General features: G+C 45.2%; 47 protein-coding genes and 1 pseudogene (2 of these 48 running past the window's edge). 24 read left to right on the top strand and 24 right to left on the bottom strand.

All coding sequences use genetic code 11. From position 1 onward, the window contains the following. Together AB6D93_RS05950 and AB6D93_RS05945 are read right to left on the bottom strand one after the other, a co-directional pair. Positions 1 to 356 carry the start of an HlyC/CorC family transporter gene (locus AB6D93_RS05950; protein ID WP_017063233.1) on the bottom strand. It extends 916 nt beyond the left edge of the window, so only the first 356 of its 1,272 coding nucleotides appear in the window; it begins with the start codon at positions 354 to 356; its stop codon lies beyond the left edge, outside the window. 127 nt (positions 357 to 483) lie between these two features. Next, positions 484 to 1,278 carry an inner membrane protein YpjD gene (locus AB6D93_RS05945; RefSeq protein ID WP_102331964.1) on the bottom strand — a complete coding sequence of 265 codons (795 nt, stop codon included), beginning with the start codon at positions 1,276 to 1,278 and terminating at the stop codon, positions 484 to 486. A gap of 200 nt (positions 1,279 to 1,478) precedes the next feature. Between AB6D93_RS05945 and ffh the strand changes: the two genes are divergently transcribed. From ffh to rplS, 5 genes are all read left to right on the top strand, one after another. Then, positions 1,479 to 2,873, top strand: coding sequence for a signal recognition particle protein (ffh, locus tag AB6D93_RS05940; protein ID WP_010435884.1), 1,395 nt, complete (start codon positions 1,479 to 1,481; stop codon positions 2,871 to 2,873). Between the two features lie 212 nt (positions 2,874 to 3,085). Beyond that, positions 3,086 to 3,334: a 30S ribosomal protein S16 gene (gene rpsP, locus AB6D93_RS05935; RefSeq protein WP_004410028.1), complete on the top strand. Its 249-nt coding sequence runs from the start codon at positions 3,086 to 3,088 to the stop codon at positions 3,332 to 3,334. A gap of 24 nt (positions 3,335 to 3,358) precedes the next feature. Beyond that, positions 3,359 to 3,913, top strand: coding sequence for a ribosome maturation factor RimM (gene rimM, locus AB6D93_RS05930; protein ID WP_017063236.1), 555 nt, complete (start codon positions 3,359 to 3,361; stop codon positions 3,911 to 3,913). A 26-nt stretch (positions 3,914 to 3,939) separates the two neighbouring features. Continuing rightward, entirely contained in the window at positions 3,940 to 4,680 is a 741-nt protein-coding gene (gene trmD / locus AB6D93_RS05925; protein WP_004735512.1) for a tRNA (guanosine(37)-N1)-methyltransferase TrmD, read from the top strand. 59 nt (positions 4,681 to 4,739) lie between these two features. Further along, a complete protein-coding gene (gene rplS, locus AB6D93_RS05920) occupies positions 4,740 to 5,093 on the top strand; it encodes a 50S ribosomal protein L19 (RefSeq protein WP_004735514.1) in 354 nt (117 codons plus the stop codon). 263 nt (positions 5,094 to 5,356) lie between these two features. On the opposite strand, the gene yacG is transcribed toward rplS, so the two are convergent. The 8 genes from yacG to nadC all read right to left on the bottom strand — a co-directional run bounded on the left by yacG (position 5,357) and on the right by nadC (position 12,516). Further along, entirely contained in the window at positions 5,357 to 5,554 is a 198-nt protein-coding gene (yacG, locus tag AB6D93_RS05915; protein WP_004735515.1) for a DNA gyrase inhibitor YacG, read from the bottom strand. 81 nt (positions 5,555 to 5,635) lie between these two features. Then, positions 5,636 to 6,376 carry a cell division protein ZapD gene (zapD, locus tag AB6D93_RS05910; RefSeq protein WP_102331921.1) on the bottom strand — a complete coding sequence of 247 codons (741 nt, stop codon included), beginning with the start codon at positions 6,374 to 6,376 and terminating at the stop codon, positions 5,636 to 5,638. A gap of 26 nt (positions 6,377 to 6,402) precedes the next feature. Beyond that, positions 6,403 to 7,017, bottom strand: coding sequence for a dephospho-CoA kinase (gene coaE, locus AB6D93_RS05905; protein ID WP_102331922.1), 615 nt, complete (start codon positions 7,015 to 7,017; stop codon positions 6,403 to 6,405). Between the two features lie 2 nt (positions 7,018 to 7,019). Then, positions 7,020 to 7,889, bottom strand: a complete 870-nt coding sequence (locus AB6D93_RS05900) for an A24 family peptidase (RefSeq protein ID WP_017065897.1) — start codon at positions 7,887 to 7,889, stop codon at positions 7,020 to 7,022. Positions 7,890 to 7,956: 67 nt separating this feature from the next. Then, positions 7,957 to 9,183, bottom strand: coding sequence for a type II secretion system F family protein (locus AB6D93_RS05895; protein WP_102331923.1), 1,227 nt, complete (start codon positions 9,181 to 9,183; stop codon positions 7,957 to 7,959). Positions 9,184 to 9,198: 15 nt separating this feature from the next. After that, positions 9,199 to 10,884, bottom strand: a complete 1,686-nt coding sequence (gene pilB / locus AB6D93_RS05890) for a type IV-A pilus assembly ATPase PilB (protein ID WP_102331924.1) — start codon at positions 10,882 to 10,884, stop codon at positions 9,199 to 9,201. Beyond that, positions 10,884 to 11,372 (bottom strand): prepilin-type N-terminal cleavage/methylation domain-containing protein, encoded by a 489-nt coding sequence (locus AB6D93_RS05885; protein WP_102331925.1) that lies wholly within the window; start codon positions 11,370 to 11,372, stop codon positions 10,884 to 10,886. The genes pilB and AB6D93_RS05885 overlap by 1 nt, the downstream gene beginning before the upstream one ends. Positions 11,373 to 11,625: 253 nt before the next feature. Further along, a complete protein-coding gene (gene nadC, locus AB6D93_RS05880; protein WP_102331926.1) occupies positions 11,626 to 12,516 on the bottom strand; it encodes a carboxylating nicotinate-nucleotide diphosphorylase in 891 nt (296 codons plus the stop codon). 83 nt (positions 12,517 to 12,599) lie between these two features. Here nadC and ampD point away from each other — a divergent pair, with 83 nt between their 5' ends. The 5 genes from ampD (at position 12,600) to lpdA (ending at position 20,801) form a co-directional block, all read left to right on the top strand. Beyond that, the gene (gene ampD, locus AB6D93_RS05875) at positions 12,600 to 13,199 is read left to right on the top strand and encodes a 1,6-anhydro-N-acetylmuramyl-L-alanine amidase AmpD (RefSeq protein ID WP_102331927.1); all 600 of its coding nucleotides are present in this window, start codon (positions 12,600 to 12,602) and stop codon (positions 13,197 to 13,199) included. A 483-nt stretch (positions 13,200 to 13,682) separates the two neighbouring features. Beyond that, on the top strand, positions 13,683 to 14,444 hold the full coding sequence (gene pdhR / locus AB6D93_RS05870; protein WP_065584924.1) for a pyruvate dehydrogenase complex transcriptional repressor PdhR: 762 nt from the start codon (positions 13,683 to 13,685) through the stop codon (positions 14,442 to 14,444). Positions 14,445 to 14,506: 62 nt separating this feature from the next. After that, the gene (aceE, locus tag AB6D93_RS05865) at positions 14,507 to 17,170 is read left to right on the top strand and encodes a pyruvate dehydrogenase (acetyl-transferring), homodimeric type (RefSeq protein ID WP_017059442.1); all 2,664 of its coding nucleotides are present in this window, start codon (positions 14,507 to 14,509) and stop codon (positions 17,168 to 17,170) included. Between the two features lie 26 nt (positions 17,171 to 17,196). Further along, on the top strand, positions 17,197 to 19,128 hold the full coding sequence (aceF, locus tag AB6D93_RS05860; protein ID WP_102331928.1) for a pyruvate dehydrogenase complex dihydrolipoyllysine-residue acetyltransferase: 1,932 nt from the start codon (positions 17,197 to 17,199) through the stop codon (positions 19,126 to 19,128). A gap of 242 nt (positions 19,129 to 19,370) precedes the next feature. Further along, complete coding sequence (gene lpdA / locus AB6D93_RS05855; RefSeq protein ID WP_017059440.1) at positions 19,371 to 20,801, top strand: dihydrolipoyl dehydrogenase; 1,431 nt, start codon at positions 19,371 to 19,373, stop codon at positions 20,799 to 20,801. 203 nt (positions 20,802 to 21,004) lie between these two features. Here lpdA and AB6D93_RS05850 read toward each other — a convergent pair whose 3' ends face one another. Continuing rightward, complete coding sequence (locus AB6D93_RS05850) at positions 21,005 to 21,610, bottom strand: LuxR/HapR/OpaR family quorum-sensing transcriptional regulator (protein ID WP_032549310.1); 606 nt, start codon at positions 21,608 to 21,610, stop codon at positions 21,005 to 21,007. A 337-nt stretch (positions 21,611 to 21,947) separates the two neighbouring features. Here AB6D93_RS05850 and hpt point away from each other — a divergent pair, with 337 nt between their 5' ends. Beyond that, positions 21,948 to 22,478, top strand: a complete 531-nt coding sequence (hpt, locus tag AB6D93_RS05845; protein ID WP_017059438.1) for a hypoxanthine phosphoribosyltransferase — start codon at positions 21,948 to 21,950, stop codon at positions 22,476 to 22,478. A 74-nt stretch (positions 22,479 to 22,552) separates the two neighbouring features. Here the strand turns inward: hpt and can are convergent, their stop codons facing one another. Continuing rightward, a complete protein-coding gene (gene can, locus AB6D93_RS05840; protein WP_017063246.1) occupies positions 22,553 to 23,221 on the bottom strand; it encodes a carbonate dehydratase in 669 nt (222 codons plus the stop codon). Positions 23,222 to 23,507: 286 nt separating this feature from the next. On the opposite strand from can, the gene AB6D93_RS05835 reads away from it, so the two are divergent. The 3 genes from AB6D93_RS05835 to AB6D93_RS05825 all read left to right on the top strand — a co-directional run bounded on the left by AB6D93_RS05835 (position 23,508) and on the right by AB6D93_RS05825 (position 27,165). Continuing rightward, positions 23,508 to 25,139, top strand: coding sequence for a SulP family inorganic anion transporter (locus AB6D93_RS05835; RefSeq protein ID WP_017063247.1), 1,632 nt, complete (start codon positions 23,508 to 23,510; stop codon positions 25,137 to 25,139). Positions 25,140 to 25,475: 336 nt separating this feature from the next. Further along, the gene (locus AB6D93_RS05830) at positions 25,476 to 26,393 is read left to right on the top strand and encodes an ABC transporter ATP-binding protein (protein WP_017059435.1); all 918 of its coding nucleotides are present in this window, start codon (positions 25,476 to 25,478) and stop codon (positions 26,391 to 26,393) included. A gap of 1 nt (position 26,394) precedes the next feature. Beyond that, complete coding sequence (locus tag AB6D93_RS05825; protein ID WP_010435987.1) at positions 26,395 to 27,165, top strand: ABC transporter permease; 771 nt, start codon at positions 26,395 to 26,397, stop codon at positions 27,163 to 27,165. Positions 27,166 to 27,251: 86 nt separating this feature from the next. Here AB6D93_RS05825 and panC read toward each other — a convergent pair whose 3' ends face one another. From panC to sfsA, 7 genes are all read right to left on the bottom strand, one after another. After that, entirely contained in the window at positions 27,252 to 28,142 is an 891-nt protein-coding gene (gene panC / locus AB6D93_RS05820; protein ID WP_017059434.1) for a pantoate--beta-alanine ligase, read from the bottom strand. Positions 28,143 to 28,150: 8 nt separating this feature from the next. Continuing rightward, positions 28,151 to 28,945 carry a 3-methyl-2-oxobutanoate hydroxymethyltransferase gene (gene panB, locus AB6D93_RS05815; RefSeq protein ID WP_017059433.1) on the bottom strand — a complete coding sequence of 265 codons (795 nt, stop codon included), beginning with the start codon at positions 28,943 to 28,945 and terminating at the stop codon, positions 28,151 to 28,153. Positions 28,946 to 28,967: 22 nt separating this feature from the next. Then, the gene (gene folK / locus AB6D93_RS05810; protein ID WP_004735459.1) at positions 28,968 to 29,453 is read right to left on the bottom strand and encodes a 2-amino-4-hydroxy-6-hydroxymethyldihydropteridine diphosphokinase; all 486 of its coding nucleotides are present in this window, start codon (positions 29,451 to 29,453) and stop codon (positions 28,968 to 28,970) included. Then, positions 29,450 to 30,805, bottom strand: coding sequence for a polynucleotide adenylyltransferase PcnB (gene pcnB, locus AB6D93_RS05805; RefSeq protein ID WP_017059432.1), 1,356 nt, complete (start codon positions 30,803 to 30,805; stop codon positions 29,450 to 29,452). The genes folK and pcnB overlap by 4 nt, the downstream gene beginning before the upstream one ends. 183 nt (positions 30,806 to 30,988) lie before the next feature. Next, positions 30,989 to 31,864 carry a tRNA glutamyl-Q(34) synthetase GluQRS gene (gene gluQRS, locus AB6D93_RS05800; protein WP_102331929.1) on the bottom strand — a complete coding sequence of 292 codons (876 nt, stop codon included), beginning with the start codon at positions 31,862 to 31,864 and terminating at the stop codon, positions 30,989 to 30,991. Between the two features lie 179 nt (positions 31,865 to 32,043). Next, positions 32,044 to 32,490 (bottom strand): RNA polymerase-binding protein DksA, encoded by a 447-nt coding sequence (gene dksA / locus AB6D93_RS05795; protein ID WP_017059430.1) that lies wholly within the window; start codon positions 32,488 to 32,490, stop codon positions 32,044 to 32,046. 135 nt (positions 32,491 to 32,625) lie between these two features. Next, positions 32,626 to 33,351: a DNA/RNA nuclease SfsA gene (gene sfsA / locus AB6D93_RS05790; RefSeq protein WP_017066814.1), complete on the bottom strand. Its 726-nt coding sequence runs from the start codon at positions 33,349 to 33,351 to the stop codon at positions 32,626 to 32,628. 34 nt (positions 33,352 to 33,385) lie between these two features. On the opposite strand from sfsA, the gene hrpB reads away from it, so the two are divergent. The 4 genes from hrpB (at position 33,386) to acnB (ending at position 43,513) form a co-directional block, all read left to right on the top strand. After that, a complete protein-coding gene (gene hrpB, locus AB6D93_RS05785) occupies positions 33,386 to 35,884 on the top strand; it encodes an ATP-dependent helicase HrpB (RefSeq protein ID WP_102331930.1) in 2,499 nt (832 codons plus the stop codon). Beyond that, positions 35,881 to 38,280: a penicillin-binding protein 1B gene (mrcB, locus tag AB6D93_RS05780; RefSeq protein WP_102331931.1), complete on the top strand. Its 2,400-nt coding sequence runs from the start codon at positions 35,881 to 35,883 to the stop codon at positions 38,278 to 38,280. Before hrpB ends, mrcB begins: the two co-directional genes overlap by 4 nt. Before the next feature lie 38 nt (positions 38,281 to 38,318). Continuing rightward, entirely contained in the window at positions 38,319 to 40,652 is a 2,334-nt protein-coding gene (locus tag AB6D93_RS05775) for a patatin-like phospholipase family protein (RefSeq protein WP_102331932.1), read from the top strand. Positions 40,653 to 40,924: 272 nt separating this feature from the next. Next, on the top strand, positions 40,925 to 43,513 hold the full coding sequence (gene acnB / locus AB6D93_RS05770) for a bifunctional aconitate hydratase 2/2-methylisocitrate dehydratase (RefSeq protein ID WP_017059425.1): 2,589 nt from the start codon (positions 40,925 to 40,927) through the stop codon (positions 43,511 to 43,513). 101 nt (positions 43,514 to 43,614) lie between these two features. Here acnB and AB6D93_RS05765 read toward each other — a convergent pair whose 3' ends face one another. The 3 genes and pseudogenes from AB6D93_RS05765 to AB6D93_RS05755 form a co-directional block, all read right to left on the bottom strand. Further along, on the bottom strand, positions 43,615 to 44,748 hold the full coding sequence (locus AB6D93_RS05765) for a glycerate kinase (protein WP_017059424.1): 1,134 nt from the start codon (positions 44,746 to 44,748) through the stop codon (positions 43,615 to 43,617). 16 nt (positions 44,749 to 44,764) lie between these two features. Next, a complete protein-coding gene (locus AB6D93_RS05760) occupies positions 44,765 to 46,030 on the bottom strand; it encodes a GntP family permease (RefSeq protein WP_017059423.1) in 1,266 nt (421 codons plus the stop codon). A gap of 127 nt (positions 46,031 to 46,157) precedes the next feature. Next, a pseudogene (locus AB6D93_RS05755) lies at positions 46,158 to 47,312 on the bottom strand (sugar diacid recognition domain-containing protein). A gap of 131 nt (positions 47,313 to 47,443) precedes the next feature. On the opposite strand from AB6D93_RS05755, the gene AB6D93_RS05750 reads away from it, so the two are divergent. The 6 genes from AB6D93_RS05750 to AB6D93_RS05725 all read left to right on the top strand — a co-directional run bounded on the left by AB6D93_RS05750 (position 47,444) and on the right by AB6D93_RS05725 (position 53,853). Then, a complete protein-coding gene (locus AB6D93_RS05750) occupies positions 47,444 to 47,812 on the top strand; it encodes a YacL family protein (protein WP_019824378.1) in 369 nt (122 codons plus the stop codon). A 238-nt stretch (positions 47,813 to 48,050) separates the two neighbouring features. Beyond that, entirely contained in the window at positions 48,051 to 48,389 is a 339-nt protein-coding gene (gene glnK / locus AB6D93_RS05745; protein ID WP_004738200.1) for a P-II family nitrogen regulator, read from the top strand. 27 nt (positions 48,390 to 48,416) lie between these two features. Next, on the top strand, positions 48,417 to 49,646 hold the full coding sequence (locus tag AB6D93_RS05740) for an ammonium transporter (RefSeq protein ID WP_017059420.1): 1,230 nt from the start codon (positions 48,417 to 48,419) through the stop codon (positions 49,644 to 49,646). 295 nt (positions 49,647 to 49,941) lie between these two features. Further along, positions 49,942 to 50,955 (top strand): Fe(3+) ABC transporter substrate-binding protein, encoded by a 1,014-nt coding sequence (locus AB6D93_RS05735; RefSeq protein ID WP_017059419.1) that lies wholly within the window; start codon positions 49,942 to 49,944, stop codon positions 50,953 to 50,955. A 244-nt stretch (positions 50,956 to 51,199) separates the two neighbouring features. Next, positions 51,200 to 52,825, top strand: a complete 1,626-nt coding sequence (locus AB6D93_RS05730; RefSeq protein WP_017059418.1) for an iron ABC transporter permease — start codon at positions 51,200 to 51,202, stop codon at positions 52,823 to 52,825. Then, a complete protein-coding gene (locus AB6D93_RS05725; protein WP_102331933.1) occupies positions 52,825 to 53,853 on the top strand; it encodes an ABC transporter ATP-binding protein in 1,029 nt (342 codons plus the stop codon). Before AB6D93_RS05730 ends, AB6D93_RS05725 begins: the two co-directional genes overlap by 1 nt. Before the next feature lie 150 nt (positions 53,854 to 54,003). On the opposite strand, the gene AB6D93_RS05720 is transcribed toward AB6D93_RS05725, so the two are convergent. Both AB6D93_RS05720 and AB6D93_RS05715 read right to left on the bottom strand, forming a co-directional pair. Then, positions 54,004 to 55,416: a phosphoglucomutase/phosphomannomutase family protein gene (locus AB6D93_RS05720; protein ID WP_017059416.1), complete on the bottom strand. Its 1,413-nt coding sequence runs from the start codon at positions 55,414 to 55,416 to the stop codon at positions 54,004 to 54,006. Between the two features lie 74 nt (positions 55,417 to 55,490). After that, on the bottom strand, positions 55,491 to 57,671 hold the 3' portion of the coding sequence (locus tag AB6D93_RS05715) for a GH36-type glycosyl hydrolase domain-containing protein (RefSeq protein ID WP_017066806.1). Its footprint extends 225 nt past the window's final position; the window shows 2,181 of its 2,406 coding nt (coding positions 226–2,406); its start codon lies off the right edge, out of view; it ends in the stop codon at positions 55,491 to 55,493.

The raw sequence follows: 57,671 nt of genomic DNA, 5'->3' as shown, positions 1-57,671 counted from the left end.
AGAGAAGCGATGGTCTTTGGGGTTACCTCGGCGAATACTAGGATCACGAGAGTCAGGGTACCAGTAGCGATAGCCACACCGATATCCCCGTAGATGCGCATACCAAGAATAGTAGCGATCGCAGATGCAAGAATGTTGACGAGATTGTTGCCGATGAGGATGAGGCCAATCAATCTGTCTGGGCGGTTCAGAAGTTTTTCTACACGTTTGGCACCTTTATGACCCGTATTGGCCAAGTGCTTTAAACGGTAGCGGTTCAGGGACATCATGCCCGTTTCGGAACCAGAGAAATAACCAGAAATTACAATGAGACACGCGAGTAGCGCAAATAAGATACCCGTTGATATGTCGTCCAAAACTATTCTTTTCCTATTTGTGTATCTTGATTAATTTATGACCGAACATGGTCGAGATGTCAATTGAATGTATTGCACTCAATATTTTAAAGGCAAGGTATGTGAGACCTTGCCTTTATTTTACAGACTAGTTCAGGATGATTTCCTGGACGAAGCGGCTACCGAAGTAGGCTAATGTGAGCATGCTGGCGCCGGCCAGTGCGAACCAAGTGACTTTCTGTCCACGCCAACCTTTCTGATAGTGACCCCACAGAAGGATGGAGTAGATAACCCAAGCGATAAAAGACAACACAGCCTTGTGTGCCTTTCCTTGAGCAAACATATCTTGCACGAAGATGAGACCCGTTAACAAGGTACCTGTTAATAAGCCATTACCAATCAAAATGATCTTGAAAAGCTGTCTTTCCACCATCATTAAAGGAGGTAGGTTAGGGTTTATCACTAAGGCTTTTTTCTTTTTAAGTTTGTGATCTAGCCACGCAAGTTGCAGGGCGTATAGCGCACCGATAGTTAACGTTGCGTATGAGAATAGAGCCAAAGAGATGTGCACGAGCAGTTTTGGGTCATTCTCTAGATGTTTGATGAAGGTGCTTGGAAGAAAAGTGGCAGCCATCAAGTTCAGCGCAGCGAAGCTATAGACGACGGGTAAGATAAACCACAGACGGGTTTTGAGCATTGCACCGCTCATTACCACAGATATGATTAAACTGATTAATGAAGCAACGTTCAAGATACTGAGGTTTTGGCCACTGGCATTAAAAATCAAATCGTCAAGCAACCAAGCATGGAAAGCTAGAGCAAGTAATGCGCTGATAAACACCGTTTTTACACGGATTCCTGTTTGGTGCACGAGACCTGGAATGATCGTGGAAATCGCCATTGTATAAAGAAAGGCTGCTGCGATCGCAATAAGACTGTCCATGGTATCCATTTTAATGATTACTAATTGGCGAATTATACCTCGCATCGCTCTTTGGGGCTATGGCGAACCTCATTCAATTCCAAGTGAATAATGTCTCACATCACAAGCACGGATGATTAACGCTCTACAACGGGTATGACTCTAATCCGCGCTAATGTATACTCACAGTAATAGTCGCAGTTTTGAGCGAAGAGAAAACTATGTTTGATAATTTAACGGATCGTCTATCCAAAACGCTGAAGAACATCAGCGGTAAAGGTCGTCTGACCGAAGACAATATTAAAGAGACGCTGCGTGAAGTACGTATGGCGCTACTTGAAGCCGACGTTGCACTGCCCGTTGTCCGCGATTTTGTTAAGCGCGTAAAAGAAGGCGCTGTGGGTGTTGAGGTTTCTAAATCTCTAACGCCTGGTCAAGAATTCATTAAGATCGTTCAAGCTGAACTTGAAGCGGTGATGGGTGAGTCTAACGAGGCTCTTAACCTAGCAGCGCAGCCGCCAGCCGTTATCTTAATGGCGGGTCTACAAGGTGCGGGTAAAACCACATCGGTAGGTAAGCTATCTAAGCTTCTAACTGAGCGTGACAAGAAGAAAGTCTTGGTTGTGTCTGCCGACGTTTACCGTCCAGCGGCGATCAAACAGCTTGAAACGTTAGCAAGCGATGTTGGCGTAGACTTCTTCCCATCTTCAGCTGATCAAAAGCCTCTTGATATTGCAAACGCTGCAATCGACCACGCGAAGAAGAAATTCTACGACGTGCTACTTGTCGATACTGCGGGTCGTTTGGCTATCGATGAAGAGATGATGGGCGAGATCAAAGAGCTTCATACTGCAATTAAACCAGTAGAGACACTGTTCGTTGTTGATGCAATGACAGGTCAAGATGCTGCGAACACTGCAAAAGCCTTTGGTGATGCGTTACCACTAACCGGTGTTATCTTGACGAAAGTTGATGGTGATGCGCGTGGTGGTGCTGCTCTGTCTGTTCGTCATATCACAGGCAAGCCGATTAAATTCTTGGGTGTTGGTGAAAAGACTGACGCACTAGAACCGTTCCACCCAGATCGTGTTGCTTCTCGTATCTTAGGTATGGGCGACGTACTGTCTCTTATTGAAGACCTACAGAAAAACGTTGATACCGAGAAAGCAGAGAAACTGGCTAAGAAGTTCAAAGAGAAGAAAGGCTTTGACCTTGAAGACTTCCGTGAACAGCTAGGTCAGATGCAAAACATGGGCGGCATGATGGGCATGATGGATAAGCTTCCAGGCATGTCTCAGCTACCAGATAACGTTAAAGATAAAGTTGATGACAAGATGTTCAAGCAGATGGAAGCGATCATCAACTCTATGACCATGAAAGAGCGTCAACGCCCTGACTTAATCAAAGGCTCACGCAAAAAGCGTATTGCCGCTGGTTCTGGTACACAGGTACAAGATGTAAACCGTATGCTTAAGCAGTTCACCCAAATGCAGAAGATGATGAAGAAGATGCAGAAAGGTGGCATGAAAGGCATGATGCGCAACATGCAAGGCATGATGGGCGGCGGTGGAGGTATGGGCGGAATGGGTGGTGGCTTTAACCCGTTTGGTCGATAATCTACAAATGTAAGCTTTAGCTACGTTACTTTTCATAGTGTTAGCCGTGTCACAGAAAGTGTACGGCAGCTATGTTGGTGAAAAAATAGCTAAAGCCCTTGCATTGCACCGGAATAAGAGTAAAATTCCGGGGCTTTAATTTGGCACGAGACCCCAAGCTATTTACTTATACTTGGGGTTAATTATTTTATTAAGAAAGCAAAGAGGACGACATGGTAACCATTCGTTTGGCACGTCACGGTGCAAAGAAGCGCCCATTTTATCAAATCGTAGTTGCGGATAGCCGTAACGCTGCAACTGGCCGTTTCATCGAGAAAGTAGGTTTCTTTAACCCTACAGCTCAAGGTCAAGAAGAAGGTCTACGTCTAGACCTAGATCGTGTTAACCACTGGGTTGGTCAAGGCGCATCTCTATCTGATCGTGTAGCTAAGCTAGTTAAAGACGCTCAAAAAGCGGCTTAATTCTTTTTTAAAGAGAAATAGCTTATGTCGATGAAGGGTAAAGAAACTATGAGCGAGCAAAATAATAGAATTGTCATGGGTAAACTTGGGTCTACCTATGGTATTCGTGGCTGGCTCAAAGTGTTCTCCTACACAGACAATGCTGAAAGCATATTTGATTACAGCCCTTGGTATTTAAACCTAAAGGGTAAGTGGGTTGAGTACAAAGTTGAGAGCTGGAAACGTCATGGCCAAGGTTATGTATGTAAGCTAGCGGGATTAGATGTTCGTGAAGACGCGCAACTGATGACTAACTTTGAAATTGCTATTGACCCTGCTTCGTTACCTGAATTGTCAGAAGATGAATTCTACTGGCGCGAATTGTTCGGTATGCAAGTTTTTACCACTAAAGGTTACGACCTTGGTGAGGTCACTGACCTATTAGAAACTGGCTCGAACGATGTTCTAGTAATCAAAGCAAATCTTAAAGATGCTTTTGGCCAAAAGGAACGGTTAGTACCGTACCTTGAAGAGCAAGTGATCAAGAAAGTTGATCGCGAAGCTCGCCGGATCGAAGTTGACTGGGATCCTGGATTCTAACTCCAAATTACAGAGCGAGAGAACACATGTGGGTTGGCATTATTAGCCTGTTTCCTGAAATGTTCCGTTCTGTTACTGATTTTGGAGTAACAGGTCAAGCGGTTAAAAAAGGTCTTTTATCTATTGAGACATGGAATCCTCGCGATTTCACTCATGATAAACATCGCACTGTTGATGACAGACCTTACGGTGGTGGTCCTGGCATGTTAATGATGGTTCAGCCTTTGCGCGATGCTATCCAAACTGCCAAGCAAGCAGCACCGGGAAAGACGAAAGTAATCTATCTTTCACCTCAAGGTCGTAAACTCGACCAGAAAGGTGTTGAAGAGTTGGCAACAAACGAGAACTTGCTTCTTATTTGTGGTCGCTATGAAGGGGTAGATGAGCGCATTATTCAATCTGAAGTCGACGAAGAATGGTCGATTGGCGATTTTGTGATGACGGGTGGCGAACTGCCAGCCATGACGTTGATTGATTCAGTCTCTCGGTTTGTTCCGGGTGTACTTGGAGATTTCGCTTCAGCAGAAGAAGATTCTTTTGCAAATGGTTTGCTAGATTGTCCCCATTATACGCGCCCTGAGGTGCTAGACGATAAAGATGTGCCATCGGTACTCAAGTCTGGAAACCATAAGGACATTCGTCGCTGGCGATTAAAACAATCGTTGGGCCGAACTTGGCTAAGAAGACCAGAGCTCCTGGAAAACCTAGCTCTGACTGACGAACAGGAACAATTACTGGCTGAATTCATTAAAGAGCAACGCTCTTAACGAAAAGCAAGCAGTAACCTATTAAATTTAGTATCAGTTTATTCTAGGAATTTATACAAATGAGCAACATCATCAAGGCTCTTGAAGAAGAGCAACTAAAATCAGACCTTCCTAAATTCGCACCAGGTGACACTGTTGTAGTTCAGGTTAAGGTAAAAGAAGGTGACCGTGAGCGTCTACAGGCTTTCGAAGGCGTTGTAATCGCTATTCGTAACCGTGGTCTACACTCTGCATTCACAGTTCGTAAGATTTCGAACGGTGAAGGCGTAGAGCGTGCGTTCCAAACTCACTCTCCAATGGTTGATAGCATCGAAGTTAAACGCCGTGGTGCAGTACGTCGTGCCAAGTTGTACTACCTACGTGAGCGTTCTGGTAAGTCAGCTCGTATTAAAGAGAAGCTTACTAAGAAGTAATTCTTTTTGCATTCTATCGATAAAAGCGGAGCCATTTGGCTCCGCTTTTTTGTGTCTGCTATTTAGAGTTTCACAGGTAAGAGATCCCGAACTCACTCGTTCCTCGCTTTTGGGGATGACGGACTAAAACGAAACTCACATTTAACTGTCATTCCCTAGACTGACGAAGGAAGGAGTAAGGAATCTCTATTCGTACCATGCTATAGGCAATAAAAAAGGATTGACGTTAAACGCCAACCCTTCAAAATTTACCCGCTATTTGCTTAGTGCGGGTCTTCCGACCAACCATCGCTATCTGACATGTCTGGTGCGCCAGCAATGCTGTTCTCTTCGTCTGCCCATTCACCGAAATCAATCATCTGACATTGCTTACTGCAAAACGGGCGGTGTGGGCTTTGTTCGCCCCATTCAACGTCGGCATTACATTGAGGGCATTTAACGATGGTGATTTTTTTCGACATAGTGATTCTTAATTAGAGGGTATTGTAAGAAAGAGTTTAGGCTCGAGTGAAGGCTCAAGCCAAACTATAAAAGGAAATTAATTAGCTGCAGACAGCCAATTCAAATTCGATGTCTTGAGTACAGGCTTGTCCTGTTTCAAAGCTCATGAACTTAACGGCAAAACGGTTTTTATGCCCGGAGATCATCGGATAAGCACCGTATTGCATTGGAATAGAAAGGCGAAGGATATTCGCTTCATCAGCATCGCTCTGGAAGAAGCCAGCGCGAGCAATTTGCTCTTTAAAGTGACCAGTCTCTCTGGTGAGCTTTAACCATAGCGTTAGCGCTTCATACAGAGGCTGTAAGCTGTCCATCCAAGCTTTAGCATCTCGCATTCTCTTATCAAGAGGAAGGTGCAGCCAATAATGCAGTGCCGGTAAATCAAAGCAGCATGAGCCACCTGGAAGATTAAAGCGCTGGCGAATCGCACTCAGGAAGCGGTCTTCTTTAAGTGATTGGCCAAAACGTTCTGCCTGCATCAGATCACGATAGATGTTACCAATGTCATTAAGTAGTGATGTCAGCATCTCTTGATCGACACCTTCAACATCCAACCAGCTTTTGTAGGTTACACGTTGCTTCTCAATATCTTTTGCGAGTTCGCTCTTGAGTTGGATCTGTTCGAAGATTTCAATCAGATCAAAGATGGAACGGAAAAAGAGTTGATACTGTTGAGCATCGGAAAATGTAGAAGACAAGTGTAGCTGCCTCAAGAGCGATTCAACTCTTAAGTAGATTCTTGTTTTCTCATTTAGAGGATGTTCAAATTTATGGGTGATCATCGAGCAAACCTTCATTCAACATTGTTCTATTCTGACCCATCTACAGCACTGATTGCCAGATACTTTTGATGTAAATCTGTGATTTGAGGCAAAAGTTCTTGGTTTTTAGTATGGTTTTTAATCACGTCATCTGCAACTGCTAAGCGTTGTTCTCTTGAAGCCTGTGATTTTAAAATTGATGCAACTTGTTCTCTAGAAACATTATCACGACTCATCGTTCGCTCTATTTGAACTTCTACTGGCACATCAACAATTAATACGCGATTGGCCATGCCTTGCATTTGGTTTTCCACCAATAGCGGCGCAACTAATAAACCATACGGGGATGTGATTTTAGACAGGTCACTGTCAATTTTGTCACGGATCATGGGATGAAGAAGATCATTGAGCCACTGCTTCTCTTTAGGATCTGAGAAGATCAGCTCACGCAGTCGACTTCGGTTGAGTGTTCCATCGTCAAGCAAGATAGACTCACCAAAGTGTTCTGTAATCTGTTTTAAGCCGACACTGCCCAGCGCAACCACTTCACGCGCCACGATATCAGCATCAACAATATCTATATTAAAATGTTCATTGAACAGGTTAGCGACCGTGGTTTTGCCACTGGCGATACCACCGCTTAATCCGATAATGATTGCCATGGTTAAATTCCTAGTACAGAAGTGAAATACCAACCCATGATGTCGTTACCCCACATCAAGCTTACCCAACCCGCAATCGCAAGGTAGGGCCCAAATGGAAAGGCTTTATCTATGCCTTGCTGTTTCAAGCGAAGTTGAATCAAACCAAACACAAGGCCAACAAGCGAAGATAAAAGGATGATCATCGGTAGGTGCTGCCAACCAAGCCATGCGCCAAGCGCAGCCAGGAGTTTGAAGTCACCGTAACCCATGCCTTCTTTGCCTGTCAGTAGTTTGAACAACCAATAAACAGACCATAAAGCGAGGTAACCAGCCATTGCGCCAACCACGGAATCTTGCAGCGATACTGGGCCGATATTAAACAGTGCTAATGCGATACCGGACCATACCAAAGGCAAGGTGATTTGATCAGGCAACAACATGGTATCGAGATCGATAAAGGTCGCGGTAATCAGTGCGAAGGTGAAAAGAATCAAAGCAATGGCGTAGTAACTGAAACCAAAGTGGCTAGCAACCATTGTGCAAAGTATTGCTGTAAGCAGTTCGACCAAAGGGTAGCGAGCGCTGATTGGATTCGCACAGCTGTGGCACTTACCCTTTAAGAGCAACCAGCTTAACACTGGGATATTGTCGACGATTCTTAATTGGGTTTTGCATTTCGGGCAGGTTGAACGAGGAATGCTGAGATTGAACTTTCCCTCTGGCGCTGGAATTTTATATTGAGAGAAATATTCCGAGCACTCTTGTTGCCACTCTCGCTCCATCATAATCGGTAAGCGGTGTATGACTACATTGAGGAAGCTGCCGATAAGAAGGCTAAAAATGAAAGCTAATACGGGGAATAGCCAAGGATAGTAGTGAAATACTTCCATAGTGTCCTTTACCACTTGATCTATATGAGCAGAAGTTTGCTACTCATGGGTGTTAAGTTGCTTTTGGCTATCCTAACACACTCATAAGATTAAAGATCGGTAAGTACATCGCAACCACAAGCCCGCCAACAACCGTTCCCAAAAATACGATGATCAATGGTTCTAAAATTTTGCCTAAATTGTCGACGGTGTTGTCTACTTCAAACTCGTAAATGGAAGCGACTTTATTGAGCATATCATCAAGGTTGCCCGACTCTTCACCAATCATCACCATCTGCAACACCATTTCAGGGAAGGCATTGGTATTGCGCATCGCGATATACATCGGCATGCCTGCTGCGGTTTCTCGGTGAACCTCAATGATTGCTGATTCATAATGTAGGTTGCCTGCGGTTTTGGCTGTGGTTTTTAGGCTCATTAAAATAGGAATACCGGAACTAAAGCTTGTTGATAAGGTTCGGCTGAATTTGGCTATTGAGGCTTTCGCTAATACGCCACCGAGAACAGGGAAGCGCAATCCTAGCCGACTGACAGACAGTCTGATCGAGTGGGAACGTTGACACAGTTGGTAAATAATCAGGACAACAAGCCCAATGCCCACAGCGGTATAAAAACTGTAAGCCTGCATCCAATGTGACAGATAGAGTACCTGCTGAGTGAACCAAGGCAGGTCGGCGCCAAAGCCTGAAAACATCGACTCAAACTCTGGAATCACCATGGTCAGCATTAAATAAGAAACGGTCAGTGCAACGGTGACCACCATCGCGGGGTAGATGAGTGCTTTGACGACTTTGGACTTTAACTGCTCGCTCTTTTCTCTATAGGTCGCCAAACGTTCGAACACTTGTGCTAGGTTACCGGAGAGTTCGCCTGTCGCGACCAAGTCGGTATAGAGGTCATCAAAGTGGCGGCTTGCGGTTCGCATCGCTTTTGAGATTGGCGTTCCGGCTTCTACACCTTTGCAGATATGCGATAGAATCGATTTCATTTCTGCTTTGCGGTGATTGTCTGACACTAGCTTGATGGCTTGCACGATCGGCACACCAGTTGCCAACATGGTAGCCAGTTGTCGAGTCAAAATAGTGATATCTTTGGCTTTGACTCGATGAGTTAAACGAGTGATTGCTGAGATACTTTTCTTTTTGATTTTCTTAATCTGAATATGCTGCTCTTTGAGCTTTTCTCGTACTTCTAATTCGGCGAGTGCCAAGGTTTGCCCTGACACCTTTTTGCCTGAGCTATTGATGCCTTTCCAGTGGTAGTTTTTTAATTGTGACTGAAGTTTGGTCGTCATGAGCGCTCCGATGAATTATAGATACAGAACACGTTGCAGTTCTTGATAACTGGTCGTGCCTTCAAGCAACTTATCGATACCGGACTCTTGCAGTGTTCTCATGCCTTCTCTACGCGCGATGTCTTCAATCTCTAACGCGTTAGGTTTATTGATCAGGCTATTTTTTAGTTTGTCGGTGAACGGCATCACTTCGTAGATGCCCACTCGACCGGAGTAACCCTGATTACACTCATTGCACCCTTTAGGGTTGGCTTTGTAGAGTGTTTGATTGTTAGGAATAGAGTGACGCAGAAATATGTCCGGCGATTTGTCAGCTGCTTTACAGTGGTTGCAGAGTCGCCTTGCCAGTCGCTGCGCGATAATTAAGCTTAATGACGAAGCGAGGTTAAAGGGCTCAATCCCCATGTGGGCGAGTCGGGTGACGGTTTCTGCTGCTGAGTTGGTGTGTAATGTTGAAAGTACTAAATGTCCGGTTTGCGACGCTTTGATCGCGATCTCTGCAGTTTCCAAGTCTCGGATCTCTCCAACCATTACAACATCGGGGTCTTGTCGTAAAAATGATCGTAGCGCTTCCGCAAACCCAAAGCCGATCTTAGGTGTCACTTGTACCTGATTGATACCACATAGGTTAATTTCCACCGGATCTTCGGCTGTTGAGATGTTGCGTTCAGTAGTGTTGAGCACTCGAAGGCCAGTATAAAGGGAGACGGTTTTTCCGCTGCCAGTTGGACCTGTCATTAAGATCATCCCTTGTGGGCGCTTCAGGGCATTGAGGTAGAGTGCTTTTTGATCTTCGGTGTAACCTAACTTATCGATATCTAGATTGGCCGCGCTGCTATCAAGCAGTCGAAGAACGATCTTTTCACCCCACAAGGTCGGCAGCGTTGATACCCGCATATCAATCGCCAAGTCGTCATTTAGACGCAGTTTAATACGACCGTCTTGAGGCAAGCGGCGTTCAGCGATATCAAGCTTGGCGAGGATCTTTAAGCGAGCTGATAGACGACGACTTAGGTGAGAGGCGGGTTGCTGTATTTCAACAAGGATACCATCACAACGCAGTCGCACTCGGTAGTGCTCTTCGTAAGGTTCGAAGTGGATATCTGATGCGCCTTTGCGTACCGCATCAACCAGTATCTGATTGATAAAGCGGCTGACAGGGGAATCGTCTTGGCTGAGATCTTCTATCGATGCTATCTCGTCGTCAGACACTTCAACAAGATTGGCGAGTTCATCTTGAGTGATCTCTTTGCGTTTAGAGTCTTGCCCTGAAATAGAGCGGCCATACAGCTTGCGTATCGCACCTTCTAATTCAGAGTAGTTGGCGACAACCAGTTCAATCTGTAATCCCGTCGCAAATCGAAAGTCATCTTCCGCTTGTAAATCGGTCGGGTCGGCAGAGGCGAGTGTGAGAGTCGAGCTAGATACTGAAATCGGGATAGCACGATATTTGGTAATCAGTTCACGAAGCCCTAATTGGTCACATAGTGTCTCATAGTCCATATTGGCAAGTTGTACTAACGGTAAGCCGAAGATGGTTTTAATGTTGTTTGCTAAGGAGTTGCCTGTGAAGAAATCTAGAACGATCAAAGCTTCAGGTGTCGAAATACCTGAAGCTTGTACATGTTCCGCAACAGCTTGTTCTTGAGTCAGGCTAAGTAAGTCAGCCTGACGGAGAACGGTTGGGAGGTTGGTTAGCATTATGTGTTTGGACAGTAATCAGTCGAGCCTAAGTCACAAGCAACGATCCAAGTCACGCCATGTGTAGTTAACTTAGGTGTTATTGTTAAGGTTCCAGATTTTTTAAGACCAGCTTTCCCTTTTGTTGCGTCAACTGTTGCTGTAATTGTTCCGGTAATTGTTGCTGCTGCAGAGCTTGTTGCTGCTGCTGTCACTGTAACAGTAGAGGCGACAGCAAATTTATCATTCGCGGATTTATCGAATGTTTGAGAGGCTGGAACTCCATTGCCGCCTGAAGAACATGCTGTGTTACCACTTAATAAACAAACACTTACGCCTGTTTTTATTGCGGATGAAGCATTTAGCATTTCAGATGCATGTGTTTTGTTTGTATAGTTTTGATAAGCAGGTACAGCAAATGCGGATAAGATCCCAATAATCGCCACCACAATCATCAATTCAATCAGCGTAAAGCCTTTCTGGTTCGTTCTTTTGTTCTTGTTATTCATTGTTCTATTCCATTGTTTAGTTTGTTTCAGCGCAAGCACTGGTTGATGGAAAGAATAGAAGTTGAGATGGGGTAGTGGAATGGTGTTCAGGTGCGGTCGCGAGCGGTTTGGTATTTATTGGTGTAGTGTTTCATATAGCAGGCAAAATTATGCGATCAGCTTAAATAACTGCTTGAAATATTGATAATTCAGGCAATAAAAAAGGCACCGTTATTAACAGTGCCTTTACAGAAATTATTTATTATTCAGTCAATTACGCTTTGAATCTCATTGATAGATCCATTGCTTTTAGGTGCTTAGTCAGCGCACCTACCGAGATGTAATCAACACCCGTCTCAGCGAACTCTGCGATAGTGTCGAGAGTGACGTTACCTGAGTTTTCTAATGCAGCGCGGCCCGCATTGATTTTAACCGCTTCACGCATCATGTCTGTGGTGAAGTTGTCTAGCATGATGATGTCTGCGCCAGCACTGATCGCTTGCTCTAGCTCTGCTAGGCTCTCTGTTTCTACTTCTACTGGTTTACCTGGGTTTAGCTCTTTTGCAGTAGAGATAGCTTTCTCAATGCCACCACAAGCGATGATGTGGTTTTCTTTGATTAGGTAAGCATCGAAAACGCCAATACGGTGGTTGAAACCGCCACCACAAGCGACAGCGTATTTTAGTGCGCTGCGAAGGCCAGGAATTGTTTTGCGAGTGTCTAACAGGCGGCATTCTGTGTGCTTAACTTTGTCTGCGTAGATCGCTGTTGTTGTCGCACAGCCAGATAGCGTTTGAATGAAGTTCATGGCATTACGCTCACCGGTTAATAGCGCACGTGCTGGGCCAGTTAGGGTGCAAAGTGTTTGGTTTGGTTCAACCTTGTCGCCATCTTCTACATTCCACTCGATAGTCACTTCACCGCCCAGTTGCTTAAACACTTCATCAGCCCAAGCTTTACCGCAGAACACGCCGTGCTCACGGGTAATAATGGTTGCGCTGTTGATTGCGTCTGCAGGGATTAGACTTGCCGTAATATCAGCCGCTGGATCTAACGTTCCACCTAGATCTTCTTTGATGGTCTCAGCGACTGCGCGAGTGATCTCTAGCGGCAGTTGCTCTTTTAAGTAATCAAGGCGTTGGTGGCTGTTATGTGTGTTTTTCATCGCAAATCTAATCTTGAAAAGGAGTGGGAATGGAATGATACTCTTGCTTAACTTCAAATTAAAGAGGCTAGCGCGACTGCTCTATGGGCAAAGTCACATCTTATTGTGCTAGCAGAAAAGAAAGCGAGACTAAGATGACGATGAGCTCCAACGGATGGTACGACAATGCTCGGCATGTTCCTTCTCCGTATTTTGATGCTCGACCGAGTGCCGACGATATCTCTCTGCTGGTGGTTCACAACATTAGCTTGCCTCCGGGTCAATTTGGTGGGCCTTACATAGAACTGTTTTTTACGGGCAAACTCGACCCGAAGGAACACCCGTTTTTTAAGGTGATTCACCAAATGGGCGTGTCGGCGCACTGTTTGATTCGTCGCGATGGGGAAGTGGTGCAGTTCGTTTCTTTCTTAGACCGAGCTTGGCATGCGGGTCAATCGAGCTTCGCTGGCCGTGAAAGGTGTAATGACTACTCTATTGGCATTGAACTGGAAGGCAGTGACTTTGTTGCTTATACCGAGCAGCAATACCAATCTTTGGCTCAATTAACGGAGACATTGGTGTCGAACTTCCCGCAGATTACGCGTCAGCGTATCACTGGCCATCAATACATCGCCCCGCTACGAAAGACTGACCCCGGTTTGGTTTTTGATTGGAAGAAATATCAAGGCCAACTGAGTTTCTAAATCCGAATTCACAACAAGACTCTGCTCATTGAAGGGCTCTAGATAATCAACGATGAGCATAATTGTTTGTGAATTTTTGTTGTGCTTTTGTAAAGGAAGTGGTCGGACGGGGAGCATCAATAAATCGAGAGTGTGACGAGCTTATCAAACACTCATTTATTAAAACTTATGAACAGAATTTCCACCCTAAATGTGCGCTTGGTTCGATTTTTAAACGAGTGACACTAATCTTTCTGAAACAATTCATTTTTATCCTGAAACTTTCTAGCACGAACACTCCCCAAAAGTATTACCCCTGTAAATGGTAAGACCAATTTGGTTGCTGTTTTAAATTTCATTTGTTAAATCATGGTTAATTCACGCTGTATTCTATGATGCAGGTCAATTTTAGGCTGGACAGTGGCGTTTTAATTATGTTAATTTCTGCCCAACTTAAAATTGGTATTACCAATTGTCAGCGAAGAAAAAGAAGAACAACAAACTATGGCTTATCAAAGGATTCGTCAGCCAAAACTCTCCGATGTTATCGAACAAGAGTTAGAAAGGTTGATAGTGGAAGGAACACTGGCTCCAGGGCAGCAGCTGCCGCCTGAGCGCGAACTGGCGAAACAGTTCGATGTGTCTCGTCCTTCAATCCGAGAAGCGATACAACGTTTAGAAGCAAAACGCTTGCTTACTCGCCGTCAAGGTGGAGGTACGTTTGTTAGCGAAAATATCTGGAAAAGCTTTTCAGATCCTTTGCTTAATTTGTTGTCGTCCCATTCTGAAACCCAACTAGACTTGTTGGAATCGCGTCATGCGATGGAAGGGATTTCGGCTTACTTCGCGGCATTGCGTGGAACTGATGAAGACTTTGCTCGAATTCAAGCATGCCAAGAAAAAATTCGCGGTGCGCAAGATAAGGTTGATATTGAAGCCGAATCTGCAGCGGTGATGGCTTTTCTTATTGCTTTAACAGAGGCAGCGCACAATGTGGTGTTATTGCACATTGTTCGTAGCTTGGCTCCGTTACTCGAACAAAACGTCTTAGAAAATTTAAAGCTGTTGCATCGTCGTAAAGACGTTGTGGAGAAAGTGAGTATACATCGAGCTAACATTGTGGATGCGATCGTTTCAGGACAGCCAGAACAGGCACGTGAAATGTCACACTCTCATTTAGCTTACATCGAAGAAACATTGATGGATTTGACCAAAGAAGAGTCGCGCCGCGAACGTTCTTTACGTCGAATTCAACAGGGTAAATAGCCGTAATACTTCGGCTATTTACGTGTTTAGTAGAATCCAACTAACAAAAAGGATAGATCGCCATGTCTGACATGAAGCATGACGTTGATGCTCTGGAAACTCAAGATTGGTTAGAAGCTCTTGAGTCAGTAGTACGTGAAGAAGGTGTAGAACGTGCACAGTTTTTACTAGAACAAGTTCTAGATAAAGCGCGTTTAGATGGTGTTGATATGGCTACAGGCATCAACACAAACTACATCAACACAATTCCAGCAGCACAAGAGCCAGCTTACCCTGGTGACGTAACTCTTGAGCGTCGTATTCGTTCGATTATTCGCTGGAACGCAATCATGATCGTATTGCGTGCTTCTAAGAAAGACCTAGACCTTGGTGGTCACATGGCTTCTTACCAGTCAGCAGCAGCGTTCTACGAAGTATGTTTCAACCACTTCTTCCGTGCTCCAAACGAGACAGACGGTGGCGATCTAGTTTACTACCAAGGTCACATCTCTCCAGGTATCTACTCTCGTGCATTCGTTGAAGGTCGTCTAACTGAAGAACAGCTAGATAACTTCCGTCAAGAAGTTGATGGTAAAGGTATCCCTTCTTACCCGCACCCGAAACTGATGCCTGAGTTCTGGCAGTTCCCGACAGTATCTATGGGTCTTGGTCCTATCTCTGCTATCTACCAAGCGCGCTTCCTTAAGTACCTTGACGGCCGTGGCCTGAAAGAAACTTCAGCGCAACGCGTATACGCGTTCCTAGGTGACGGTGAGATGGATGAGCCAGAATCACGTGGTGCTATTTCTTTCGCTGCGCGTGAGAAACTAGACAACCTATGTTTCCTAATCAACTGTAACCTACAGCGTCTAGACGGCCCTGTAATGGGTAACGGTAGCATCATCCAAGAACTTGAAGGCCTATTCAAAGGCGCAGGTTGGAACGTTGTTAAAGTTATCTGGGGTAGCAACTGGGATTCTCTACTAGCTAAAGACACTACTGGTAAGCTTCTTCAACTAATGAACGAAACTATCGATGGTGACTACCAAACATTCAAATCTAAAGATGGCGCATACGTACGTGAGCACTTCTTTGGTAAGTACCCAGAAACAGCTGCACTAGTTGCAGACATGACTGATGACGAAATCTTCGCTCTTAAGCGTGGTGGTCACGATTCTTCTAAACTGTTTGCTGCATTCAACAATGCAAAAGAGACAAACGGTAAGCCAACTGTAATCCTAGCTAAGACTGTTAAAGGTTACGGCATGGGTGATGCAGCTGAAGGTAAGAACATTGCACACGGTGTTAAGAAAATGGACATGACTCATGTTCAACACCTACGTGATCGCCTAGGCCTAGAAGACATCCTTTCAGATGAGAAGATCGCTGAACTTCCTTACCTGAAATTGGAAGAAGGTACGCCTGAGTACGAATACATGCACGCTCGTCGTAACGCTCTACACGGTTACACACCTGCACGTCTTCCTAAGTTTACTCAAGAGTTCAAGGTTCCTGAGCTAGACGCATTCGCACCTCTACTAGGTGAACAGAAGCGTGATATCTCTACAACTATGGCTTATGTACGTACGCTAAACATCCTTCTTAAAGATAAGAACATTGGTAAGAACATCGTTCCTATCATCTGTGATGAAGCTCGTACATTCGGTATGGAAGGTCTATTCCGTCAGGTTGGTATCTACAACCCACACGGTCAAGAATACACACCTGAAGATAAAGGCATCGTTTCTTACTACAAAGAAGCAACGTCTGGTCAAGTTCTTCAAGAAGGTATCAACGAACTAGGTTCTATGGCTTCATGGGTTGCTGCTGCAACTTCATACAGCACAAACGATCTACCGATGATCCCGTTCTACATCTACTACTCAATGTTCGGTTTCCAACGTATTGGTGACATGGCATGGCTAGCAGGCGACCAACAAGCTCGTGGCTTCCTACTAGGTGCTACTGCAGGTCGTACAACACTGAACGGTGAAGGTCTACAGCACGAAGATGGTCACTCGCACATCCAAGCGAACACTATCCCTAACTGTATCTCTTACGACCCAACGTTCGCTTACGAGCTAGCGGTAATCATGCAAGACGGTATCCGTCGCATGTACGGTCCTGAGCAAGAGAACGTTTACTACTACCTAACAGTAATGAACGAGAACTACGCAATGCCAGCAATGCCAGAAGGCGCTGAAGAAGGCATCCGTAAAGGTATCTACAAGCTTGAATCTCACGCTGGTGCTAAGGGCAAAGTTCAACTAATGAGCTCTGGTACTATCATGAACGAAGCGCGTAAAGCGGCTGAAATTCTAAGCGAAGAGTACGGCGTAGCATCTGACGTATTCTCAGTAACGTCGTTCAACGAACTAACTCGTGACGGCCAAGCGGTAGAGCGTGACAACATGCTTCACCCAGAAGCTGAAGAGAAAGTACCGTACATCACGACTGTTCTTGGTAAAGAACCTGCAATCGCAGTGACTGACTACATGAAGAACTACGCTGAGCAAGTACGTGCGTACATGCCAACTGAGTCTTACAAAGTACTTGGTACAGATGGTTTCGGTCGTTCTGACAGCCGTGCAAACCTACGTCGTCACTTCGAAGTGAACGCTGGCTACATCGTAGTTGCAGCTCTAACTGAACTGGCTAAACGTGGTGACATCGAGAAATCTGTAGTTGTTGAAGCAATTGCTAAATTCGATATCGACACTGAAAAAACTAACCCGCAATACGCATAAGACTGGCATTAAGGTAGGTAAATACAATGACAATCGAAATTAATGTACCAGACATCGGTGCTGACGAGGTTGAAGTAACTGAGATTCTTGTAAACGTTGGCGACAAGGTTGAAGAAGAGCAGTCACTGATCACTGTTGAAGGCGACAAAGCTTCAATGGAAGTTCCAGCGTCTCAAGCGGGTATCGTTAAAGAAATCAAAGTAGCAGAAGGCGATTCTGTTTCTACTGGTTCTCTTATCATGATCTTTGAAGAGGCAGGCTCTCCTGCGGAAGGTGCTGCAGCAGCACCGGCTGCTCCAGCAGTTGAAGCGGCGGCACCAGTTGCAGCTGCTCCTGCAGCGGCAGCTGAGCTTAAAGAAGTTCACGTTCCTGACATCGGCGGTGATGAAGTTGAAGTAACTGAAATCATGGTTGCTATCGGTGACGCAGTAGAAGAAGAGCAATCTCTTCTTACTGTTGAGGGTGACAAGGCTTCAATGGAAGTACCTGCACCATTCGCTGGTATCGTTAAAGAAATCAAGATCGCTTCTGGTGATTCAGTATCTACTGGTTCTCTAGTGATGGTATTTGAAGTGGCAGGTTCTGGCGCTCCAGTTGCAGCAGCTCCTGCTCCAGCGGCGGCACCAGTTGCAGCGGCTCCAGCAGCATCCGGAGCGCCGGCCGCAGCCGAAAAAGAAGTAAACGTTCCTGATATCGGTGGTGACGAAGTAGAAGTTACTGAAATCATGGTAGCAGTTGGCGATACAGTAGAAGAAGAGCAATCTCTAATTACTGTTGAAGGCGACAAAGCTTCAATGGAAGTTCCTGCACCATTCGCTGGTACAGTAAAAGAAATCAAGATTGCAGCTGGCGACACAGTGTCAACTGGCTCTCTAATCATGACTTTCGTTGTGGAAGGCGCAGCTCCAGTAGCAGTAGCGGCTTCCGCTCCAGCACAAGCAGCAGCTCCAGCGGCGGCACCTGCTCCTAAAGCAGAAGCACCTGCAGCGGCTCCAGCAGCAGCTGGCGACTTCCAAGAGAACGGTGACTACGCGCACGCTTCTCCAGTAGTTCGTCGTCTAGCTCGTGAATTCGGCGTTAACCTTTCTAAGGTTAAAGGTACTGGTCGTAAGAGCCGTATCCTTAAAGAAGACGTTCAGTCTTACGTTAAAGATGCACTTAAGCGCCTTGAGTCTGGTGCAGCTGCATCTGGCAAAGGCGGCGACGGTTCTGCACTTGGTCTACTACCATGGCCAAAAGTTGACTTCAGCAAGTTCGGCGAAACTGAAGTTCAGAAGCTTTCTAAGATTAAGAAGATCTCTGGCGCTAACCTGCACCGTAACTGGGTAATGATCCCTCACGTTACACAGTGGGACAATGCAGACATCACTGAGCTAGAAGCATTCCGTAAAGAACAGAACGCAATCGAAGCGAAGAAAGACACTGGCATGAAGATCACTCCACTTGTGTTCATCATGAAAGCTGTTGCTAAAGCGCTAGAAGCATTCCCAGCGTTTAACTCTTCTCTTTCTGAAGATGGCGAAAGCATCATTCTTAAGAAGTACGTAAACGTGGGTATCGCTGTTGATACACCAAACGGTCTAGTTGTTCCTGTCTTCAAAGACGTGAACAAGAAAGGCATTTACGAGCTATCTGAAGAGCTAATGGCTGTTTCTAAGAAAGCACGTTCTGGTAAGCTAACAGCGGCAGACATGCAAGGCGGTTGTTTCACAATCTCTAGCCTTGGTGGTATTGGCGGTACTGCATTTACTCCAATCGTAAATGCTCCAGAAGTAGGTATCCTAGGTGTATCTAAGTCTGAAATTAAGCCAGTTTGGAATGGTAAAGAGTTCCAACCACGTCTACAGCTTCCACTGTCTCTATCATACGACCACCGTGTGATCGATGGTGCTGAAGGTGCACGCTTCATTACTTTCCTAAACAGCGCACTATCTGACATTCGTCGTCTAGTACTGTAATTGAGAAAGTAATTATTAAGGTGACTTTCGGGTCACCTTAATTCTTTATATAAAGACTATTTTTAGAGAACAGTTTCCTGCATTTCTCATAATCTGATGGGGAATTGTTGTCTAGCTCACAGGCTAACTTAAAGCTACTTTCACACTGTTAACATCTCTGTAAAATGTTTCCTGTTTGAAAGCCCAATAATTTTAAGAACATCTACTCAGCCTGTTAGGGATAATGACTACAAGAGGTCACAATGAGCAAAGAAATTAAAGCCCAAGTTGTTGTACTTGGTTCAGGTCCTGCTGGTTACTCAGCGGCATTCCGTTGTGCGGATTTAGGTCTAGAAACAGTACTAGTTGAACGTTACAGCACTCTTGGTGGTGTATGTCTAAACGTTGGTTGTATTCCATCAAAAGCACTTCTTCACGTTTCTAAAGTAATCGAAGAAGCTAAAGCGATGGCAGAGCACGGCGTTGTATTCGGCGAGCCACAAACGGACATCAACAAGATCCGTATCTGGAAAGAAAAAGTAGTTGATCAACTAACTGGCGGTCTTGGCGGTATGGCTAAGATGCGTAACGTTACTGTTGTTAACGGTTTCGGTAAGTTCACTGGTCCTAACAGCATTCTTGTTGAAGGCGAAGGCGAAGCAACAACTGTTAACTTCGACAACGCAATCATTGCTGCGGGTTCTCGCCCAATCAAACTTCCTTTCATCCCACATGAAGACCCACGTATTTGGGATTCTACGGATGCACTAGAACTAAACGAAGTACCTGAAAAACTGCTTATCATGGGCGGCGGTATCATCGGTCTTGAGATGGGTACGGTTTACCACTCTCTAGGTTCTAAAGTTGAAGTTGTAGAGATGTTCGATCAAGTTATCCCTGCTGCGGATAAAGACATCGTTAAAGTTTTCACTAAGCGCATTAAGAACAAGTTCAAGCTAATGCTTGAAACTAAAGTGACTGCTGTTGAAGCAAAAGAAGACGGTATCTACGTTTCAATGGAAGGCAAAAAAGCACCAGCTGAAGCTGAACGCTACGATGCTGTTCTTGTTGCTATCGGTCGTGTTCCAAACGGTGCACTTATCGACGCTGAAAAAGCGGGTATCGAAGTTGATGAGCGTGGTTTCATCAATGTTGATAAGCAAATGCGTACTAACGTTCCTCACATCCACGCGATCGGTGATGTTGTTGGTCAACCAATGCTTGCTCACAAAGGTGTGCATGAAGGTCACGTAGCTGCTGAAGTTATCTCTGGTAAGAAGCACTACTTCGACCCTAAAGTAATCCCATCAATTGCGTACACTGAGCCAGAAGTTGCTTGGGTAGGTAAGACTGAGAAAGAAGCGAAAGCTGAAGGCATCAATTACGAAGTTGCTACTTTCCCTTGGGCTGCTTCTGGTCGTGCAATCGCTTCTGACTGTGCAGACGGCGTGACTAAGATGATCTTCGATAAAGATACTCATCGCGTAATCGGTGGTGCTGTTGTTGGTACTAACGGTGGTGAACTTCTTGGCGAAATCGGCCTAGCAATCGAAATGGGTTGTGATGCAGAAGATATCGCTCTTACTATCCACGCTCACCCAACTCTACACGAGTCTGTTGGTCTAGCTGCGGAAGTATTCGAAGGTTCAATCACTGACCTTCCAAACAAAAAAGCAGTGAAAAAGAAGAAGTAATTCTTTCTTAGTCACTCGCTAATGTTTTTAAAAGCCGCTGATTTGTCAGCGGCTTTTTTATGTCTGAAGTAAGGCGCAGGAACGTTTCACTCCGAGATGCGAGTACGCTGCGCTCCGGGATACGAAGAGCGAGTGCTAAAAACAAAAAAGGATTGACGCAATACGCCAATCCCTAAGTTTTTTTCGAAGACCGAATTTCAAATCTATTTATAAATGCACAGCATGTTCAAATAGCTATCCGTTAAGCTTGAAAGCTCTTCTGGCGTTTCTACACGTTTCGCTTGGATGAATAGCGAGTAGCAAATGCCGTGGAATAGATTCGCTAGATGTTTAGGGTCGTGATCGTCACAGACTTCGCCGCGTTCAATCGCTTTGCTAAACATGTTTTGTACTAACATTTGGTTAGTGCGGTTCGTTGTTACGAATAGCGGCCATATTTCATCACGAGTCGAAGCGCTCCATTCGAACCATACATTTAACCAATGGCTATCTTGAGCCACTAACGTCACCATTTCAGTCGCAATATTATGTAGGTTTTGTTTTGCGTGAATATCCAGATCGATATTGTCTGAAAGGAAGTTAGAGAATTGGCGTACAACGTGATTTAGTACTTCATCAACCAGATCTTCACGGGTTGGGAAGTAGTTAAATACCGTTGCGACAGACACCTGAGCGATGTCTGCAATATCAGCGTGTCCACCACGACCGATGCCGCGGCGAGAGAATACCTCAAGAGCGATTTCCATCAATTGAAGTTTTCTTTTTAAAGGTGAAAGCCTAGTTCTAGGTCTCTTAGATATTGAGTCCATTTTATTTTCCTTGCCAACGAAATTTTTATATTAATGATTTTATTATTATTTAAGCCAAGATGAGTGTAATGGTGCATATGCGAATGGTCAATCCTTTCAGCTTGTTTTATAGACAGTTACATCAAACTTGATACATAAAGCGTGATCCACATTGATGTGAAAGGAGACGAGTATTGGATAAGGCACCAGCGCACATTTCGTGGAGAATCTGACAGTAAATTCGAACCATAAGGTGGTGTGGGTATTTGAGCAGTGCTAGACTTACGCACAAAATTGAGCGACACAACTGACGAAACTGTCAACATTCGTCGCAATCACCAAATAGAATGAGAGCAGTATGAAGCATACAGTTGAAGTCATGATCTCTGAGCAAGAAGTTCAGGATCGAGTGAACGAACTAGGCAAACAGATCACGGAACACTACAACGGTAGTGAAGATCTAGTTTTAGTTGGCTTATTGCGTGGATCTTTTGTCTTTATGGCAGATCTTGCTCGTGCTATCGATTTAACTCACCAAGTTGATTTCATGACCGCGTCTAGCTACGGCAACGGCATGGAAAGCTCACGTGATGTTCGTATTTTGAAAGATCTTGATGATGATATCCAAGGTAAAGACGTTCTACTTGTAGAGGATATTATCGATACAGGTAACACGCTGACTAAAGTAAAAGAGATTCTGAGCCTACGTGGTCCTAAGTCTATCGAAATTTGTACGCTATTAGACAAGCCTTCTCGCCGTGAAGTGACTGTCGATACAAAATGGATTGGTTTTGAGATCCCAGACGAGTTTGTTGTTGGTGTTGGTATCGACTACGCACAAAAATATCGTCACCTACCGTACATCGGTAAGGTAGTACCTCAAGAGTAATCATTACGCTTGTGGTTTAGAAGTCATTAAAAAGCCCGCTTGATGCGGGCTTTTTGTATATATGACGGAATGGGTTAGCTTTGTTGACTAAGAAGAGGCGTCGTTAAGATCTTGTTTAATGCATCTAAGTGACTGTTCTCTAAAGTATCGTTACTTGAGCAACGTACGCCAAGGTCCTGTAGCTTGCCATCGCCAATACCATAAACCACACCATGGATTTCAACGTCTTGGCCACGCTCCCACGCATTTTGCATAATGGTTGAGTTACCTAGGTTATAAACCTGTTCTGCGACGTTAATTTCGCATAACTTGTCACCCCATTGCTCACGAGGAAGCCCCTCGATTTGCTTGCGGTATTTTAGGTAATTGTCACGGATGTGCAGTAACCAGTTGTTGATAAGACCAAGTTTAGGGTTATCAATCGCCGCGTTAACACCGCCACAACCGTAGTGACCACAGACAATAATGTGTTTCACTTTAAGCACATCTACTGCGTACTGAACAACAGATAGACAGTTTAGGTCTGTATGAACCACTTGGTTGGCCACGTTTCGGTGAACAAACAGTTCTCCAGAATATAAGCCAGTCAGGCGCTCGGCTGGAACTCGGCTATCTGAACAACCTATCCATAGAAAACCAGGGCTTTGACCCTCTTCAAGCGTTGTAAAATACTCAGGTCTTTCAGAGCGAATTTCTTCAGACCATTTGGAATTGTTCTCAAAAAGCTGTTTTATTTCTGGCATCTTGCTTCTTACATCCCTCAATTAAGATGCTTAACTATACACAATGTTACAAATTCAATCTCGTAAAAACTGCGTCAAAATGTACTCATCTGACGTGTTCTAGTACGGAAAATCATAAACTTAGCCCACTATCAATAATCCGGTTATAAGACATGAATAATGTGATTGAATTAACACTTTCTGAACACTTGATACATTTGCTAAAGTGATAAGGTTTGTCATTTCATCATCAGGAAGGTGTGTTTTGTTTGGAAGTCGTTTTACGGATATCAATCTCAAAGGGGATATGTTTGGCGGTGTAACTACAGCCATCATCTCGTTACCTTTAGCATTGGCATTTGGTGTTGCTTCTGGCGCGGGAGCTGAAGCTGGCTTGTGGGGCGCCATTATGGTTGGCCTATTTGCAGCATTGTTTGGCGGTTCGAGTAGTTTGATTTCTGAACCTACCGGCCCGATGACGGTGATCATGACTGCCGTAATGACGAGTATGGTTGCTAAATATCCTGAAACGGGTATGGCAATGACCTTTACTGTCGTGATGATGGCCGGTGCATTCCAGATATTACTTGGTACGTTAAAGCTAGGAAAATACGTCACTTTGATGCCATATAGCGTGATCTCCGGATTCATGTCGGGCATTGGCGTTATTCTGATTATCTTGCAGCTGTCTCCATTGTTAGGGCATGCCGCTCCATCCGGTGGTGTAATGGGCACGCTCTCTGCTTTACCTGATACGCTAGCAAACTTAAAAGTGAGTGAGCTATTTCTAGGTGCTCTGACACTCGGTATTCTTTTTGGCTTCCCCGCTAAGTATCGTAAGTATGTGCCTGCTCAACTGGTCGCGTTAGTGGCTGTAACGCTCTTGTCCGTCATTATTTTTGATACCGACTCTATTCGCCGTATTGGTGAAATCCCAGCTGGTTTACCTTCCCTCGTTATCCCTACGATCAGCGCTGAACAGTTTACTACTATGGTTATCGATGCCTTGGTGCTTGGTACATTAGGTTGTATTGATACGCTTTTGACCGCGGTTATCGGAGATTCATTGACTCGTAAAGAGCATGACTCAGACAAAGAGCTTCGTGGCCAAGGCATTGCCAATATGATCTCTGGTCTGTTTGGTGCACTACCTGGCGCGGGTGCCACTATGGGGACTGTAACCAATATTCAGGTGGGAGCGCGTTCTCCGCTTTCAGGTGTTATTCGAGCTTTAGTACTTGCGCTCGTGGTATTGGTTGCAGGTGGTTTAACAGAACCGATTCCTATGGCAGTGCTGGCTGGTATCGCGATGTATGTTGGTTTCAATATCCTAGATTGGAGCTTTATCCAGCGCGCGCACAAGGTTAGCTATGCCGGCATGGGCGTGATGTACGGCGTGATGCTATTGACTGTGTTTGTTGACTTGATTATTGCCGTTGGACTGGGTGTGTTTATCTCGAATATTCTGATTATTGAAAGATTAAGCCGAGAGCAAGCCAGACAAGTTAAGGCGATCAGTGATGGTGATGATGAAGACGATATCCCATTGACTGATAGCGAACGTCAGTTACTCGATAGTGCCAATGGTAAGGTGCTATTCTTCTACCTATCAGGGCCGATGATATTCAGCGTTTCAAAGGCGATTTCACGTCAGCACTCAAGTATCTCTGACTATGAAGCGATGATTCTAGACCTGACAGATGTACCTATGATTGATGTCACTGTTGGCCTAGCGCTAGAGAATGCGATTAAAGATGCATTGGATGCGCAGTGTGAGGTGTATCTGCTGTGTCCTAATGAGAATACTCGTCAACAACTAGAGAAGTTCCACGTGATTGACCTAGTACCTGAATCCAACACTTATCGATTCAGATATGAAGCCCTGACGGCAGCAACAAGCTATGTCGACAGAGATGAGCATCAATTTGAGTCAGTTTAATTTTTCAGTAATAAGCTGATATGAATGACCTGATATGAATAAGCTATAGACGCTCACGTCAAGACTGATCATTAATGCCGTTAAGTGAATCACTTAGCGGCATTTTTATATTTATTGAACGTTGATTTAGTCTTCACGTAGCCAAGACGCTTATTTGTTTTCGAAAGAAACTCTCACACGATATTTGTATTAATCGTCAATCAACGATAAACTTGTTTGCAAAATGGCCGAGTTAACAAGTTTGGGTTAGTTTTCTGCTAGCTCGTTTTAAGCATTACTCTCTTCCTCAAGCTCGGTCGTCTACATCTTATCTATAGCAAATGGCAGTCTATCTCTATGTATGCATTAGAAATTGAGCAATTAAGAAAAACTTATGCTGGGGGCTTCGAGGCTCTTAAGGGCGTTAGTTTACAAGTAGAAAAAGGCGACTTTTACGCACTACTTGGTCCCAATGGTGCGGGTAAATCAACCACCATTGGTGTTATCTCTTCACTGGTAAATAAAACGTCAGGCAAGGTTAAAGTGTTCGGCTACGACATTGATACCGATCTGGAATTGGCGAAGCAGAACTTAGGCCTTGTGCCTCAAGAGTTTAACTTTAACCCGTTTGAAACCGTTGAACAGATCGTGCTGCAACAAGCGGGTTATTACGGCGTGCCAAAAGCATTAGCGAAAGAGCGAGCGAAAAAGTACCTATCTCAACTCGATCTGTGGGAAAAGCGTGGCGAACGCGCGCGTAACTTGTCTGGTGGTATGAAGCGTCGTTTGATGATCGCGCGTGCATTGATGCATGAACCTCATTTGTTGATCCTTGATGAACCGACAGCAGGCGTTGATATTGAACTACGTCGTTCAATGTGGGAATTCCTAAAAGAGATCAATGAGAAGCAGGGCATTACCATTATCTTGACCACGCACTACCTAGAAGAAGCAGAAATGCTGTGTCGCAACATTGGTATCATCAATCGCGGTGAGCTGATTGAGAACACAACAATGAAAGCGCTGTTGGGCAAATTGAGTGCTGAGACCTTTATTCTGGATCTGGAAGAGGGCACGACTGAACCTAAGCTTGAAGGCGTGAATAGCCAAGTGATGGTCAATGGCTCGCTAGAAATCGAAATCGACAAGAACCTAGGTTTGAATACCATCTTTGCTCAATTGAGCGAGCAACAGGTTAAAGTCCTCTCTATGCGTAACAAAGCAAACCGTCTAGAAGAGCTATTTGTGAGTATCGTCCGTGAGGGGAGTAAATAATATGTACAGCCTATATTGGACCGCTTTCTGCAGTTTGTTGACCAAAGAGATCAATCGCTTTACTCGTATATGGGTGCAGACTCTGGTGCCGCCAGCGATTACCATGACGCTTTACTTCATCATCTTCGGTAACCTGATTGGTGCGCGTATTGGTGAAATGAACGGCTTTAGCTACATGGAATACATTGTTCCCGGTCTGATCATGATGTCGGTGATCACCAACTCATATTCCAACGTTGCTTCATCGTTCTTTAGTGCCAAGTTCCAGAAGAACATTGAAGAGCTGCTTGTAGCGCCTGTTCCTAACTACGTGATTATCGCCGGCTTCGTAATGGGTGGTGTGGTTCGTGGATTGTTAGTGGGTACCATAGTAACCTTCGTGTCGTTGTTCTTTGTCGACTTACAAGTTGACCATTGGGGCGTGATCATTGCGACGGTATTTTTAACGTCGGTAGTATTCGCTTTGGGTGGCTTGATTAACGCGGTATTCGCACGCACGTTTGATGATATCTCTATTATCCCAACCTTTATCTTAACGCCGCTGACGTACCTTGGTGGTGTGTTCTACTCGATCAGTCTATTGCCTGAATTCTGGCAAGGTGTATCGAAGTTGAACCCTATCGTGTACATGGTTAACGCGTTCAGATATGGCTTCTTGGGTGTGTCTGATGTGGGGATCGTGACGTCGTTTGGCGTACTAGGTGTGTTTATCGTGCTGTTGTATGGCATTGCACACTACCTAGTGACAAAGGGTATTGGCTTACGTAGCTAACCTTTGGTTCATCTAAGTAACAGGTAAAGAAAAAGGTCGATATAACATCGACCTTTTTTTTGTTTTGCGTTAAGAGCAGAAGCCGACTATTCAGTCGTTTCTTCTTTCACTTCTTCTTTGGTTTCCGTTACCAAATCGAGAACTTGGTTATCGATAAGACGCGTCTTACCTAGGAAAGCCGACATTAGAATCACTGCTTGAGTTGATTCTGAAGTGATCGCTTGCAGAGTTTTAGCATCACAAATGAAGATTTCGTCAGGTTGAAGATCTGCAGCGCGTAGCTGGTCAGTAGCATCTTCAATCACTGATGCGTAATCATCGCGACCACCACGAATAGCGCTGCTGATCCAGCGCATAGTACGCGCTAAAACGGGCGCTCGTTGGCGCTCGTCAATCGTTAGGTTGCTATTGCGAGAGCTCATTGCCAAACCATCCATTTCACGAACGGTCGCAACGCCGACAACTTCAATGTCTAATGCTAAATCAGTGGTCATCTGGCGAATAACAGCAAGTTGCTGAAAGTCTTTCTCGCCGAAGCATGCAAAGTCTGGCTGAACGATATTAAACAGTTTAGTGACAATGGTTGATACACCACGGAAGTGACCTGGACGAGAGGCACCTTCAAGCATGTGAGATATGCCAGGGACCTCAACAAACGTCTGCTTGTCTAATCCATCTGGGTACATCACCTCTGGCGTTGGTGTAAATACTAGCTCAACCCCTTCACCTGTTAGTTTGCTTAAATCTGCTTCTAACGTTCGAGGGTAGTTGTTTAGGTCGTCTGCACGGTCAAACTGCATTGGGTTTACAAAGATGCTTACCACAACGATGTCGGCCAGTTCACGAGCTTTCTTTACCAGAGTCAGGTGGCCTTCATGCAGGTTTCCCATTGTCGGTACAAAAGCAACCGTACGTCCATCACGCTTAAACTGTTTAATCTGCTCACGAAGAGCCGCTATTTCAGCAAAAGTTTGCATACTTACTCCTAAGCGATTGTATGAGCTTCATCAGGGAAGCGCGCGCTCTCTACTTCTTCTTTGTATAGAGCTACTGCCTTACGCATATCACCTGTTTCTGCTAGGAAGTTCTTAGAGAACTTCGGCATGTAGTTCGCAGAAATACCGAACATGTCATGCATAACCAAGATCTGACCATCGGTAACATTACCTGCGCCGATACCGATAACCGGTACGTCACAAGCTTCTGTAATTCGTTTTGCCAATGAAGCTGGCACACATTCAAGTAGAACGATTTGAGCGCCTGCGTTTTGCAGTGCTAACGCGTCAGCAACCATTTTGTCGGCTTGCTCGTCGTCACGACCTTGAATCTTGTAACCACCAAAAATGTTCACAGACTGGGGCGTCAAGCCTAAGTGTGCACATACTGGTACTGCACGTTCTGTTAGCATCTTCACAGTATCAACCAACCAGCTTCCGCCTTCGATTTTTACCATGTTCGCACCAGCACGCATCAAAGTCGCTGCGCTCTCACAAGCTTGTTCTGGCGTCGCGTAGCTCATGAAAGGCATGTCAGCCATAAGAAGACAATTTGGGCTACCAGCACGCACTGAGCGAGTATGGTAAGCAATGTCTTCAACGGTTACTGGTAATGTATCGTTATGGCCTTGTAAAACCATACCCAGTGAATCACCGACAAGCAGAACTGGCATTTCTTGGCTTTCGAATAATTGAGCAAAGCTCGCATCATAAGCTGTCGAAGTCGCAAATTTACGGCCTTCACGTTTGCATTTGATCAGGTCGTTAATGGTTACTTTTTTCATTGGTTTTCCTTAATGCGCTTGGCTATTGTTGCCAAACATTGAGCCCGTTCTTATCTACTATTTTCAGTAGTTCTGTCAGCTCAGTCCCATCAGGGAGTTGTAAACTTGGTGCGATTTCAGCAAGCGGGTAGAGTACAAACTCTCGTTCTTTCATTCCATAATGAGGAACGATTAAGCGCTCTGAATCGATCACCTCATTGCCGTATAGCACAATGTCGAGATCCAAGGTTCTTGGTCCCCAACGTTCGTCTTTACGGACGCGCCCTTGCTCTAGTTCGATCTTTTGAGTGCAATCAAGCAGTTCAATTGGCGTTAATTCGGTTTGGATAGCGACTACCGCGTTGATGTAGTCTGGTTGATTTTGCGGTCCCATTGGAGTGCTACTATATAGCTGAGAGGTCGCAATAAACGTTGATCGCGGTAGGCTTTTTAGCGTTTCGATAGCCAAATTTGCTTGGCTAACTGGGTCGGCAAGGTTGCTGCCGACCGCAATGTAAGCAGTTATCATTCTGATTGCTTACTCTTTTTGTTTCGGTAAGTCTTACGGCGACGATGGCCTGACTTTGATGGTGCTGCAACGTCGTTAGCCATTGCTTGACGCATGTTACGACCTGCAGTCTGATAACGCTCCCACCATTTTGCTAACTCTTTGGTTTCGCCACCTTCAATCTCACCACGCATTTCTAGGAAATCGTAGCCTGCACGGAATTTGTTTAATTCCATTAGACGAACAGCGCGTTTACCGTTGCGACGAGGCAGTCGAAGTTGCAGTTGCCAAACTTCGCGAATGGTTGCTGTGTGACGACGAGGAATCGCGATAGACTTTACTTGCTGATCTAGAATGATGTTACTCGCTTCCATGATCGCATCGTAGTGTGCCATACCCTGTTCAGCGACAAGTTTGTCTGCCAGCTTGTTCATTGGGTACCAAAGCATCGCTGCGAACATGAATGCTGGGTTTACTCGCTTACCATCTTCGATGCGAAGGTCGGTTGAATCGAGAACCAAATCAAGCATCTGCTCTGTGTGAGAGTCATAATCTTCGGTGAAGTGCTCAGCTACCGCTGGGAACATCTGTTGGAATAGATTGTACTCGCGCATCAGGTGGTAGGTTTCTAAACCGTGACCTGATTGCAGTAATTTCAGAGACTCTTCGTAAAGGCGCGCTGCTGGGATATCTCTTAGAAGGTGAGCTAACTCTTCAATCGGGTCAGCCGTGTCTTCTTCGATGTCGAAATCCAGTTTAGCGGCGAAGCGCATTGCACGTAGCATACGTACTGGGTCTTCGCGGTAACGCGTTTCTGGATCGCCAATCAGGCGGATCAGTTTATCTTCTAAATCTTCTACACCACCCGCGTAATCGTGGATGCTGTAGTCTGCAATGTTGTAGTACATCGCGTTGATTGTGAAATCACGACGCTCTGCATCTTCATCAACACTGCCGTACACGTTATCGCGAAGTAGCATGCCTTCTTTCGATTGTGCAGAAACGTTCTTCGATGGTTCTTGGTGGTGACCACGGAAAGTTGCCACTTCAATGATGTCGCGACCAAACATGATATGTGCCAAGCGGAAACGGCGACCGATAAGACGACAGTTTCTGAAGAGGTGTTTGATTTGCTCTGGCGTTGCGTTGGTCGCAATATCAAAATCTTTTGGCTGAGAGCCTAATAAGATATCGCGCACACCACCACCGACTAGAAATGCGTCAAAACCCGCACCATTCAGGCGATATAGCACTTTTAGTGCGTTGTCGCTGATCTGCTTGCGTGAAATATTGTGCTCTTGACGAGTATAAATATTCAGAGCTAATTCGTGGAATCCGCGTTGTTCGCTTGGGGTATTGTCGTTTGTATTCATTAGTTTAGAACAAAGTAGGTATCGCCAACTTTGTTTTTCTCTTAGTCCAAAGTGGTAGTGCAGAGTTTAATTGCGGCTAATAATAGCTTAGCGCGAGCCATTTGAGAACATCGTCTGCTTAACCACAGTGGTTGGTTATGGCATTTTTATGTGTCGTTTTTGCTATTTGCCGTGAGTTTCGAGCTAATTACAGTGCTCTTTTTGTAAACTATCAGGTAACTGACTGACGTTCCATTGTTGGCAGCCCCACAATAAAATCTCATCCATTGAAGCCTCATAAAGGGCCGTCGGGATATCAAAACCTAAGAATCGCATCGCGTTGAGTAACGTTGGTTTTGGGTTGTCTAGATCTATCGCGGTGGCATGGTTCTGTTTTGACAGTTTATTCCCCAAGCCATCGGTTGCCAATGGTAAGTGCAAGTAGCTCACTGTTTTTTGCTTGAGCGTATTATACAAACTGATTTGTCGACCTGTTGGTTCTATCAGGTCTGCGCCTCTTACGACTTCTGTTACTCCTTGGTCGATGTCATCAAGAACAACGGCCAAGTTATAGGCAAACAATCCATCTCTGCGTTTAATAATAAAATCTTCTTCAGCTAGTGCTTTAGGGATTTGAATGGTGCCGTGGCGAACATCATCAAAGGACTCCACTGGAAAGTCCATGCACAAGCGCACCGCCTGTTCACCTGAATCGATTAGGCCTACATCTCGACAGTGACCATTGTAAAAGCCGCCCAAAGCCTTTATCTGCTTGCGGGTGCATTGGCAGTAGTAGGCTTGATTGTCAGCAACCCATTGATCGATTTGAGCTTGATACAAGTCATGACGTTGGCTTTGATAGACGACTTCACCATCCCAAAATAGATGGTAAGCCTCAAGCGTCTTAAGAATGAGGTCTGCAGCGCCGGCCATTTCTCTTGGTGGGTCGAGGTCTTCCATACGAACTAACCATTTTCCTTGGTTAGATTTCGCTTGAAAGTAGCTACCAAGAGCAGCAACAAGTGAGCCAAAATGAAGAGGACCTGACGGTGATGGTGCAAAGCGCCCGATATAATTCATGAGTGAACAACCTAATCTAAATGGTACCGCAGTAGCCGATTCTCAAGACGTTTGACAAGAGCTTTAATGCCTAGAACTAAGGCTTAAAGCTGCTATTTACTATCAAGCGTGTGAAATACTTCGCTTGGATAACAAACAAAAAAGGGAGCCAAGGCTCCCTTTCTTTACATCTGCAAGAATTAACCTTGCATCTGTTTTTCTTTGATCTCTGCAAGTGTTTTACAGTCAATACAAAGATCAGCAGTTGGACGAGCTTCAAGGCGACGAATGCCAATCTCGATACCGCAAGAATCACAGAAGCCGAAATCGTCTTCTTCGATCTTGTCTAATGTCTTCTCAATTTTTTTGATAAGACGACGCTCACGGTCACGGTTACGTAACTCTAAGCTGAATTCTTCTTCTTGAGAAGCACGGTCAACTGGGTCTGGGAAATTCGCTGCTTCGTCCTGCATGTGGTGCACAGTACGATCAACTTCTTCCCTGAGCTGGTTGCGCCAAGCTGCTAAAATTTTTGTAAAATGTTCCGTTTGCTCAAGTGACATGTACTCTTCACCTGGCTTCTCTTGGTACGGTTCAACACCTGCGATGGCTAGGATGCCTAGCGCTTTTTTCTTAGATTCTGGCATACAGCATCTCCTATTTACACCTAGTCAACTGCAAAGCAGCTAATTTTAAGGCGGGTATCTATAGCAGAAAGAACGAATGGTGGCAAATACTCTTATTCAAACTTGCAATCAATGTGATTAGTTCAGCATCTTTGCTTAGCTATTGATAAATTCAACAGCTTGTTTTAGTTGTATTTGAGTACTGCTGAGCTCTGCTTTATAGCAAAGCACTTCAACTCCAGCGTCTTGTGCTTGTTTTAGTAATAACGAATATTTGGCGTCTATATGGTGTGCCGCAGACACTTTTTCAATACCTGAATGTAAAACAGTGAATAAAAGTACGGCTCTATTTCCAGATTCGACCATTTCTGTGAGTTCACGCAGATGTTTTTGGCCTCTGGTTGTGACCGCATCAGGGAAAAAACCTTGCCCTTTAGTTGACGTTTCTTGCTCGTCGAGCAAAGTGACGCTTTTCACTTCGATATAGCAAGGCGGCTTTTCGTTATCTTCAAGCAGAATATCAATGCGACTATTCTCACTGCCATATTTCACTTCGGTTCGTAACGCGTTATAACCTAAGAGTTCAACTATAGTCCCATTTTCAATTGCTTCCACTGCTAGCTGGTTTGCCCGCGCAGTATTTACACAAATACGATGACCTTTGTCTGTTTCTGAGATCTCCCAGCTGTTTGGGTACTTTCTCTTTGCATTATCGGAGGTTGAGTACCACACCGTATTGCCAGGAGTCGCACATCCTGTCATCGCTCCAGTGTTAGCGCAGTGGATAGTGCGCTCGCTACCGTCTGGAAGTTGGATGTCAGTGAGAAAGCGTTTATAGCGTTTAATAAGAGTCGCTGGCTCTAATGGAGGATTGAAGTGCATATTACTTATTTAGACAGGTAGGTTTTTATGTACAATGTTGCCAACATTACACCACAAGGTTCTCCCATTGCCACAACTGCCCATAGAAGCTGTGATGCCAGATCTGCTCGCTGGCGTAGAAACACACACTCAACTTATTCTAAAGGCCGCTCCCGGTGCGGGTAAGTCAACATTCCTCCCTTTACAGTTAGTTAAGACCAACGCCGTTCAAGGCAAAATCATCATGCTTGAACCGAGGCGTTTGGCTGCAAGGAATATTGCTACTTACTTAGCGAGCCAATTGGGAGAAAAGGTGGGAGAGAGCATTGGCTTTAGAGTTCGTGGTGAATCTAAAAGCAGCAGTGCGACTCGCTTAGAGATTGTTACTGAAGGGATCATGACAAGAATGATCCAAACCGACCCTGAATTAACTGGGGTTGATATGGTGATCTTTGATGAATTTCACGAGCGCAGTATTCACGCCGATACCGCATTGGCGTTTAGCTTAGAGATCCAAGAGGCGTTGCGTGACGATCTGAAAGTGGTAGTGATGTCGGCAACTTTAGATCAACAAGCTCTGCAAACTTTGCTGCCGAATGCCAAATACGTTGAATCACAAGGTCGCACCTTTCCGGTCGATTTCCGTTATCAGCCTCTTAACGCAAATGAATATCTAGCCCCTAAAATGGCTAACGTGATTCGCTCTCTGATGGAGAAAGAGTCAGGCTCACTTCTGGCCTTTTTGCCGGGCGTTTCTGCGATTAAGCAGGTGGAATCTCAACTAGAACAATTCGCCAATGATATCGATGTGTGTCCTCTGTATGGGCAACTCAGCTTTTCTCAACAGCAGAAAGCGATCGCGCCATCAGAGAAAGGGCGTCGAAAGGTGGTGTTAGCGACCAATATTGCTGAGACTTCTTTGACGATTGAAGGTATTCGATTGGTGGTTGATTCTGGGCTTGAACGTGTGGCGAAGTTCGATCTGAAAACCGGTATTACTAAGCTTGAGCAAGTGAAAATCTCGCAATCTTCAGCTGAACAACGAGCGGGCCGTGCGGGACGAATTGAAGAGGGCTTGTGCGTTCGTTTGTACAGCGAAACGCAGCTGATGCAGCAACCAGCTATACCAGAACCTGAAATTCTTCATTCTGATTTGTCTTCGCTGGTGTCTGAATTGACGCAATGGGGCGCTGCGAGTGCTGATGAACTGCAATGGTTAGACGTTCCACCCAAAGCTTCTATCGGGCAAGCCAAGCAACTCTTACAGACTCTTGAATTGTTAGACGATAATGGTCAATTTACGGCATTAGGAAAACAGGTCCAACGTTTAGGTCTAGAGCCTCGTATTGCCAGCATGTTGGTTAAAGCGCAGCAAGGTAGTCCTGCTCTGTTGAATGTCGCGATTGTTGCTGCTGCTTTGCTGGAAGAGCCGGAGCGCAATGTGACGGATATTCAACACTCTTTGCATCGACTTAAGCAAAGAAAACATTCCAAAAATAGCGTTGTGATGCAGCGAGCGAAAAGTCTCGCGAGCAAACTCAATCATCACTTAGATTTGTCACAAGCTGACGAATCATTGCTACCATTAGTGCTTTGTTTTGCCTTCCCAGACCGGATTGCACAAGTGAGAAGCGCGACCAGCAGTGCTTTCCTTTTGGCGAATGGCCACGGTGCTGAGGTTCGTGATGATGATCCACTGGCGAACAATAACTATATCGTAGTGATTGATTTGATGCGCAGCACAGGGCGAGCCAGTCAGATTTTCTTAGCCACCGCGGTTGATATCGCACAGTTAGAAGCTGAATTTCCAAAACTGTTTGTGCGTTCCGATTACGCCGATTGGGATGAGAAACGTGGCCGTTTAGTTGCTGAGCAGCGTGTATCTCTGGGCAAGTTGATTATCAGCACCAAAGCTTTACCTGATCCCGATGCGAATCAGGCGAGCCAAGCGCTGCTCAATTATGTCGCTCGATGTGGGTTGGATCGCTTAAATTGGACAGCTTCGGCTAAGCAGTTGGTTGAGCGTGTACGCAGTGCAGAGCTTTGGATGCCTGAGCATGATTGGCCAGCGATGGACGATGCGAGTTTGATTGAACACCTTGATGAGTGGCTATCTCCCTATCTGAATGGCATTAAGTCGGCAAAAGGACTGTCTAGTGTTTCGATTGAGCAAGCATTGTCGGCTTATCTTGGTTGGCCTTTGAATCAAGAAATCGACCAATGGTTGCCAACGCACTATCTGATGCCAACAGGCAGCAAGAAGGCCATTCGTTATCAATATCAATCTGAACCAGTGATCTCAGTGCGAATGCAGGAAGTCTTTGGCGAACAAGACTCGCCATTGATCGCGCAAGGGCGTAAAAAAGTAGTGCTTGAGCTCCTTTCTCCAGCACAGCGACCACTACAAATTACTCAAGATTTAGCTGGCTTTTGGGCTGGCGCGTACAAAGAAGTACAAAAAGAGATGAAGGGCCGTTACCCAAAACATCCTTGGCCGGATGACCCTGCTAACCATGTAGCAACCACTAAAACCAAACGACAGTTGAATCGATGATGACCAAAATGTTAACGCCAAAAAAGGCACCACCTAAAAAAGCGCCAGCAAAGAAGTCACCAGCGACCAAAGCCAAGCCAAGAAAACCAAGAGCGGCTGCGAAAAAGACCAAACCTAAGGCTAAGAAATCTGGCAAAAGAGGTTGGTTGAAGATCCTATGGGGCATTTCTTGGAAAGCGGGCTTAGCGCTTGCGGCATTGCTGTTGTTCGTCGGTATTTATCTTGATTCTGTGGTCAAACAGCGCTTTGAAGGTCAGCTGTTTGATTTGCCAACCGTGGTTTATGCGCGAGTGCTAGACCTGTCTCCGGGAACTCCGGTCAGTTTGGTTCAGGTTAAGAATGAGCTCGATGTACTTAATTACCGTAAGGTGAACGCGCCTCGTCACCCAGGCGAATACTCTTCTTCTTCGACCAAGATTGAAATGATTCGTCGTCCGTTCGAGTTTGTTGATGGACCGGAAGCGGATCGTCATGTGATGCTGCACTTCAATGGTAACGAATTAACTCGCATTCAGTCGCTGGAGAAGAAAGGCGACATGGGCTACCTGCGTGTTGAACCGAAAATGCTTGGCATGCTTGAGAAAAGTAACGATGAGCAGCGCCTGTTCTTAAAACGCAATCAGTTCCCAGAAGTGATGGTTGATGCCTTACTGGCAACCGAAGACCGAAACTTCTATCAACACGATGGTGTGTCGCCACTGGCCATCGCTCGTGCAATGGTCGTTAACGTCAAAGCTGGGCGAACGGTACAAGGTGGTAGTACGCTGACACAACAGTTGGCAAAAAACCTGTTCCTGTCCAGTGAACGTACATTGTGGCGTAAGGTTCGTGAAGCCTACATTGCACTTATCTTAGACCATCGTTACAGCAAAGACCGTATCCTAGAGGCTTACTTAAATGAGGTTTATCTTGGACAGAATGGTGGGCAAGCGATTCATGGCTTCGGTTTAGCGTCTCGTTTGTATTTTGGTCAACCTATTCAAGAGCTGCGCATCGATCAGCTAGCACTGCTGGTGGGTATGGTGAAAGGACCGTCGTATTACAATCCGGTTCGCTATCCTGAGCGTGCTAAGACTCGACGCGATCTGGTTCTTCGCTTATTGATGCAACAAGACATCTTAACTCCGCGACAATACGAAGAGGCGGCGAGTCGTGATTTGGATATTCAAGACAACCCACGCATTGCTAGCCGTCAGCCCGCTTATTTCCAACAAGTAAACATTGAGCTTAAGAAGTATGTCGGCGATCGATTTGAGGCGAAAAAAGGGATTCGAGTCTTTACCTCTCTGGATCCGGTATCTCAAGACAAGTTAGAGAAGTCGATTGCTCGTAAGGTGCCTGATTTATCGAAAACCGCAGGTAATAAGCTGGAAGCAGCAGCTATTGCCGTGGATAGAAATACCGGTGAAATCCGGGCGATGGTCGGTGGTAAGCGTACTGGCTACGATGGCTTTAACCGTGCCTTGAACGCGAGTCGCCCAATTGGTTCTTTGGTCAAGCCTGCAATTTACTTAACCGCACTAGAGCAGCCTCAGAAGTACACGTTGGCGACAACATTGAAAGACACGCCACTGAGCTTGAAAGGCAGTAAAGGTAGCGTGTGGAGCCCGAGAAACTTCGATCGTAAGTTCCGTGGCGATGTGCCTTTGTATGTGGCGCTTTCTAAGTCTTACAACGTACCTACTGTTCGTTTAGGCATGCAATTAGGCATTGATAGTGTCTCGGATACGATTGGAAAACTGGGGGTCGATAAAAATGAGATTCGCCCAGTGCCGTCGATGTTTTTGGGTTCGTTCTCACTGACTCCGTTCCAAGTTGCGCAGATGTATCAAACCATTACCAATTCTGGGCGTATAGCACCTTTGTCTGCGCTTCGCTCAGTTGTTGATAACGATGGCGAGGTTCTGTATCAGTCGATCCCTCGTGTATCACAAAGCGTTGACCAACAAGCCGCTTGGCTTACAACCTATGCAATGAAACGTGGCGTGTCGGAAGGCACGGGCCGTTTCCTACAAGGTCAGTTTGCATGGGCAGGATTAGCCGGTAAAACGGGCACCAGTAATGACAGCCGAGACAGTTGGTTCGTGGGTGTTGATGGTCGCGAAGTCACTACCATCTGGCTAGGGCGCGATGATAATAAGCCGACTAAACTCACGGGCTCTAGTGGTGCGCTACGTGTCTATGCCGATTACCTGAAACATCGAACTCCAGAGCAGTTACTGTTGCCTTGGCCGAATGGCATTACGACGGCAAGTTTTACTCGAACTTCTCAAGGGGCTTTAGAGTTTGACTGTGACGGTACGGTTAAACTGCCGGTTTGGGATGAGAATGGAAACATTAAAAAGGGTTGTGAAAGTCAACCAAAACAGTGGCTAAAAAAGCTTTTTCAGTGGTAAAGTCGTAAAAGAAAAGAATGACAAGGATAGTTTAAATAATGATTTCTCGTTGGATAGTGAGCAGCTTAGGCATTGTCGGTACTGTGATCAGTTTTCAGCTGTTTGCATCTACTGTGACACCGGTCGAACAATCTCAGCAAGCTGGACAAGCTCATAAAAGACCAACCGTTGCTGTTGTGCTTGCTGGTGGAGGAGCCAAAGGAGCGGCTCACATTGGTGTACTTAAAGCGCTAGAAGAGATGCAAATTCCGGTCGATTACATTACCGGTACCAGCATGGGCTCTTACGTTGGTGGGCTTTATGCGACAGGGATGAGTGCTGATGAGATTGAAAGTTTTATTTATACGGTTGATTGGAATCGCGGCTATCGTGATCGCGTTAACCGTAGTGATCGCCGAGTGCGTGACAAAGAATATGAAGACCGTTACCAACTGAACACCGATCTCGGTTTAGGTTGGGGCGAAATCAAAGCTAGGAAAGGCGTGGTTCAAGGTCAGAATATGTTGCGTATTCTGCGTGAGACCACAGGTAACCTATCTCCACTCGACTCTTTTGACCATCTTGCTATTCCCTACCGTTCAGTCGCAACCGACATTATTGAGCTTGAAGAAGTGGTCATCGACCATGGTCACCTTGTTGATGCGATGATGGCCAGTATGTCAGTTCCCGGAGCGCTTCCCCCTTATGAATTAGATGGCCGAATGCTGGTTGATGGTGGTGTCACCAATAATATGCCAGTCGACGTTGCTAGAGCGATGGGCGCGGACATCGTCATTGCGGTGGATATCAGTACCAATTACAAAGGCAAAGAAGACTTCACGAATTTTCTAGCGGCAGCTGACCAACTCTCGAATTATTTGGTCCAACGCAGCACTCAAGAGCAAGCTGAAACACTGACTGATGATGATGTTTTCCTGCGTCCTGATGTTGGGCAAATGGAGACGACTGACTTTGATAAAATGCCATCGGCTTTCCTCGCGGGCTATGAAGCCGCTAAGCAGCATACTGATGAACTTTCTAAGCTATCGCTCTCAAATGCCGATTATCAGCATTATATCGAGGACAAACAAAAAGCACGCAGACAGCTGAAACATGGCGATAAGACTGTCGTCGATAGGGTTGTCATCAACAACAACACCCACTATTCAGATAAGTTGATCGAAAACCGCTTAAATCTCGATTCTGGTGAGGTTTTGAAAACCAGTGAAATCGAATCTAAAGTGAAAGATCTCTATGCACTGGATAGATTTGAGTTGGTCACTTATGAATTTGACAACGTTGACGGTGAAGATCAACTTCAAGTCGATGTGAACGAAAAGTCTTGGGGCCCAAACTACCTCAACTTTCGATTCTTTCTTGAAGATGATTTCTCTACTACCAGTCAGTACTCGATCGGTGTCTCAGCCAACTTTACCGATATTAATAAGCATGGTGCAGAGCTAAGAACCAATATCGAGATGGGAACGGACAAGCGAATTGAAGCGGAACTATACTCGCCATTCTTTTCGAGTCAAAAGCTGTTTACTTCGGCATCGGTTGTTTACAGCAAAGAGAACAGAAACCTACCCGCAGATATTGATGATATTGAAGAACCGACACTGGACGTAACGAAAGATTATCTCCCTATGACGTATAGTGAATATGTCGGTGAATTGGCATTAGGCTATCAACCAACCTTGTGGCAGGAGCTGACATTTGGTGTTCGTTATACAGATGGGGATGTTGAGGTTTCTTCGTTACCTTCATTGGGCAGTGGTGGCTACAAGCGTATTGGTGGCTTCATGGGTTACCGACTGGATACTTTGGATAATTTCAGCTTACCGACCAAGGGTTACTTTGTCGATTTAGAGTACCTCGTTTCTCATGATGATTTTGATAATGACAGCTCTCTTGGTGAATCGGATTTAACGTCTGAGAGTGATACGGTTTATGAGTTTTCGGCCAATTTCATGGCAGCAAAGAGTATTGAGAAGCATACTTTAGTCGCAAAGCTGGATTACGGTATTGTAGAGAGCAAAAATTCGATTTTCCCTATTGATCCCAAAGAGCTTGGTGGCTTCTTAAACCTGTCAGGTATTCCAAGGAATAGTATGATTGGTCAGAACTTGGCTTACACCAGCCTTATTTATCGTTATAAGTGGTTTGAAAATGACTTCGGCCTTTTTAAATCACCGTTCTACGTAGGTGCATCCATAGAACATGGTGGTGTTTGGTCGAACAATGATTTAACCATTGATGAAGCACCAATGTACACCGCAGGTTCTGTTTTTGCTGGTGTTGATTCGCCAATAGGACCGATCATTTTAGCTTATGGCCGAACTGAAGATAACTATGATTCGGTCTATTTGATTGTCGGTACTTCCTACAAATAATCATGCGCAGAGTCGCCATTTAAGTGCGTAATTAGGCAAAAATAGTGGGACTTTCGTCTTAACTTGCTATGTTGGTCAAAATGATAAGATTTTAATTTAACGTTAAATTTGCTATTCTACCGCCCACAGTTTGGCCTCTATGACGCCGCTCATCAATACAAATTGAATGACAAAAATGGCAATGGAGAGCCAAGTTTCCAAGGATGTTCACTTCTTTATTTTACTAACAATTATGAAGGGAAGAAGTGAACCGCAATGAGAGGAAAAAAGTCGTGCTTGAAGCCTACCGTAAACACGTCGAAGAACGTGCTGCCGAAGGAGTTGTTCCAAAACCACTAGATGCTGAGCAGGTAGCTGGCCTAGTTGAACTTCTGAAGAATCCACCTCAAGGTGAAGAAGAAATCATTCTTGACCTACTAGAAAATCGCATTCCACCGGGTGTAGATGAAGCTGCTTACGTAAAAGCTGGCTTCCTTACGGCTATCACTAAAGGTGAAGTAGCTTCGCCACTAGTAAGCAAAGCAAAAGCTGCAGAACTGCTTGGTACCATGCAAGGCGGTTACAACATCGAATCTCTAGTATCTCTACTAGACGATGCTGAGCTTGCTCCAATCGCTGTTAAAGCGCTATCTCATACTCTACTGATGTTCGATGCGTTCTATGACGTAGAAGAGAAAGCGAAAGCTGGCAATGCTGCTGCACAACAAGTACTTCAATCTTGGGCTGATGCTGAATGGTTTACAGCGAAAGATAAAGTAGCAGAAAAAATCACAGTAAAAGTATTTAAAGTCACTGGTGAAACGAACACCGATGACCTATCTCCAGCGCCTGATGCATGGTCACGTCCTGACATCCCAGTACACGCGAAAGCGATGCTGAAGATGGAACGTGATGGCATTACTCCTGATGAACAGGGTAGCGTTGGTCCAATCAAACAAATTGAAGAAATGCAAAAAGATGGCATTCCACTGGCTTACGTTGGTGATGTTGTTGGTACAGGTTCTTCACGTAAATCGGCAACAAACTCAGTACTTTGGTTCATGGGTGAAGATATCCCATTCGTACCAAACAAGCGTACTGGCGGTGTTTGTCTTGGTGGTAAAATTGCACCAATCTTCTACAACACAATGGAAGATTCAGGCGCACTACCCATTGAACTGAACGTACAAGACATGAACATGGGCGATATCATTGATATCTACCCGTACGAAGGTGTTGTTCACAAGAACGGTTCTGTGATTTCAAACTTTGAGCTAAGCAAAGTACTTCTTGATGAAGTGCGTGCTGGTGGCCGTATTCCACTGATCATCGGTCGTGGTCTAACGGGTCGTGCTCGTGACGCTCTAGGTCTAGCTGAAACGGATCTGTTTGCTAAACCAATCGATCCATCTGCATCTGATAAAGGCTACACGCTAGCTCAGAAGATGGTTGGTAAAGCATGTGGCGTTGAAGGTGTTCGTGCTGGTCAGTACTGTGAACCTAAAATGACGACAGTCGGTTCTCAAGATACGACCGGTCCTATGACTCGTGATGAGCTTAAAGATCTGGCGTGTCTTGGTTTCTCTGCAGACCTTGTAATGCAGTCTTTCTGTCACACATCGGCATACCCTAAACCAGTCGATGTAAACACTCACCATACGCTACCTGATTTCATCATGAATCGTGCGGGTGTTTCACTTCGTCCGGGTGATGGCGTTATCCACTCATGGCTAAACCGTATGCTTCTTCCTGATACTGTAGGTACAGGTGGTGACTCGCATACTCGTTTCCCTCTAGGTATTTCATTCCCTGCGGGTTCTGGCTTGGTAGCATTTGCTGCAGCAACAGGCGTTATGCCTCTTGATATGCCTGAATCTATCTTGGTTCGCTTTAAAGGTGAAATGCAACCGGGTATCACGCTACGTGACCTAGTACATGCCATTCCTCTTTACGGCATCAAGCAAGGCCTACTAACGGTAGAGAAAGCCGGTAAGATCAACGAATTCTCTGGTCGTGTACTAGAAATTGAAGGTGTTGAGCACTTATCTGTTGAGCAAGCATTTGAGCTTTCTGATGCATCTGCTGAGCGTTCTGCTGCAGGTTGTACCGTTAAGCTTTCTGAAGAGTCTATCTCTGAGTACTTGAACTCGAACATCGTGATGCTGAAGTGGATGATCGCTGAAGGTTACGGTGATGTTCGTACGATTGAGCGTCGTATTACAGCAATGGAAGAGTGGCTAGCTAACCCTGAGTTGCTGTCTGCTGATTCAGATGCGGAATACGCGCACGTTATCGAGATTGACCTTGCTGATATCGATCAACCAATCCTATGTGCACCAAACGATCCAGATGATGCTCGTCTTCTTTCGGACGTTCAAGGTACTGAGATTCAAGAAGTGTTCATCGGTTCTTGTATGACGAACATCGGTCACTTCCGTGCTGCAGGTAAGATGCTAGAAGAGTTTAACGGCTCGCTAAATACTCGCCTATGGGTGGCTCCGCCAACGAAGATGGATAAAGACCAACTGACAGAAGAAGGCTACTACGGCATCTTCGGTCGTGCTGGGGTACGTATCGAAACTCCTGGCTGTTCACTATGTATGGGTAACCAAGCTCGTGTTGCTGATGCTTCGACGGTTATGTCGACGTCAACGCGTAATTTCCCGAACCGCTTAGGTAATGGCGCGAACGTTTATCTGGCTTCTGCTGAGCTTTCTGCTGTTGGCGCGATTCTAGGTCGCATCCCAACGAAAGAAGAGTACTTAGAGTACGCTGAGAAGATTAATGCAACGGCTGCTGATACATACCGTTACCTGAACTTCCATAAAATGGGTCAGTACACGGAAAAAGCAGACACGGTTATCTTCCAAGAGCCTGCGTAACGTCTGATTTTTTTGTAAATATAATTAAGGCCGCTGTGAATAGCGGCCTTAATTGCTTTTAGCATACAGCGAAAATTGCTTTTAGCTTACAGAGAGCTCGATTAGTGCTTAATCGTATACATTGCTGCAACATTGCGAGCAGTAAGTTCAATATTTTCAGCCGCTTCAGCCAAAGCTGTCGGCAAGTCTACTGAACGGTTCACTACCGCAAATACCGCGTCGATACCATGCTCATGAACCACACCACAATCACTGGCTAGACAGCCGGCAATACCGATGACAGGCAGTTTATGTTTTTTGGCTGTGCGAGCGACACCAATCGGTGTTTTGCCATGAATGGTTTGGCTATCAATGCGCCCCTCTCCTGTAATCACAAGATCAGCATCTGAGACTATTTCATCTAAATTGACGGCGTCCATTACGATGTTAATACCAGGGCGAAGCTCCGCATTTAACAGGCCAACAAGTGCCGCGCCTAGACCGCCTGCCGCGCCAGCACCAGGGAGATCAATGACATCGACGCCTAACTGGTTTTTCATGATACTGGCATAATGAGCAAGGTTAGCATCTAACAGCTCAACCATTTCTGGTGTTGCGCCTTTTTGCGGACCGAATACCTGTGATGCCCCTTTTGGTCCGCATAATGGATTATCGACATCACAAGCGACCTCTAAGCGTACGTTTTGTAGGCGTGGGTCGAGGTTGGTGAGATCAATGGTTGTCAGTTTTGACAGTTCACCACCACCAAACACCAGCTCGTGACCCTCTGCATCTAGCATACGAATGCCTAGCGCTTGAGCCATTCCTAAGCCACCATCATTGGTCGCACTACCACCAATGCCAATAATAATATGCTCAACACCTTTATCTAATACGGCTTTGATCAACTCACCCGTACCATAGGTAGTGGTTTTTAGTGGATTACGTTGTTCTGGAGAGACTAAATCTAGGCCGGAAGCGGCCGCCATTTCAATAATGGCAGTTTTACCGTCACCGAACATACCGTAGAAGCCTTCGACAATTTCACCTAATGGACCAATCACTGGATGTTGGATGATAGAGCCATTGGTCGCATCCACCAGAGATTGTACTGTGCCTTCACCACCATCAGCCATTGGTAATTTTACGTATTCGGCGTTTGGTATTAGCTGTTTAAAGCCATCTTCAATCGCTTGAGCAACGCCCATTGCTGATAGGCTTTCTTTATATGAGTCAGGAGCAATTACAATTTTCATTTTGATACCTTTAAACTTAAACAAACAGACCAAATACACCGAAGATCATTACTGAGACGAAGGCGATAACAAGACCGACCGCTGACTCATAAGGGATGAGTTTTAGACGTTCATGAATACTCATATGTACCGCACCACCCGTGGCATGGAAGAAGCTACCATGTGGCATATGGTCAAGTACTGTCGCACCAGAGTGGATCATTGCTGCGCCTGCGAGAGCTGGAACACCTAGCTCAAGAATGGTGCTGGCAAATACATTCGATGCCACTACTGTTCCGGCAGTTGTCGATGCGGTTGATAGTGCCATCAGTGCGCCAGAAAACGGAGCAAGTAAGTAAGAAGGCAGCCCAGACATCGTCAGCACTTCAATCAGATCAGCTTTTAGTCCTGAGTTAGCAATGATGCCTGCAATGGTTCCTGTGCCCAGTAGCATTACAGCAACCGGTGCCATACGTGACAAGCCTGAAACCGCAAAGCTATTGGCTTGTTTGAAGCGACCCATAGCCAGTGCACCCAGCAATCCACCCAAGGGTAATGCAATTAGAGGATCAACATTGATATCAGCGAGTGGTCGCAGCGCGAGTAGGGCAATAGCCACTAACGGTGCAACGATTGAAGAAGAAAAGCTTGGCAGTGAACTTTGATCCGCTTTGACCACTTCACTTTCCGCTACTTTTGAACCTTTATTGACGAGGCGCTTTGCCAAGAAGTAGGCGAAAAGCAGCCCAAATAGACCCGGAATCACGCCTGCAGCCATCACAGAGGTTAACGGAACATTGAACGCATCAGCCGCCGCAATGGCATTTGGGTTAGGCGACATGACATTACCTGCTTTACCGCCGCCCACCATCGCCAAAAGGATCGCGGTTTTAGAAAGGTCTGCGCGGCGAGCAATAGCCAGTGCAATAGGAGAAACCGTGATAACGGCCACATCAACGAAAACGCCAACAGCGGTTAAAATCATGGTCGCAATGGCAAGAGCAAGTAAGGCGCGAGTTTCGCCTACTTTTTTGATGATGGATTCTGCAATCGAGGTAGCCGCCCCTGATTCAATTAGTACGCCGGCCAACACACCAGCGGCGAGAATTCGCATCACTGAAGTGACGATCCCTTGGGCACCACCTATCATTAACTCAACGGTTTCGGTGAGAGAAACGCCGCCAACCACGCCGCCAACCAAAGCACCGATGATCATGCCGTAGGTGGGTGGCACTTTTTTAAGAATGAGCGCGATAGCAACAATCAATGCTGAAAGTGCGCCAAGAGTTGAAACTTCAATCATGTTCTATTTCCCAGATAACGATGTGTCATTTTCGGCAAATATAAAGATATAGGGTTGGTAAGTCTTTGTCATTCTCTACAAATAAGTGCTCAAATCGGTCCCTTTAAATTGTGCAGTTGCACATTTTTTAGCTCGACCAGTGGAATAGATTTATTGCAATGTAGAGTTGAAATAGATCGTCTATATTGTTGATATTTAATGATGTTATTTGGTTTATCTTGTCTGTTCGATAGCGTAGCGTATTGCGATGGATATGTAGTTCGTTACAGGTGAGAGCTGAATCACAGTTCTGCTTTAAATATGTCTTCAAAGTTTTGATCAGTATCCCTTTACTGTCCTATTGTTGAAGATGTAGGTAAGACTGCTCCAGTTGCTCACGAATCCATGGATCTTGTAACAGGCTACTCATAATGGCCGGCAGTCGATAGTCTTGATAGAAAAACATGTCTCCGGGGCGGTTACCGACACTGCGCATAGTGAGCTCAGCGGTATCATATGAGCGTGCTAAACCAGAAAGTCCGGTAAAGTAATCCCCAAGCGCAATCTTGATTTGAAACTTAGCTTCTTTCTTTATTCTTTTGAGTAGCAATTTCACGCGCTTGGCTTCTGCATCCTTGGACCAGCTGTTCCCTATCAGGGTTATAGGCTTGAGTACCACCACTTCGTTTTGTGAAACAGACAAGATACCGACTAAATTATCGCGCTCGGGATATTCAAGTAAATGTACTAATTGCTGTAAGTTTTCCAATGAAGGCGCAGTGTCTCCTATCGGTAACACCTTGACGATGGCGGCAATCCGCGGTTGTGCAAGGTCGAGATCCAGACGCTGTGCGATGGATTGCAGTTGCATGTCATTAAGCGTGCTACCTCGGATTAATTGCAATACCAATTCTTCACGATGCCTCTTATTCCATTCTACTTGAGACATAAGTACAGCTTGTTCAACAATAAGCTCAGCGGTCATCTTCACCAGCTCACCAAAATGATGAACTTGCTGCAGTGTCCCAGAAACCCCAATCGCCCCAATGACATTATCCTGAAATAGAATCGGTAAATTAACTCCAGGCTTAACCCCTTTTAGGTGTTCGGCAGTGGCTTCGTCAATATTAACGACTCGTGATTCGGTGATGGCAAGTACCGCTCCTTCATGTTTTTGGTATAAGCGAGTAGGATCACTGGATCCAATAATGCGACCTTTATTATCCATCACATTAATCGAGTGTGGGATGATCTTCATGGTTCGTTCGACAATTTGTTTGGCAATCATTTCGTTCAACTGCATAGAGCCCTCCTCTTCATTGACTGTGTAGGTTGGATCGTAACGATAAATTCGTCAATACGCTCGTTTCTCACAAGACAATGGTATACTCAGAAATAGTATCGCTTGAGTATTAATGCAGTATAGGTTGAGTTATGGAGTTTGAATTTACTAGAAACACTCTAATGGGTGAATACTATGTGAAATGCAGCATGGGCCATGAGATTGTTGGCCGTTGGCTTCAAGAAGAGATCGGTAAAGATAAGCAAAAATTAGATCATGTGATGGCGTTGATTGAGCAATCTCGACAGGACTTGAGCAATGAAGTGACGTTGCTTGGCAAAGAGATTAGCCTTGCGATTAATGAAGACGAAGTAACGATTCAAGAAAACGTGTTAGCGCATGAGCAAGAGATGGAAGAGGGCAGTGAGTTCGACTTCTATAACTGTGAAAGCCAAGCAAGCTGTGGAATCGACGATTTCGAACTGCTCATCGAACGCTGGATGGATTTTTTAGGTTACTAGTCCTAAGACCTATTTGTTAGTCATTCAGAGCTTTGAAGGCTCCGTTGCCCAAAACTGGAGCAATAAGAGCATCGCGCATTAAGATAGTGAAAAGGCTGCACCATGTTGGTGCGGCCTTTTTCGTTATTACGACCTTATTATCTTCATCTTATTTAAAATCAAGCACTTAACTTTTTGGCACGCTACTTGGATTGTAATAAGAGAATTAACGGATTAAGTAAGAATTTAAGGAACGAATATGAAATTAATAAATGCCATTGTTAAGCCATTCAAATTAGACGATGTACGCGAAGCGCTCTCTGATGTGGGTATTGAAGGTATGACTGTTTCTGAAGTGAAAGGCTTTGGTCGTCAGAAGGGACACACTGAATTGTATCGTGGTGCAGAGTACCAAGTGGATTTCCTACCAAAGGTGAAGCTAGAGATTGCTACCCAAGCTGAGAATGTTGACCGAGTTGTTGAAGCGATTAGCCAAGCGGCACACACCGGAAAAATCGGCGACGGCAAAATTTTTGTGTATGACCTAAGCCAAGCCGTACGAATTCGTACTGGTGAAATGGATGCTGAAGCACTTTAAAGAATTACAAGGACTGGAGACTTTAATATGGAACTTACAACAACAGTAACGGAACTACGTTACGCACTAGACACTTTTTTCTTCCTCATTTCAGGTGCGTTGGTAATGTGGATGGCAGCAGGCTTCGCGATGTTAGAAGCTGGCCTAGTTCGTTCAAAGAACACCACAGAAATTTTAACTAAGAACATCTGTTTGTACGCAATTGCTTGTACAGCTTTCTTAGTGGTTGGTTACAACATCATGTATGTCGACAACGGTGAAGGCGGTTGGTTGCCATCATTTGGTACTCTAATTGGTACACAAGGTGAAGGCGCAGATCACTCTCTAGAATCAGACTTCTTCTTCCAGGTAGTATTCGTTGCAACAGCAATGTCTGTAGTATCTGGTGCGGTTGCTGAGCGTATGAAGCTTTGGTCATTCCTAATCTTCTCTGTAGTACTAACAGCGTTCATTTACCCTGTTGAAGGTTATTGGACTTGGGGCGGTGGTTTCCTATCAGAAGCGGGTTTCAGTGACTTCGCAGGTTCAGGTATCGTACACATGGCTGGTGCAGCAGCAGCGTTAGCTGGTGTTCTACTACTCGGTGCTCGTAAAGGTAAATACGGTAAGAACGGTGAAATCTACCCGATTCCTGGTTCAAACATGCCACTTGCAACGCTAGGTACATTTATCCTTTGGTTCGGTTGGTTCGGTTTCAACGGCGGTTCTCAACTGATGGTTTCGGATTTTGAGAACGCAACAGCAGTAGGTCAAATCTTCCTTAACACCAACGCAGCAGCAGCAGCAGGCGCAATTGCAGCACTACTAGTATGTAAAACAACTTGGGGTAAAGCAGACCTAACAATGATTCTTAACGGCGCGTTAGCTGGCCTAGTAGCAATCACTGCAGACCCTCTATCACCATCACCTCTATTTGCTGTAGCGATTGGTTCGGTATCTGGTGCATTGGTTGTATTCAGCATTATCGCTCTAGACAAAGCTAAGATTGATGATCCAGTAGGTGCTATCTCTGTACACGGTGTATGTGGTTTCTTCGGTCTAATGGCTGTGCCACTAAGCAACGCTGATGCAACGTTTGGTGCTCAGCTAATGGGTGCAGCAGTCATCTTTGCATGGGTATTCGGTGCTAGCCTAGCAGTATGGGCGGTGCTTAAAGCAACAATCGGTATCCGAGTAACGGAAGATGAAGAACTTGAAGGTATGGACATGCACGATTGTGGTGTCGGCGCTTACCCTGAGTTTGTATCAGTAAAATAATCAACAGTCGTCGCCTAATCTGAATGGGTTAGGTTGGACAAAGAAAGCCCCGCAACTCTTGTTGCGGGGCTTTGTTGTATTTACGGTTGCACAATATATAAACACGAACGTTGAAGTTAGGCTCATTGTTTAAGGGGAACGACAAGACACAAAGTTGAAATGGTTTGTTACAAAAGTGAGAGTTTGAATGGTCTGAGTAGACGGATTTTTTGTTGGTCGTCATTGTAATTATGTTAATGATGAATATAATAACGCAACTGATAGACATTATCATTTCGATATAAAGGATTTTACAATGAAGAAACTGCTAACACTTTCAGCTCTAGCGTGTGGTGTAATTGCTCCGACAGCAATGGCTGCGGAAGAAGTAAACGTATACTCTTACCGTCAACCTTTCCTTGTTGAGCCAATGTTCAAAGAGTTCACAAAAGAGACTGGTATTAAAGTAAACGTTAAGTTTGCTAAAAAAGGTTTAGCAGAGAAGTTAGCTCAAGAGGGTGAATACAGCCCAGCTGACGTTGTCTTAACTGTAGATATCAGCCGTCTATCTGAATTAACTAAACAAGGTCTAGTTCAATCTGTAGAGAGCGATGTACTTGAAAAGAACATCCCAGCTCAATACCAAGATACAGATAACGAGTGGTTCGCTCTAACAACTCGTACACGTAGCGTTTATTCTTCACGTGACCGTGTTGGTCGTCTAGGTGAAGAGTTCACTTACGAAGATCTAACTAAGCCTGAATTTAAAGGCAAAATCTGTACTCGTAGTGGTAAGCACCCATACAATGTTTCTCTAGTATCTTCGATGATTGCTCACAAAGGTGAAGCTGAAACGAAAGAATGGCTAGAAGGCGTAAAAGCAAACCTAGCACGTAAGCCTCAAGGTAACGACCGCGCGCAAGTTAAAGCGATTAAAGAAGGTCTATGTGATGTTGCTCTTGGTAACAGCTACTACCTAGGTAAGATGGTTAATGATAAAGAGCAAAAAGCTTGGGCTGACTCTGTTTACATTAACTTCCCTAACCAAGAGACTACAGGTACTCACGTAAACATCTCTGGTATGGCAATGGCTAAATACTCTCCAAATGAAGAGAATGCCGTTAAGCTGATGGAATTCCTATCTGGTGACACAGCACAAAGCATGTACGCAGAAGTGAACTACGAATACCCAGTGAAAGCAGACGTTAAACCTTCTGAGCTTGTTGCTTCATGGGGCGAGTTCAAAGCGGATACTATTTCTCTAGACGAAATTGCAAACCACCACGCGGCTGCAATCAAGCTATTAGACGAAGTTAAGTTCGATCTATAATTTATTACGGTAGGCTTCGGCCTAAGTAAAATGACAACCTCAAGTCGCCATTTTGGCTACTTGGGGTTGTTTGTTATTGGAAAATCACTTTTTGATACAAAGCACCCCGTTGATCCCTTGAGTTATTAGCATCTCACCTTGAAGTCATTAGAGTATATGGGTATAAATAACCCCACCATTAAAAGGATATGAGATGTATTTGCAAATGCATTTGTGTTTCATTAAGCCTCGTTGTAGTTAGGCGATGAAAGAAAAGAATTATTTATGGAACACCAGTAGCGGCATTATTGCTGTATTACTGGTTTTACCGATCTTAGCGATTTTTACGACGGCTGTTGGAGAAACAGATGAGCTATTTTCTCATCTGATGTCCACAGTGATGCCTACCTATGCCTACAATACGGTGGTTTTAGTCATAGGAACCATGTTCCTGTCTTTAGTTTTTGGTATTCCGTCGGCTTGGGTTATGGCAATGTGCCGTGTTCCGGGAGAGCGTGTTTTGCAGTGGGCACTCGTCCTGCCATTAGCAATGCCAGGCTATATTGTTGGCTATATCTTTACCGATTGGTTCGACTTTGCCGGCCCTGTTCAGGTTCTACTGCGAGATCTTACTGGGTGGGGACCCGGTGAGTATTGGTTCCCAGATATTAGAACCTTATCCGGCGCTATTATTGTTCTGTCTCTCGTTCTCTATCCTTATGTTTATTTGCTGTGCCGCGCGGCATTTATGGAGCAAAACGTCTCCTTATTACAATCTGCTCGTTTGCTAAAATGCTCGCCTTGGGAAAGCTTCCGTCGTATCTCCTTACCACTTGTTCGTCCATCAATGGCGGTCGGTTTATCGCTTGTTGCTATGGAGACCATCGGTGACTTTGGTACCGTGAGTTACTTTGCGGTAAATACTTTAACGACTGCGGTTTATGATACTTGGCTAGGCTACTCAAGCTTAACGGCAGCTGCGAAAATATCGGCAATCATGCTGGTTATCGTGATCCTACTGTTGAGCTCAGAGCGATACAGTCGCCGTAAGCAGAAGCTATTCCAGAATCAGTTCAGCAGCCGCGAAGATTTTCGTTACGACCTTTCTGGTTGGAAAAAATGGCTGGCACTATTCTGGTGCTGGGGATTAGTTTGCGTTGCGTTCTTATTCCCTCTTGGCCAGCTCATTATTTACGCCTACAAATATTTTGCTCAAAGCTGGACCCCTGAATTCAGAGAATATGCCATCAACAGCCTTTACGTTTCGGTAGCTGCTGCGATTATTGGCGTGATTATCGCGATGATTGTTAACTTTAACCAACGCGTTAGTCCGAGTAAGAAGAATCAGGCTTATATGCGCCTCGCTTCGATGGGCTATGCCGTCCCAGGCACCGTGTTAGCGATTGGTGTGATGGTACCTGTTTTGTTCATGGATCACTTGGTCAATGACATTGCGAAAGTGATGGAGTGGGGGCGACCTGGTTTGATCTTCTCTGGCTCCATGTTCGCGCTAATCTTTGCCATGGTCGTACGTTTCTCAGCAGTGGCAATTGGCAGTATTGAAAGCAGCTTGAGCAAAGTATCCCCTTCATTGGATATGGCTTCTAAAACCATGGGCTGCAATACCAACCAGATGTTACGTCGTGTTCATTTACCTTTGATTAAACGTGGCGCATTGATCGCTGGCTTACTGGTGTTTATCGAATCAATGAAAGAGTTGAATGCGGCATTGCTGCTGCGTCCTTTCAACTTCGAGACATTGGCGACTTATGTTTATAACTATGCCTCAGATGAGCACCTAGAATTGGCGGCGATGCCTGCTGTATTATTGGTGTTGGTGGGTTTAATTCCTCTGATCATCGTAAACCGTTCCTTGGAGCAGAAAAACTAATGAGTTGTGCATTATCAATTAAAGATCTGACTTGTAAGTATGAGTCGCAAACCATTTTGGAAGCGCTCTCGTTAGAAGTTGAGCATGGTGAAATTGTTTGTCTTCTTGGTGCGAGTGGCTGCGGTAAAACGACCTTACTGAAGGCGATTGCAGGCTTACTTCCATTAAGTAGCGGTGTGATGAGTTTGAACTGTCAAACCATTGATGATGGCGAGAATTGGTTGCCACCAGAGCAGCGTAACATTGGTATGATTTTCCAAGATTACGCCCTGTTTCCGCATCTGACGGTAAACCAGAATGTCGGCTTTGGCTTGACAGACCTTTCTGAGCAGCAAAAGAAAGACAAAGTTCAAGAGATGCTGGAGTTGGTTCACTTAGATGAGTACGGTGACCGCTACCCACACCAACTTTCAGGTGGTCAACAACAGCGTGTCGCTATTGCTCGTTCTTTGGCGTACAAGCCAGACTTGCTACTGTTAGATGAACCATTCTCAAACATCGATACTCAGGTTCGTCATGAGCTGATTTCTCAGATTCGCAAGATTTTTAAGAAGCAGGGTGTTACAGCTATCTTCGTAACTCACAGCCGTGAAGAAGCGTTCGCATTTGCAGATAAAATGGCAGTAATGAACCATGGTGTGATTGAGCAGTATGGTTCGGCATCTGAGTTGTATTTCCATCCTTCAAGTAAGTTTGTTGCAGACTTTTTGGGTGGCGGTAGCTACCTCAATGCACAGCGTATTTCGGAGCATGAATTTGAAACCAGTTTGGGTATGGTTGAAGCCAAACCGCAAACGGAGATTGAGTTCGGCAATACATGTGAGCTTCTGCTAAGGCCCCAGCATATCCAAGCAAGTTACGAGCAAGATAGTGCTATTTCGGTGCTAGAACAGCAATTTATGGGTGATCACTGTCGTTATGTAATCGAAGCGCATGGTCAGAAGTTATTAGCAACCTCGTCAGAAGCACTTGAAGTGGGTATGCCGGTCAACGTAAAAGTCGATACCAAAGGCGTATTGGCTTTTTAAAGAGATATAACGCGATACTAATCGTTACAAGAATCGCGATAAAAAAGCCCAGCACTTTAATCAAAGTACTGGGCAAGAGTTCTTCACTTATAGGCTTTAACAAGGCAGTGATTTGTTAAGTCCCATACAAAACTGCTGCACTCTATAAGCCTATAGAGAGAGGAAGTCTTTCACTTTTTGAAGAACACGTTCTGCAGTGTCTTTATCTTCCATTTCTGCGAAGATTCGTAGTAACGGCTCTGTTCCTGAGAAGCGAGCAATCACCCAGCCGCCATTCTTGAAGTACACCTTGGCACCATCTTCATAGCTTACTTTTTCAATTTCGTATTCAAATTCAGGCAGTTGCTTCTCGACGTAGATCTTAGTGTAAAGCGCTTCTTTCTCTGAAGGTTTAAACTTACAATCGCCTTCTGCGGTGTAGGCATAGCCATATTTAGAGTAAATCTCATCAAGCAGTTCAGACAGCTTCTTGCCTGTCACACTGATCATCTCAACCAGTAAGCTTGAAGCAAATACGCCATCCTTACCTTTGATGTGACCACGAATGGTTAAACCACCTGAACTTTCGCCACCAATCAGAGAGTCATCGGCCTCCATTTGTGAGCTGATATGCTTAAAGCCTACAGGAACCTCAAAGCTCTTCTCACCATGATCTGCCGCCACTTTATCCAGTAGGTGTGTGGTTGCGATGTTACGAACGACAGAGCCCTTCCAGCCTTTGTATTCCAGCAAGTAGTAGTAAAGTAGGAGTAGCACTTCGTTAGGGTGAATGAAGTGACCTTTCTCATCGATTATTCCCAAACGGTCAGCATCGCCATCAGTACCAATACCAATGTCATAGCCTTCTGCTGCAACTAAGTGCTTCAAGCGATACAGCGTTGCAGCATTTGGCGACGGCATTAAGCCACCAAAATCTGGGTTTTTGCCATCGTTGATGACGTCGACATCACAGCGACCGTTAATCAGCACGGTTTGCAGAGCATTTTTTGCAACGCCAAACATTGGGTCAATCAGTACACGTAGGTTAGCTTTCTTGATCGAATCGATATCGATGAAGTTGATGATTGAATCAACAAAGTCGTTCATCGGGTTGATGATCTCGATTTCTTTGTCGTTTAATGCTTGCTCGAAATCGACACGAATAATATCTTCGTTGGTCAGTGTTGCGATTTGCTGTTCGATCTTCTCTGTGATGATCTCATCAGCATCACGGCCACCTTCAATGAATACCTTGATGCCATTGTAATCGGCTGGGTTGTGAGAGGCGGTAATACACGCCGAGTAGGTGCATCCCATCTCTTTTGCTTGGAACATCACGATAGGTGTTGGAACAAACTTATCGATGAAGCTTACTTTGATGTTGTTCGCCGCAAGTACTTCTGCAAACCAACATGCGGCTTTATCGGAAAGGAAACGACGGTCATAGCCGATCACAAACCCATTCTTGGCTGCATCTTCGTTGTTGATGATGTTAGCGAGTGCTTGCGCTACCAAACGGACGTTTTCTCTAGTGAACTCCTCACCAATGAAAGCGCGCCAGCCACCTGTACCAAATTTAATCATTAGAAAATCCTTTTAGTCTCATTGTCTCAAGCCTGTAAAGACTTGAGACAAGAGCTGTTCGTTAAATTGCGTGACTAGCCTAGAACAACGACAACATCGTTCACGCTGCCTTCTGCTTGTACTGGGATAGCGCCTTCAACTGATTCACCATTGATAGTGATAGAGGCAACGCCTTTGCTTACTGCATTCGGGTTTTGCACTGTGATGTTGTAAGTTGCGCCACGCCATTGACGAGTAACCTCGAATTCTGGCCAATCAGTCGGGATACAAGGATCAACCGTTAAGCCTTCAAAGCCTGTACGAACACCAAGAATGAAGTTGGTTACCGCGAAGTAAGCCCAACCAGAGGTACCGGTTAACCAAGGGTGGTTTGCACGGCCGTGGTCTTGGTGATCTTTACCCATGATGAACTGCACGTACGAGTATGGTTCTGCGTAACGCGTTTCAATCATGTCGTTTTGGTTGTATGGGTTCAGTGCGTCATAGAATTTCATCGCACGGTCACCACGGCCTAGTTTCGCTTCTGCTACCCAGGCCCATGGGTTAGGGTGAGAGAAGATTGCGCCGTTCTCTTTTACGCCTTGGTAAACGCGAGTTACGAAACCGATATCATCGTTTGGTGTTGCAAATGAAGGAGAGTTTAGGTGTAGGCCGTATTCTGAGAAAAGGTTCTCATCAACAGCGTCCATCGCTTTCTCACCGCGTTCTTGAGATACAGCACCAGATAGAACGGCTAGCGTGTTTGACTCAAGGTGTACACGACCTTCAGCTTGTTGAGCGGTACCGATCTTGTCGCCATTTTTAGTTAGACCACGGATGTACCAGCCGCCTTCGTCATCCCAAAGGTGCGTTTCACACGCTTCGCGAACGTTAGCTGCCATTTCAGTGTATTTCGCAACATCAGCATCGTTATTACGGAACTTAGCAAGATCTAGGAATTCTTGTAGCGCCCAGAAGTGTAGGAATGAAACCATTGAAGATTCACCACCACCTAGGTTCAAACAGTCATTCCAGTCAGCTCGAAGACCTTTACAGATACCCGTTTGACCCACGTATTCAGCAGAGAAGTTCAGTGCCGCTTTCATGTGTTCATAAACTGTCGCCTCGCCACCGTCTGCGTATGGAATCACTTCATCGAAGAAGTCGTGCTCACCGGTTTCCATTACGTATTTGATAATGGTCGGAACGATCCATAGGTGGTCATCAGAACATGTGTCTTCAATGCCGTGGATCTTGTCGTCATCTGACGGTGTTGGAACAACTGTTGGTGATTTTGATGGCTCAACGTCGGCTTTCTCTGGATCGAACCAGTCAGGATCGAACAAGTGTAGACCGTAGCCCGCTTTCACTTGGCCGCGAAGCAGGTCGATAATACGTTTCTTGGTCATTTGTGGGTTGGCATGGGGTACTGAAATAGCATCTTGAGCCGTATCACGGTAACCAAGACCAGTACGACCGCCAACTTCGATGAATGATGCAAAGCGTGACCAAACCACACAGGTTTCCGCTTGGTATAGCGTCCACGTGTTGATCATTGTGTCTAAGCCTTCGTTTGGCGACTTAACTTGGAATTTGTTGCAACGCTCGTCCCAGTGATCTTTGATGCCTTGGAAAGCGGCGTCTACGTTTGCTGTGTCTTGGTACTTCTCACGTAGGCGTTCACCGTTGCCTTTACCGATACCGAGTACATACGCAAAGCGAACTTCTTCACCGGGTTGAATCGTAAATTGCTTGTGCAGAGAACCACAATGGTTGTAACAAGTTTGAGCGCTGTTAGAACACTTACCGTTTTCAACCGCAATTGGATTTGCTTCATCACGGTACATACCAAGGAAGTTGTCACGTTGGCCATCGTAGCTGTCTGGTGAGAAAGTTGAAGCTAGGTAGTAGAAGCCTTCAAAGTCGTTAGTGTTGTAGTACAGGTCGTATTCCAGAACACCTTCTTGGTAAGACGTGCCCGCAGAGTACAAAGACATCTGATGGTTTTGATTGTCTGATTGAATATGGCTGAAAGAGAACTCAACAAACGAGAAAGTGCTGATAGTACGTGGCTTGTCAGTGTTGTTCTTTAATACAACGTCCCAAACTTCTGCATCTTCACCCTTAGGTACGAATAGCGTCTTGGTTGCGGTAATGCCGCTGTATTCACATTTGAATTTTGAGTATGACAGGCCGTGACGAACTTCGTAGTTCGCTTCATCTAGGCTCTTTGCCACTGGTTGCCAAGAGATAGACCAGTAATCACCTGTCTCATC

Origin of the sequence: Vibrio sp. 10N.247.310.23, from assembly GCF_041467155.1 — a bacterium.
Taxonomy (GTDB): Bacteria; Pseudomonadota; Gammaproteobacteria; order Enterobacterales; family Vibrionaceae; genus Vibrio; species Vibrio crassostreae_C.
Note: the sequence above shows the minus strand (reverse complement) of the source record. Positions and strands in the feature narration are given on the sequence as shown.

What these genes read in the sequence shown, in the direction of transcription:
- AB6D93_RS05945 (WP_102331964.1), bottom strand. Translation starts at nt 1,278, where the DNA reads ATGGACAGTCTTATTGCGATCGCAGCAGCCTTTCTTTATACAATGGCG.
- ffh (WP_010435884.1), top strand. Translation starts at nt 1,479, where the DNA reads ATGTTTGATAATTTAACGGATCGTCTATCCAAAACGCTGAAGAACATC.
- rpsP (WP_004410028.1), top strand. Translation starts at nt 3,086, where the DNA reads ATGGTAACCATTCGTTTGGCACGTCACGGTGCAAAGAAGCGCCCATTT.
- rimM (WP_017063236.1), top strand. Translation starts at nt 3,359, where the DNA reads ATGTCGATGAAGGGTAAAGAAACTATGAGCGAGCAAAATAATAGAATT.
- trmD (WP_004735512.1), top strand. Translation starts at nt 3,940, where the DNA reads ATGTGGGTTGGCATTATTAGCCTGTTTCCTGAAATGTTCCGTTCTGTT.
- rplS (WP_004735514.1), top strand. Translation starts at nt 4,740, where the DNA reads ATGAGCAACATCATCAAGGCTCTTGAAGAAGAGCAACTAAAATCAGAC.
- yacG (WP_004735515.1), bottom strand. Translation starts at nt 5,554, where the DNA reads ATGTCGAAAAAAATCACCATCGTTAAATGCCCTCAATGTAATGCCGAC.
- zapD (WP_102331921.1), bottom strand. Translation starts at nt 6,376, where the DNA reads ATGATCACCCATAAATTTGAACATCCTCTAAATGAGAAAACAAGAATC.
- coaE (WP_102331922.1), bottom strand. Translation starts at nt 7,017, where the DNA reads ATGGCAATCATTATCGGATTAAGCGGTGGTATCGCCAGTGGCAAAACC.
- AB6D93_RS05900 (WP_017065897.1), bottom strand. Translation starts at nt 7,889, where the DNA reads ATGGAAGTATTTCACTACTATCCTTGGCTATTCCCCGTATTAGCTTTC.
- AB6D93_RS05895 (WP_102331923.1), bottom strand. Translation starts at nt 9,183, where the DNA reads ATGACGACCAAACTTCAGTCACAATTAAAAAACTACCACTGGAAAGGC.
- pilB (WP_102331924.1), bottom strand. Translation starts at nt 10,884, where the DNA reads ATGCTAACCAACCTCCCAACCGTTCTCCGTCAGGCTGACTTACTTAGC.
- AB6D93_RS05885 (WP_102331925.1), bottom strand. Translation starts at nt 11,372, where the DNA reads ATGAATAACAAGAACAAAAGAACGAACCAGAAAGGCTTTACGCTGATT.
- nadC (WP_102331926.1), bottom strand. Translation starts at nt 12,516, where the DNA reads ATGAAAAACACACATAACAGCCACCAACGCCTTGATTACTTAAAAGAG.
- ampD (WP_102331927.1), top strand. Translation starts at nt 12,600, where the DNA reads ATGGGCAAAGTCACATCTTATTGTGCTAGCAGAAAAGAAAGCGAGACT.
- pdhR (WP_065584924.1), top strand. Translation starts at nt 13,683, where the DNA reads ATGGCTTATCAAAGGATTCGTCAGCCAAAACTCTCCGATGTTATCGAA.
- aceE (WP_017059442.1), top strand. Translation starts at nt 14,507, where the DNA reads ATGTCTGACATGAAGCATGACGTTGATGCTCTGGAAACTCAAGATTGG.
- aceF (WP_102331928.1), top strand. Translation starts at nt 17,197, where the DNA reads ATGACAATCGAAATTAATGTACCAGACATCGGTGCTGACGAGGTTGAA.
- lpdA (WP_017059440.1), top strand. Translation starts at nt 19,371, where the DNA reads ATGAGCAAAGAAATTAAAGCCCAAGTTGTTGTACTTGGTTCAGGTCCT.
- AB6D93_RS05850 (WP_032549310.1), bottom strand. Translation starts at nt 21,610, where the DNA reads ATGGACTCAATATCTAAGAGACCTAGAACTAGGCTTTCACCTTTAAAA.
- hpt (WP_017059438.1), top strand. Translation starts at nt 21,948, where the DNA reads ATGAAGCATACAGTTGAAGTCATGATCTCTGAGCAAGAAGTTCAGGAT.
- can (WP_017063246.1), bottom strand. Translation starts at nt 23,221, where the DNA reads ATGCCAGAAATAAAACAGCTTTTTGAGAACAATTCCAAATGGTCTGAA.
- AB6D93_RS05835 (WP_017063247.1), top strand. Translation starts at nt 23,508, where the DNA reads ATGTTTGGCGGTGTAACTACAGCCATCATCTCGTTACCTTTAGCATTG.
- AB6D93_RS05830 (WP_017059435.1), top strand. Translation starts at nt 25,476, where the DNA reads ATGTATGCATTAGAAATTGAGCAATTAAGAAAAACTTATGCTGGGGGC.
- AB6D93_RS05825 (WP_010435987.1), top strand. Translation starts at nt 26,395, where the DNA reads ATGTACAGCCTATATTGGACCGCTTTCTGCAGTTTGTTGACCAAAGAG.
- panC (WP_017059434.1), bottom strand. Translation starts at nt 28,142, where the DNA reads ATGCAAACTTTTGCTGAAATAGCGGCTCTTCGTGAGCAGATTAAACAG.
- panB (WP_017059433.1), bottom strand. Translation starts at nt 28,945, where the DNA reads ATGAAAAAAGTAACCATTAACGACCTGATCAAATGCAAACGTGAAGGC.
- folK (WP_004735459.1), bottom strand. Translation starts at nt 29,453, where the DNA reads ATGATAACTGCTTACATTGCGGTCGGCAGCAACCTTGCCGACCCAGTT.
- pcnB (WP_017059432.1), bottom strand. Translation starts at nt 30,805, where the DNA reads ATGAATACAAACGACAATACCCCAAGCGAACAACGCGGATTCCACGAA.
- gluQRS (WP_102331929.1), bottom strand. Translation starts at nt 31,864, where the DNA reads ATGAATTATATCGGGCGCTTTGCACCATCACCGTCAGGTCCTCTTCAT.
- dksA (WP_017059430.1), bottom strand. Translation starts at nt 32,490, where the DNA reads ATGCCAGAATCTAAGAAAAAAGCGCTAGGCATCCTAGCCATCGCAGGT.
- sfsA (WP_017066814.1), bottom strand. Translation starts at nt 33,351, where the DNA reads ATGCACTTCAATCCTCCATTAGAGCCAGCGACTCTTATTAAACGCTAT.
- hrpB (WP_102331930.1), top strand. Translation starts at nt 33,386, where the DNA reads ATGTTGCCAACATTACACCACAAGGTTCTCCCATTGCCACAACTGCCC.
- mrcB (WP_102331931.1), top strand. Translation starts at nt 35,881, where the DNA reads ATGATGACCAAAATGTTAACGCCAAAAAAGGCACCACCTAAAAAAGCG.
- AB6D93_RS05775 (WP_102331932.1), top strand. Translation starts at nt 38,319, where the DNA reads ATGATTTCTCGTTGGATAGTGAGCAGCTTAGGCATTGTCGGTACTGTG.
- AB6D93_RS05765 (WP_017059424.1), bottom strand. Translation starts at nt 44,748, where the DNA reads ATGAAAATTGTAATTGCTCCTGACTCATATAAAGAAAGCCTATCAGCA.
- AB6D93_RS05760 (WP_017059423.1), bottom strand. Translation starts at nt 46,030, where the DNA reads ATGATTGAAGTTTCAACTCTTGGCGCACTTTCAGCATTGATTGTTGCT.
- AB6D93_RS05750 (WP_019824378.1), top strand. Translation starts at nt 47,444, where the DNA reads ATGGAGTTTGAATTTACTAGAAACACTCTAATGGGTGAATACTATGTG.
- glnK (WP_004738200.1), top strand. Translation starts at nt 48,051, where the DNA reads ATGAAATTAATAAATGCCATTGTTAAGCCATTCAAATTAGACGATGTA.
- AB6D93_RS05740 (WP_017059420.1), top strand. Translation starts at nt 48,417, where the DNA reads ATGGAACTTACAACAACAGTAACGGAACTACGTTACGCACTAGACACT.
- AB6D93_RS05735 (WP_017059419.1), top strand. Translation starts at nt 49,942, where the DNA reads ATGAAGAAACTGCTAACACTTTCAGCTCTAGCGTGTGGTGTAATTGCT.
- AB6D93_RS05730 (WP_017059418.1), top strand. Translation starts at nt 51,200, where the DNA reads ATGAAAGAAAAGAATTATTTATGGAACACCAGTAGCGGCATTATTGCT.
- AB6D93_RS05725 (WP_102331933.1), top strand. Translation starts at nt 52,825, where the DNA reads ATGAGTTGTGCATTATCAATTAAAGATCTGACTTGTAAGTATGAGTCG.
- AB6D93_RS05720 (WP_017059416.1), bottom strand. Translation starts at nt 55,416, where the DNA reads ATGATTAAATTTGGTACAGGTGGCTGGCGCGCTTTCATTGGTGAGGAG.